This is a genomic window from Bradyrhizobium sp. SZCCHNRI2009 (assembly GCF_032485115.1).
Lineage (GTDB): Bacteria > Pseudomonadota > Alphaproteobacteria > Rhizobiales > Xanthobacteraceae > Bradyrhizobium.
Map to the genome: position 1 here is coordinate 452,537 of NZ_JAUEUH010000006.1, position 53,258 is coordinate 505,794.

47 protein-coding genes (1 of these 47 cut by a window edge) are annotated in these 53,258 nt (G+C 64.7%); 19 read left to right on the forward strand and 28 right to left on the reverse strand.

Going from position 1 to position 53,258, the window contains the following annotated elements:
• Window positions 1-1,504: the 3' portion of a 4-alpha-glucanotransferase gene (gene malQ / locus QX041_RS23350; RefSeq protein WP_316166623.1), read on the forward strand. It extends 449 nt beyond the left edge of the window; the window shows 1,504 of its 1,953 coding nt (coding positions 450-1,953); its start codon lies off the left edge, out of view; it ends in the stop codon at window positions 1,502-1,504.
• A 40-nt stretch (window positions 1,505-1,544) separates the two neighbouring features.
• Window positions 1,545-3,356 carry a glycoside hydrolase family 15 protein gene (locus QX041_RS23355; protein WP_316166624.1) on the forward strand — a complete coding sequence of 604 codons (1,812 nt, stop codon included), beginning with the start codon at window positions 1,545-1,547 and terminating at the stop codon, window positions 3,354-3,356.
• A gap of 11 nt (window positions 3,357-3,367) precedes the next feature.
• On the opposite strand, the gene QX041_RS23360 is transcribed toward QX041_RS23355, so the two are convergent.
• The 7 genes from QX041_RS23360 to QX041_RS23390 are packed head-to-tail and all read right to left on the reverse strand — an operon-like array spanning window position 3,368 to window position 11,431.
• Window positions 3,368-4,192 (reverse strand): HAD family hydrolase, encoded by an 825-nt coding sequence (locus QX041_RS23360; RefSeq protein WP_315718003.1) that lies wholly within the window; start codon window positions 4,190-4,192, stop codon window positions 3,368-3,370.
• A 20-nt stretch (window positions 4,193-4,212) separates the two neighbouring features.
• Window positions 4,213-4,707, reverse strand: coding sequence for a gluconokinase (locus QX041_RS23365; RefSeq protein WP_316166626.1), 495 nt, complete (start codon window positions 4,705-4,707; stop codon window positions 4,213-4,215).
• A gap of 22 nt (window positions 4,708-4,729) precedes the next feature.
• Window positions 4,730-5,479, reverse strand: a complete 750-nt coding sequence (gene pgl / locus QX041_RS23370) for a 6-phosphogluconolactonase (protein WP_315718005.1) — start codon at window positions 5,477-5,479, stop codon at window positions 4,730-4,732.
• Window positions 5,480-5,481: 2 nt separating this feature from the next.
• A complete protein-coding gene (gene zwf, locus QX041_RS23375) occupies window positions 5,482-7,005 on the reverse strand; it encodes a glucose-6-phosphate dehydrogenase (RefSeq protein WP_315718006.1) in 1,524 nt (507 codons plus the stop codon).
• The gene (gene gnd, locus QX041_RS23380; RefSeq protein WP_316166627.1) at window positions 7,002-8,039 is read right to left on the reverse strand and encodes a phosphogluconate dehydrogenase (NAD(+)-dependent, decarboxylating); all 1,038 of its coding nucleotides are present in this window, start codon (window positions 8,037-8,039) and stop codon (window positions 7,002-7,004) included. Before gnd ends, zwf begins: the two co-directional genes overlap by 4 nt.
• Before the next feature lie 14 nt (window positions 8,040-8,053).
• The gene (locus QX041_RS23385; protein ID WP_316166628.1) at window positions 8,054-10,900 is read right to left on the reverse strand and encodes a bifunctional transaldolase/phosoglucose isomerase; all 2,847 of its coding nucleotides are present in this window, start codon (window positions 10,898-10,900) and stop codon (window positions 8,054-8,056) included.
• Window positions 10,901-10,909: 9 nt separating this feature from the next.
• Window positions 10,910-11,431 carry a hypothetical protein gene (locus QX041_RS23390; RefSeq protein ID WP_316166629.1) on the reverse strand — a complete coding sequence of 174 codons (522 nt, stop codon included), beginning with the start codon at window positions 11,429-11,431 and terminating at the stop codon, window positions 10,910-10,912.
• Between the two features lie 602 nt (window positions 11,432-12,033).
• Here QX041_RS23390 and QX041_RS23395 point away from each other — a divergent pair.
• From QX041_RS23395 to QX041_RS23405, 3 genes are all read left to right on the forward strand, one after another.
• Window positions 12,034-13,977 (forward strand): PrkA family serine protein kinase, encoded by a 1,944-nt coding sequence (locus tag QX041_RS23395; RefSeq protein ID WP_315718010.1) that lies wholly within the window; start codon window positions 12,034-12,036, stop codon window positions 13,975-13,977.
• Between the two features lie 225 nt (window positions 13,978-14,202).
• Window positions 14,203-15,480, forward strand: coding sequence for a YeaH/YhbH family protein (locus tag QX041_RS23400; protein WP_315718011.1), 1,278 nt, complete (start codon window positions 14,203-14,205; stop codon window positions 15,478-15,480).
• Entirely contained in the window at window positions 15,477-17,015 is a 1,539-nt protein-coding gene (locus QX041_RS23405) for a SpoVR family protein (protein ID WP_315828312.1), read from the forward strand. Before QX041_RS23400 ends, QX041_RS23405 begins: the two co-directional genes overlap by 4 nt.
• 25 nt (window positions 17,016-17,040) lie before the next feature.
• Here QX041_RS23405 and QX041_RS23410 read toward each other — a convergent pair whose 3' ends face one another.
• The gene (locus QX041_RS23410; protein WP_316166630.1) at window positions 17,041-17,451 is read right to left on the reverse strand and encodes a VOC family protein; all 411 of its coding nucleotides are present in this window, start codon (window positions 17,449-17,451) and stop codon (window positions 17,041-17,043) included.
• 151 nt (window positions 17,452-17,602) lie between these two features.
• Here QX041_RS23410 and QX041_RS23415 point away from each other — a divergent pair, with 151 nt between their 5' ends.
• On the forward strand, window positions 17,603-18,874 hold the full coding sequence (locus QX041_RS23415) for a TMEM143 family protein (protein ID WP_315718015.1): 1,272 nt from the start codon (window positions 17,603-17,605) through the stop codon (window positions 18,872-18,874).
• Window positions 18,875-19,242: 368 nt separating this feature from the next.
• On the opposite strand, the gene QX041_RS23420 is transcribed toward QX041_RS23415, so the two are convergent.
• The 10 genes from QX041_RS23420 to pqqA form a co-directional block, all read right to left on the reverse strand.
• Window positions 19,243-20,298, reverse strand: a complete 1,056-nt coding sequence (locus tag QX041_RS23420; protein ID WP_315718016.1) for a 2-oxoacid:ferredoxin oxidoreductase subunit beta — start codon at window positions 20,296-20,298, stop codon at window positions 19,243-19,245.
• Window positions 20,299-20,428: 130 nt separating this feature from the next.
• Window positions 20,429-22,279, reverse strand: coding sequence for a 2-oxoacid:acceptor oxidoreductase subunit alpha (locus tag QX041_RS23425; RefSeq protein WP_315718017.1), 1,851 nt, complete (start codon window positions 22,277-22,279; stop codon window positions 20,429-20,431).
• Window positions 22,249-24,048 carry an FAD-dependent oxidoreductase gene (locus QX041_RS23430; protein WP_316166632.1) on the reverse strand — a complete coding sequence of 600 codons (1,800 nt, stop codon included), beginning with the start codon at window positions 24,046-24,048 and terminating at the stop codon, window positions 22,249-22,251. Before QX041_RS23430 ends, QX041_RS23425 begins: the two co-directional genes overlap by 31 nt.
• A 458-nt stretch (window positions 24,049-24,506) precedes the next feature.
• Entirely contained in the window at window positions 24,507-25,178 is a 672-nt protein-coding gene (locus QX041_RS23435) for a DUF4286 family protein (protein ID WP_315750210.1), read from the reverse strand.
• A 175-nt stretch (window positions 25,179-25,353) separates the two neighbouring features.
• The gene (gene pip / locus QX041_RS23440; protein WP_316166634.1) at window positions 25,354-26,343 is read right to left on the reverse strand and encodes a prolyl aminopeptidase; all 990 of its coding nucleotides are present in this window, start codon (window positions 26,341-26,343) and stop codon (window positions 25,354-25,356) included.
• A complete protein-coding gene (gene pqqE / locus QX041_RS23445; protein WP_316166635.1) occupies window positions 26,336-27,529 on the reverse strand; it encodes a pyrroloquinoline quinone biosynthesis protein PqqE in 1,194 nt (397 codons plus the stop codon). The genes pip and pqqE overlap by 8 nt, the downstream gene beginning before the upstream one ends.
• Window positions 27,526-27,834 (reverse strand): pyrroloquinoline quinone biosynthesis peptide chaperone PqqD, encoded by a 309-nt coding sequence (pqqD, locus tag QX041_RS23450; RefSeq protein ID WP_315828310.1) that lies wholly within the window; start codon window positions 27,832-27,834, stop codon window positions 27,526-27,528. The genes pqqE and pqqD overlap by 4 nt, the downstream gene beginning before the upstream one ends.
• A 245-nt stretch (window positions 27,835-28,079) precedes the next feature.
• Window positions 28,080-28,835, reverse strand: coding sequence for a pyrroloquinoline-quinone synthase PqqC (gene pqqC / locus QX041_RS23455; RefSeq protein ID WP_409977980.1), 756 nt, complete (start codon window positions 28,833-28,835; stop codon window positions 28,080-28,082).
• Between the two features lie 20 nt (window positions 28,836-28,855).
• Entirely contained in the window at window positions 28,856-29,785 is a 930-nt protein-coding gene (gene pqqB, locus QX041_RS23460) for a pyrroloquinoline quinone biosynthesis protein PqqB (RefSeq protein ID WP_315718025.1), read from the reverse strand.
• 215 nt (window positions 29,786-30,000) lie between these two features.
• Entirely contained in the window at window positions 30,001-30,081 is an 81-nt protein-coding gene (pqqA, locus tag QX041_RS23465) for a pyrroloquinoline quinone precursor peptide PqqA (RefSeq protein WP_012029362.1), read from the reverse strand.
• Between the two features lie 305 nt (window positions 30,082-30,386).
• Here pqqA and QX041_RS23470 point away from each other — a divergent pair, with 305 nt between their 5' ends.
• Window positions 30,387-30,644, forward strand: coding sequence for a DUF6894 family protein (locus tag QX041_RS23470; RefSeq protein WP_315718026.1), 258 nt, complete (start codon window positions 30,387-30,389; stop codon window positions 30,642-30,644).
• A gap of 54 nt (window positions 30,645-30,698) precedes the next feature.
• On the opposite strand, the gene QX041_RS23475 is transcribed toward QX041_RS23470, so the two are convergent.
• Together QX041_RS23475 and QX041_RS23480 are read right to left on the reverse strand one after the other, a co-directional pair.
• A complete protein-coding gene (locus tag QX041_RS23475; protein WP_315828337.1) occupies window positions 30,699-31,133 on the reverse strand; it encodes a group III truncated hemoglobin in 435 nt (144 codons plus the stop codon).
• A gap of 80 nt (window positions 31,134-31,213) precedes the next feature.
• Window positions 31,214-32,317: a lactonase family protein gene (locus tag QX041_RS23480; protein ID WP_316166637.1), complete on the reverse strand. Its 1,104-nt coding sequence runs from the start codon at window positions 32,315-32,317 to the stop codon at window positions 31,214-31,216.
• A gap of 364 nt (window positions 32,318-32,681) precedes the next feature.
• Here QX041_RS23480 and QX041_RS23485 point away from each other — a divergent pair, with 364 nt between their 5' ends.
• The 4 genes from QX041_RS23485 to QX041_RS23500 all read left to right on the forward strand — a co-directional run bounded on the left by QX041_RS23485 (window position 32,682) and on the right by QX041_RS23500 (window position 36,260).
• Window positions 32,682-34,076: an amidase family protein gene (locus tag QX041_RS23485; RefSeq protein WP_316166638.1), complete on the forward strand. Its 1,395-nt coding sequence runs from the start codon at window positions 32,682-32,684 to the stop codon at window positions 34,074-34,076.
• Window positions 34,076-34,552 carry a glutathione peroxidase gene (locus QX041_RS23490; RefSeq protein WP_316166640.1) on the forward strand — a complete coding sequence of 159 codons (477 nt, stop codon included), beginning with the start codon at window positions 34,076-34,078 and terminating at the stop codon, window positions 34,550-34,552. Before QX041_RS23485 ends, QX041_RS23490 begins: the two co-directional genes overlap by 1 nt.
• Window positions 34,549-34,803 carry a DUF3297 family protein gene (locus QX041_RS23495; protein WP_315718031.1) on the forward strand — a complete coding sequence of 85 codons (255 nt, stop codon included), beginning with the start codon at window positions 34,549-34,551 and terminating at the stop codon, window positions 34,801-34,803. The genes QX041_RS23490 and QX041_RS23495 overlap by 4 nt, the downstream gene beginning before the upstream one ends.
• A 401-nt stretch (window positions 34,804-35,204) precedes the next feature.
• Window positions 35,205-36,260, forward strand: coding sequence for a hypothetical protein (locus QX041_RS23500; RefSeq protein WP_316166641.1), 1,056 nt, complete (start codon window positions 35,205-35,207; stop codon window positions 36,258-36,260).
• Between the two features lie 186 nt (window positions 36,261-36,446).
• Here the strand turns inward: QX041_RS23500 and QX041_RS23505 are convergent, their stop codons facing one another.
• Window positions 36,447-36,683 (reverse strand): hypothetical protein, encoded by a 237-nt coding sequence (locus tag QX041_RS23505; protein ID WP_315718033.1) that lies wholly within the window; start codon window positions 36,681-36,683, stop codon window positions 36,447-36,449.
• 929 nt (window positions 36,684-37,612) lie between these two features.
• On the opposite strand from QX041_RS23505, the gene QX041_RS23510 reads away from it, so the two are divergent.
• On the forward strand, window positions 37,613-37,834 hold the full coding sequence (locus tag QX041_RS23510) for a hypothetical protein (protein ID WP_316166642.1): 222 nt from the start codon (window positions 37,613-37,615) through the stop codon (window positions 37,832-37,834).
• Between the two features lie 46 nt (window positions 37,835-37,880).
• Here the strand turns inward: QX041_RS23510 and QX041_RS23515 are convergent, their stop codons facing one another.
• Window positions 37,881-38,960: a serine hydrolase gene (locus QX041_RS23515; RefSeq protein ID WP_316166643.1), complete on the reverse strand. Its 1,080-nt coding sequence runs from the start codon at window positions 38,958-38,960 to the stop codon at window positions 37,881-37,883.
• 239 nt (window positions 38,961-39,199) lie between these two features.
• On the opposite strand from QX041_RS23515, the gene QX041_RS23520 reads away from it, so the two are divergent.
• Window positions 39,200-39,616, forward strand: a complete 417-nt coding sequence (locus QX041_RS23520; protein ID WP_315718037.1) for an SRPBCC family protein — start codon at window positions 39,200-39,202, stop codon at window positions 39,614-39,616.
• Between the two features lie 710 nt (window positions 39,617-40,326).
• Here QX041_RS23520 and QX041_RS23525 read toward each other — a convergent pair.
• Window positions 40,327-41,676 carry a malonyl-CoA decarboxylase gene (locus tag QX041_RS23525; RefSeq protein WP_315718038.1) on the reverse strand — a complete coding sequence of 450 codons (1,350 nt, stop codon included), beginning with the start codon at window positions 41,674-41,676 and terminating at the stop codon, window positions 40,327-40,329.
• A gap of 126 nt (window positions 41,677-41,802) precedes the next feature.
• On the reverse strand, window positions 41,803-42,609 hold the full coding sequence (locus tag QX041_RS23530; protein ID WP_316166645.1) for a helix-turn-helix transcriptional regulator: 807 nt from the start codon (window positions 42,607-42,609) through the stop codon (window positions 41,803-41,805).
• Window positions 42,610-42,671: 62 nt separating this feature from the next.
• Between QX041_RS23530 and QX041_RS23535 the strand changes: the two genes are divergently transcribed.
• The 4 genes from QX041_RS23535 to QX041_RS23550 all read left to right on the forward strand — a co-directional run bounded on the left by QX041_RS23535 (window position 42,672) and on the right by QX041_RS23550 (window position 46,314).
• On the forward strand, window positions 42,672-43,865 hold the full coding sequence (locus QX041_RS23535) for an MFS transporter (RefSeq protein WP_316166646.1): 1,194 nt from the start codon (window positions 42,672-42,674) through the stop codon (window positions 43,863-43,865).
• A gap of 161 nt (window positions 43,866-44,026) precedes the next feature.
• Window positions 44,027-44,968 (forward strand): hypothetical protein, encoded by a 942-nt coding sequence (locus QX041_RS23540; RefSeq protein WP_316166647.1) that lies wholly within the window; start codon window positions 44,027-44,029, stop codon window positions 44,966-44,968.
• A 149-nt stretch (window positions 44,969-45,117) separates the two neighbouring features.
• Window positions 45,118-45,351 (forward strand): hypothetical protein, encoded by a 234-nt coding sequence (locus QX041_RS23545; protein WP_316166662.1) that lies wholly within the window; start codon window positions 45,118-45,120, stop codon window positions 45,349-45,351.
• 165 nt (window positions 45,352-45,516) lie between these two features.
• Window positions 45,517-46,314 carry a transporter substrate-binding domain-containing protein gene (locus QX041_RS23550; protein ID WP_316166648.1) on the forward strand — a complete coding sequence of 266 codons (798 nt, stop codon included), beginning with the start codon at window positions 45,517-45,519 and terminating at the stop codon, window positions 46,312-46,314.
• Window positions 46,315-46,393: 79 nt separating this feature from the next.
• Here the strand turns inward: QX041_RS23550 and QX041_RS23555 are convergent, their stop codons facing one another.
• The 3 genes from QX041_RS23555 to QX041_RS23565 form a co-directional block, all read right to left on the reverse strand.
• Entirely contained in the window at window positions 46,394-47,188 is a 795-nt protein-coding gene (locus QX041_RS23555) for a substrate-binding domain-containing protein (RefSeq protein WP_316166649.1), read from the reverse strand.
• A 157-nt stretch (window positions 47,189-47,345) separates the two neighbouring features.
• Window positions 47,346-48,833 carry an NAD(P)/FAD-dependent oxidoreductase gene (locus QX041_RS23560; protein ID WP_316166650.1) on the reverse strand — a complete coding sequence of 496 codons (1,488 nt, stop codon included), beginning with the start codon at window positions 48,831-48,833 and terminating at the stop codon, window positions 47,346-47,348.
• 291 nt (window positions 48,834-49,124) lie between these two features.
• Window positions 49,125-49,574: a cupin domain-containing protein gene (locus tag QX041_RS23565; RefSeq protein WP_315718048.1), complete on the reverse strand. Its 450-nt coding sequence runs from the start codon at window positions 49,572-49,574 to the stop codon at window positions 49,125-49,127.
• Between the two features lie 131 nt (window positions 49,575-49,705).
• Here QX041_RS23565 and QX041_RS23570 point away from each other — a divergent pair, with 131 nt between their 5' ends.
• On the forward strand, window positions 49,706-50,749 hold the full coding sequence (locus QX041_RS23570) for an AraC family transcriptional regulator (RefSeq protein WP_316166651.1): 1,044 nt from the start codon (window positions 49,706-49,708) through the stop codon (window positions 50,747-50,749).
• Here QX041_RS23570 and QX041_RS23575 read toward each other — a convergent pair.
• Entirely contained in the window at window positions 50,739-51,959 is a 1,221-nt protein-coding gene (locus QX041_RS23575) for a polyhydroxyalkanoate depolymerase (protein ID WP_316166652.1), read from the reverse strand. The genes QX041_RS23570 and QX041_RS23575 overlap by 11 nt on opposite strands.
• Before the next feature lie 190 nt (window positions 51,960-52,149).
• Between QX041_RS23575 and QX041_RS23580 the strand changes: the two genes are divergently transcribed.
• A complete protein-coding gene (locus QX041_RS23580; RefSeq protein ID WP_316166653.1) occupies window positions 52,150-52,803 on the forward strand; it encodes a glutathione S-transferase family protein in 654 nt (217 codons plus the stop codon).
• Window positions 52,804-53,258 lie beyond the last annotated feature (455 nt).

The following is a 53,258-nucleotide window of genomic DNA, read 5'->3' on the forward strand; positions in this document are numbered from 1 at the left end:
GGGCATGGGCGATTTCACCGACCTTGCCAATCTCATCACGCTTTGCGCCGAAATCGGCGCCGATGGCGTCGGCCTCAATCCGTTGCATGCGCTGTTCGACGATCGGCCGGGCGATTTCAGCCCTTATGCGCCGAACAGCCGGCTGTTCCTGAATGCGCTCTATGTCGATGTCGAGCAGGCCCCGGGCTTCGCGAAGGGGCCCGGCAGCAAGGTGCTGGAGCCGCTGCGGCAGGCCGAGCTGGTGGACTACAAGGGTGTGGCGGCGTTGAAATGGCCGGCCCTGCGTGCCGCCTTCGACGCTTTCATGGCTGCGCCCGACGCCGCGGCCGCTGCGGAGTTCAAGGCCTATCGGGCCGAGCGTGGCGAGCTGCTGGCCCGCTTCACCTGCTTCGAGGTGTTGCGGCATCGCTTCCAGAAGCCCTGGTGGGACTGGCCCGAGGAGTGGCGGCAGCCCGATGCTGCGCGCTGCGCGGCGCTGCTCGGCGGACCCGACCGGAGGGAGGCCGAGTTCATCGCCTATGTGCAATGGCTCGCCGAGCGACAATTGCGCCATTGCCGGGATCTCGCGCATCGGCTGGGAATGAAGGTCGGCTTGTATCTCGACGTCGCGGTCGGCGTTCAATCCGACGGCTTCGATGCCTGGAACGAGCAGGGCGCCATTTCGCGCACGCTCTCCGTCGGGGCGCCGCCCGATCCCTTGAACACGGTCGGGCAGAACTGGGGGCTCGCCGGGTTCAACGCGCCGGGACTGGCGCTGAAGAATTTCGAGCCGTTCCGGGAGATGGTTCGGGCGTCGATGCGGCATGCCGGCGCGATCCGGCTCGACCATGTGCTCGGTTTGAAGCGGCTGTACCTGGTGCCGCACGGATTTCCGGCCAAGCAGGGCGCGTACGTGCAGATGCCGTTCGAGGCGCTGCTGGCCGCGACCGTCATCGAGAGCGTCGCCAATGAATGCATCGTCATCGGCGAGGATCTCGGCACCGTGCCGGAGGGCTTTCGCGAACAGATGGCCGATTGGGGATTGTGGTCCTACAAGGTGATGATCTTCGAACGCGACGACAACGGCCGCTTCCGCGATGTCGACTTCTATCCGCCGAACGCGCTGGTGACGCTGAATACCCACGACCTCTCGACCTACGCCGGCTGGCGCTCGTTCGGCGATCTCAAGACCAAACGCGGGCTGGGCATCGATCCCGGTGAAAGCGACCAGGATCGCTGGGATGCGTTGGGGCTCTGGGACGAGGTGCTCCGCCAACACGGCATTCAAGCCAACGACGTCCACTCAGCGATCGCCTTCCTGTCGCGGACGCGGTCCCGGCTGCTGGTGATTTCCCTGGAGGATCTGCTGGAGGTGGTCGATCAGCCCAATATTCCCGGCACGATCGACGAGCATCCGAATTGGCGCCGCAAGATGCCGATCAAGCTCGAGGACATCGCCGGTGCGACCAGCGTCGCGGCGTTGAAGGCGGCGACCGCCGAACGGATCAGCCCGGCCGGCGTTTAGAACGGGGGGATTGCGGGGGGCAGTTGCACGCGGATGCCAAATGTCCTGCAGGATCGAAGACTACGCCCTGATTGGCGATTGTGAGACGGCTGCCCTGGTGAGCCGGAACGGGTCGATCGACTGGCTGTGCTGGCCGGCGTTCGATTCCGACGCCTGTTTCGCCGGCCTGCTGGGTGATCGCAGCCACGGCCGCTGGCTGATCGAGCCGCGCGGCGACGTCCGATCGACGTCTCGACGTTATCGCGGCGACAGCCTCATCCTCGAGACGCGATACGAAACTGCGACCGGCACCGTCGAGATGATCGATTTCATGCCGCCGCGGGGCAGGGCCTCCGATGTCGTTCGGCTGGTCCGCGGCGTCTCCGGCCGGGTCGCCATGCGGATGGAGCTGATCATCCGCTTCGGGTTCGGCATCGAGATTCCCTGGGTCAAGCGTTCCGAGGATCGCTCCGCGCTGCTCGCCATCTGCGGCCAGGACATGGCGGTGCTGCATACGCCCGTCGCGACCCGCGGCGCGGACATGACCACGGTGGCGGAGTTCGAGGTCGCTGCCGGCGAAACCGTGCCTTTCGTGCTCACCTACGGTCCGTCGCATCTGCCGGCGCCCAAGGCGATCGATCCGGATCAGGCGCTGGATGACACCGAAACGTTCTGGGCCGACTGGTCGCGGCGCTGCACCCATCAGGGCGAGCATCGCGCACTCGTGATGCGCTCGCTGATCACCTTGAAGGCGCTCACCTACGCGCCGACCGGCGGCATCGTCGCGGCGCCGACCACCTCGCTGCCGGAGAAGCTCGGCGGCCGGCGCAACTGGGACTACCGATTCTGCTGGCTGCGTGACGCGACGTTCACGCTGCTCGCGTTGATGAACTCGGGTTACACCGAGGAAGCGCTGGCCTGGCACAACTGGCTGCTGCGCGCCGCGGCGGGCGCTCCCGCCTACATGCAGATCATGTATGGCATCATGGGCCAGCGGCGGCTGATGGAGTGGGAGGCCGAGTGGCTGCCGGGCTACGAGGGTGCCCAGCCGGTGCGGATCGGCAATGCCGCGCATGCGCAGCTCCAGCTCGACGTCTACGGCGAGCTGATGGATGCCTTCCATCAGGCCCGCATGACCAAGCTCAAGCTGGACGACGGCACCTGGGACCTGGAATGCGCGGTGCTCGACCATCTCACCGACGTCTGGGACCAGCCCGACCACGGCATCTGGGAACGCCGCGGCGATGGCCGTCACTACGTGTTCTCCAAGGTGATGACCTGGGTGGCGTTCGATCGCGCGATCAAGAGCGCGGAGAAATTCGGGTTCAAGGCGCCGCTGGAGCGCTGGCGGCGGCTGCGCGAGACGATTCATCACGATGTCTGCGCCAAGGGCTACGACGAAAGCCTCGGCAGCTTCGTCGAGTCCTATGGCTCGCGGCTGCTCGATGCCAGCCTGCTGCTGTTGCCGGCGGTCGGCTTCCTGCCGTGCTCCGATTCGCGCATTCGCGGCACGGTCGACGCGATTGAGGAGCATCTGCTGCGGGACGGCTTCGTGCTCCGGCACGATCCGCGCGAGGTCCCGCCGGACGAGCAGCAGCCGATCGAAGGCGCGTTCCTGGCCTGCACGCTGTGGCTGGCCGACGCCCATGTCCTGGCGGGCGATACGGAGAAGGCCGAGACGCTGTTCCGCCGCGTGGTGAACATCGCCAACGACGTTGGACTGCTGGCCGAAGAATACGACACCGAGGCACGGCGGCAGACCGGCAACTTTCCCCAGGCGCTGACCCATATCGCGCTGATCAACACGGCGCAAAATCTGAGCAGCGCCAAGAAGGCCAGCGACAAACCCGCAAGGCAGCGGTCGGGAGCCTGAGCTGCCGCGCGTCAGCTTGCGGATGAGCCTTGCGCGTTTTCCGCCAGGATCATCTCCATGGCATTGGCAAAGCCTTCGTCCTGATTGGACGTGGTGATGCGCTTGGCTTTGCTCTTCACCTCGTCGCTGGCATTGCCCATGGCGATCGACAATCCGCTCACCTCGAACATCGCGACATCATTGTGCATGTCGCCGATGGTCGCGACCTGGTCGAGCGGAACGCCGAGCCGCTTGGCCATCGCCGTGACGAAGGTGCCCTTGTTGCGCCCGGGCGGAGTGATGTCGAGATAGTAGCTCTGCGAGCGGACCGCCGTCGCCTCGGTCCCCAGCGTCTGCTGCATCTGGCTCTCGCAGTGCGCCAGCAGCTCGAAATCGCTGCTGGCGCCGACGATCTTGCAGGCGTTCGACAGATAGGGGGAGAAATCGTCGACGATCGTCGGCTCCGCGCGTATCGCGCGCCGCTCGTTCGGGACGTACTCGCCGTCCGGATTGCGCGTCAGCCAGGCATCATTGGTGAAGACCCAGATGTCGACCCTGGATTGTTGGAGAAGATCGACGCAGCGCGCGGCGGCCGCGGGCGGGATCAGGCTCTGCTCGAGCGGGCGCATGTCAGCGCCGATGATCGAGCTGCCGTTGAAGGGGCCGACCGGAAGGCTGATCTGCAGCGGCTCGATCAGAAAGCGCATTCCGATCGCTGGGCGGCTCGAGGTGAGCGTGAAGGCGACGCCACATTCGTGCAGCCGTCGCGCCACCTTCGCGGCCCGCTCGGTCAGAACCTTGTCCTTGGTCAGCAGCGTGCCGTCGACGTCGGATACGACGAGAGCGATGCGGGTCATGAGCCCTTCCTGTTCGCGGGTCAGGCGCAGCCCCGACCGGCGTGAAGCTGTTGCATGATGTCGTCCACGATCGCCGCGACTGGCGCGTCGACCGAGACTGTAATGGGACGCTCGGCGGCGTCAGGTGGTTCCAGGGTGGCGAATTGGCTGGCGAGCAGGCCCGGCGGCATGAAGTGCCCCTTGCGATGGCTCATCCGTCTGCCGATCAGCTCCTGACTGCCTTGGAGATAGACCATGCGGACATCGTTACAGCCGCCGACCAGGATATCGCGATAGGCCTTCTTGAGTGCAGAGCAGGCGATGATGATGTGCTGGCCCGCAGTACGGCAACGCGCGATCTCCTGGGCAATCGCCTGCAGCCAGGGCCAGCGATCCTCGTCCGTGAGCGGGTGGCCGGCGCTCATCTTGGCGACGTTTGCGGGCGGGTGAAAGCTGTCGCCATCCTCGAAGCGCCAGCCGAGGCGTTGCCCCAATGTTTTCCCGATCGTGCTCTTGCCGGAGCCGGACACGCCCATGATGACGAGCGCATGGGGCAGGTCAGATGTCGCCACTTCGCCCCTCCGGCCAGGCCTCGCTGTCGATGAGCAGGATCGTCTCCCGATTTGAGCGGGCGCGATTGGCCGGCAGGTCCTCACCGGCCAGCACCCGCGTCATGATCGCGCGCTTGTCGGTACCGGCGATCTCAAACAGCATGGTTCGGCAGGAGGCGAGCGCAGGCAAGGTCAGGCTGATCCGCGGCACGAAGGGAGCGACGTGAGCCTTGTCGACGCCGACGACCCAGCGATCGGCGACATCAACGGCGGGAAAACCGGGGAATAGCGACGCGACATGGCCGTCGGGGCCGATGCCGAGCAGCACAAGGTCGAACAGCGGCCGCGCGGGGGCGAGCCGCCCGGCGCCGTAGAACGCTTCCAGCGTGCGCTGATAGTCGCGGGCACTGGCCTCCGGGTCCGACCTATCGGTCGCGATCGGGTGGATGTTGGCGGCCGGCGCGCAGGCATCGAGGAACGCGTGGCGGGCCATGGTCATGTTGTGCAGGGGATCTCCGGCCGGAACATAGCGCTCGTCGCCGATGAACCAGTGCACGCGCGGCCATGCAATCCGCTCGCGATAGGCGTCCGTCGCCAGCAGCTGATAAAGCTGCCTCGGGCTCGATCCCCCGGTGAGGCAGACGGCTATGGTCCCCGGATTTGCGTCGATGCGGGCCAGGAGATGTTCGGCCGCGACCCTCGCCATCGTCGCCTGGTCCGCGACTCGCACGAGTTTGCGGTTCTGCGGCCCGGCCACGGCTAAATCAGCTTGCGCCAGCTGCGGCCGTCGCGGGCCAGGAGATCGGCCGCCGCCTCAGGTCCCTCGCTGCCGGCCGCGTAGGAATGCAGGCCATCGCGGCCGGCCTTCTTCCACGCCCCGATGAACGGCTCGACGGCCTTCCAGCCGGCCTCGACGCTGTCGGCGCGCTGGAACAGGATGTTGTCGCCGATCATGCAGTCATAGATCAGCGTCTCGTAGCCGGTGGCGGGCTCGGCCTGGAAATAGTCCTTGTAATTGAACTTCATCTGCACGCCATCGGTGCGGATGGTGGGGCCGGGCACCTTGGTGTTGAACTGCAGCGTGATGCTCTGGGTCGGCTCGATGCCGATGACCAGATAGTTCTCGGCCAAGGTCTCGATCGGCGTGCAACTGAACATCGCGAACGGCGCCTGGCGGAACTTGATCGCGACCTCGGTGCGCTTGGCGCCGAGCGCCTTGCCGGTGCGCAGATAGAACGGAACGCCGGCCCAGCGCCAATTGTCGATCGTGAGCTTGAAGGCGGCATAGGTCTCGGTGGTGCTGTTGGGGCGGACGTCCTTGCTCCTCAGATAGTCGGGCAGCTCGGCGTCGCCGATCATGCCAGCCGTGTACTGGCCGCGCACCGAATTGAGCAGCGCCTCCCGTTCGCTCAACGGCTGGATCGCCGACAGCACCTCCGCCTTCTCGGAGCGGACGGTATGCGCATCGAACCGTGCCGGCGGCTCCATCGCCACCAGCGACAGCAATTGGAAGAGATGGTTGGGGACCATGTCGCGCAGCGCGCCGGTCGCGTCGTAGAAGCTGCCGCGCGTGCCGACGCCGAGCTTCTCCTCGACGGTGATCTGCACGTGGTCGATGTGATGCCTGTTCCAGATCGGCTCGAACATGCCATTGGCGAAACGCAGCACCAGGATGTTCTGCACCGTCTCCTTGCCGAGGTAATGATCGATCCGGTAGATCTGGTGCTCGGTCACGAGCTGCAGAAGCTCGTCGTTCAGCTTCTTGGCCGAGGCGAGGTCGGTGCCGAACGGCTTTTCCACCACGAGGCGGCGCCAAGCCTTGCCGTCCTCGCGCAGCAACCCGACGCGCCCGAGCTGTTGCGCGATCGGCGCAAAGGCGCTCGGCGGCGTCGCGAGATAGAACAGCCGATTGCCGTGGGTCTCCCGCGCGGCTTCCAGCTTTTCCAGCTTCGCCTTCAACTGATCGAAGCTTTCCGGCTCCTTCGGATCGGCCTCAATCGCAGTCACGCATTGCAACAGGCGCTGCGCGATCTCATCCTCGATCGGGCGTGTGGCGTATTTGCGTAGGCCTTCCATGAGATTGTCGCGCAGTTGCTCGCTCGACGTGCCCTTGCGGGCAATGCCGACGATGCAGAACCTGTCCGGCAGCAGATGATTGGCCGCGAGATTGTAAAGCGATGGCAAGACGAGCCGATGGGTCAGATCGCCGGTCACACCGAAGATCACGAAGGCGCAAGCGTCAGGCTTCTGATGTTGCGGCTGGTGCGGATGCAGCGGGGTCACGCGCGGTCGTCCCTGGGCTTGACGATCTCGGGCGCGCTCTGGCGCGCCGGGTCTGGGTGCTGTTCAGGCTCCTTGTGCCCGCCAAAGCCTTCGCGCATCGCCGAGAGAATCTTTTCCGCGAAGGTGTGCTCCTGGCGCGAGCGGAAACGGGCGAACAAGGCGGCGGTCAACACCTCGGCCGGCACCGCTTCGTCGATCGCCGCATTCACGGTCCAGCGGCCCTCGCCGGAATCCTCGACATAGCCGGAATATTTCTCCAGACCGGGCTGCCGCGCGAGCGCGCTGGCGGTGAGGTCGAGCAGCCAGGACGGAATGACGCTGCCGCGGCGCCACACCTCGGCGATGTCAGCGAGATCGAAGTCGAAGCGATGCGCCTCGGGCAGCGCCGCGCTGTTCGCATTCCTGAGGATGTCGAAGCCCTCGGCATAGGCCTGCATCAGGCCATATTCGATGCCGTTGTGGATCATCTTGACGAAATGGCCGGCGCCAGTCGGCCCCGCATGGATGTAGCCCTGTTCGACGCGCGGGTCGCGGCCGTCACGGCCCGGTGTGCGCGGGATGTCGCCGATGCCTGGCGCTAGCGTCGCGAAGATCGGATCGAGCCGGTCGACGACCGGCTTGTCGCCGCCGATCATCATGCAGTAGCCGCGGTCGAGGCCCCAGACTCCGCCGGAGGTGCCGACGTCGACGTAGTGCAGACCGCGCTCCTTGAGCGCCTTGCCGCGGCGGACGTCATCCTGCCAGAAACTGTTGCCGCCGTCGATGACGACGTCGTCTCGGCTCATCAGCTTGGTGAGCTGCTCGACGGTGGCTTCCGTGATCTTGCCGGCTGGCAGCATGATCCAGGCGTGCCGCGGGAGGGCGAGTTTGCCGACGAACTCCTCGAGGCTCGCGGCGCCGGTGGCGCCCTCGGAAACCAGCGCGGCGACGGCCTTTGCGTCGCGATCATAGACCACGCAGGCGTGTCCGGCGCGCATCAGGCGGCGCACGATGTTGCCGCCCATCCGCCCGAGACCGATCATTCCCAATTGCATCGACGATGCCCTTCCTAGCTCAGCGCTTCACTGATCGCGCTGTCGAGCATCTTCAGGCCCGATTTCAGATTGCCCTTGAGATGGACCCGAAGAGCCCTACGCCCGCGCTCGGTGAGTACGTCGAAGTCGCCGCGCGCCTGCGCCGCCTTGATCACGCCGAAGCTCGCCTTCTGCCCGGGGATCGGCAGATCCTGGGCATCGTCGGCCGTGATCTGGAGAAACACGCCGCTGTCCGGACCGCCCTTGTAGGCCTGGCCGGTCGAGTGCAGGAAGCGCGGACCGAACTCGGCGCAGGTGGCGAGGTGCTTGGCATCGCGCAGCCTCAGCCGGATCCGCTGCAGCGTGTCGATATTGCCTGCGTTGTGGTCGATATAGCCGAGCAGGGCGATGTAGTCGCCGTCGCCGGCGCGGCCGAGATGCGCCTTCAGCCAGGACGCGAGCGTGCCGTCGGCGCCATGCTCGCGCAGGCTCTCGACGTTCTGTGCATCCGTGTAGAGCTCGCAGCCCTTGATCGAGACCACCGGCTCCTCGGCCGGCAGCGCGCCGCTCTGCTCGAACGCCGCCGTCAGTTCGCGGGTCTTGATCTTGGCCGATTCGACGTCGGGCTGGTCGAACGGGTTGATGCCGAGCACGGCGCCGGCAACGGCGGTCGCCATTTCGAAGCGGAAGAATTCCTGGCCGAGCTGGTCGATCGACTTCATGACGATGCGCACGACCGGATGGCCGGCCTCCTCGAGCGCGGCGAGCTTTGCATCATGGCCGGCCACGTCGTCGCCGCCGATCCTGATGTCGATGAAGAAGCGATCATGACCGTAGACCTCGGGCGAGGCGACTGGCTCGCCATCGATCGGGATGAGGCCCTTGCCTTCCTTGCCCGTGGACTCCGCGATCAACTGCTCGGCCCAGGCACCGAAATCGGCGATCTTGGGCGAGGCGAAGATCGTTATCTTGTCGCGGCCTTCGAGGCCGGCGAGACCCATCGCCAAGCCGAGCTGAACGCCCGGGTTCTGCAGCGGCGGCACGTCGGGCCCGCAGGAGCGCACCATTGACAGCGCCTGCGTAATCAGCCTGCGCACGTCGATGCCGGCGGTGGCGGCCGGCACCAGGCCGAACGGCGACAGCACCGAATAGCGGCCGCCGATGGTCGGCTCGCCGTGGAAGATGCGGGCGAAGCCTTGCGCCTTGGCCGCCTTCTCCAGCGACGAGCCGGGATCGGTCACGGCAATGAAGCGATGGCCGGCCTTCTTCGGCCCGATCGCCTCGGAGACGCGCGCGAAGAAGTAGTCCTTCATCGCGTTCGGCTCGGTGGTGCCGCCCGACTTCGAGGAGACGATGAACACCGTACGGGTGATGTCGATCGCCTTCTCCATCGCGCGCACCTGCGCGGGGTCGGTGGAATCGAGTACGTGCAGCCTGGGGAAGCCGGCCCTGCGCGGGAACGTCTCGGCGAGCACTTCCGGCCCGAGGCTGGAGCCGCCCATGCCGAGGACCACGGCGTCGGAAAACTTCTGTCCCTTCACCCGCTGCGCATAGTCCTCATAATCGCCGATATCGGCTTTCTCCGCGCTGGTCAGCCAGCCCAGCCATTTGTGCTCGTCATGGCCGGTCCAGACGGTCGCATCCTTATACCAGAGCCGGCGGATCCTGGCGTCCTTGCGCCAGTCCTCGGTAGCGGAGGCGACCTTCTTCTCGAGATCAGCAGCAACGGCGATCGTCTGCTGCCCAAGTCCTGTCCCCAGCACGACGGCGCGCTTGTGCGCAACCGCGCCGTAGAGCTTGTCGGCGGCGTCCGCGAACTGCCTGACGCCGTCGACCACGAGATCTGCGGTGATGTCGTCGAGCGAGATGCCGGTCTTCGCCAGATGCTCCAGGGCGGCCTGGGCGGCATCGACGTCTTCCTCCAGACTGTCGCGCACCTCTCCGTGATCGCGGAAGGCGTCCAGCGTGGCCGGCGGCACAGTGTTGACGGTGTTCGGCCCGATCAGCTCCTCGACATAGAGGACATCGCTGTAATCCTTGTTCTTGGTACCTGTGGAGGCCCAGAGCAGCCGCTGCGGCTTGGCGCCTTGCTCGGCCAGCCGCTCCCAGCGCGCGCCTGCGAACAGCCGCTTGTAATCCTGATACGCCATCTTGGCGTTGGCGATGGCGATCCTGCCCTTGAGCGCCGCCAGCCGCTCCTTCTCCGAGGGATCGTTGGCCTGGGCGATCTTCTCGTCCAGTTGCTTGTCGACCACGCTGTCGATGCGGCTGACGAAGAACGACGCCACGCTGGCGACATGCGACGGATCGCCGCCGGCGCCGACGTAGGCCTCGAGGCCGGCAATGTAGGCTTCGGCGACCTGCCGGTAGACGTCTTGCGAAAACAGCAAGGTGATGTTGACGCTGATGCCCTTGGAGATCAGGTGCTGGATGGCCGGCAGGCAGGCGTCGGTCGCCGGCACCTTGATCATCAGATTCTTGCGGTCGACCGCCTTCCAGAGCTGTTCGGCCTCGGTGATGGTCGCTTTGCTGTCCATCGCCAGATAGGGCGAGACTTCGAGGCTGACGAAGCCGTCATTGCCATCGAAGCGGTCGTAGACCGGCCGCAGCACGTCGGCAGCATTCTGGATGTCCTCGACGGCGACGGCCTCGAACAGCTGCGTCGGCGATCGATCGCCGTTCTTCAGCGCCGTGGCGATCGGCGCGTCATATTCATCGGAGCTGCCGATCGCCTTCTCGAAAATCGCGGGATTCGAGGTGACGCCCTTGACGCCATCCTCATCGATCAGCCGCTTCAGGTCGCCTTTGGCGACGAAGCCGCGTGCGAGGAAATCGAGCCAGACCGCCTGGCCGTGTTCTTCGAGAGCTTTGACCGGATTCATGATGCCTATCTATGTGCGTCGGCTTGCTTTTTCGGGTTCCCGCCTGGCGGCCTGCCAGGTCGTGGACGTCACATGAACAACTATGCGCCAGCCCACAGGAGAACGCCATTCATAATGGATTGATCCCTCTGGAATCCCAAGAGCTTCGCGCCGGGCTCGACGTGCCGGCGGCGCGCGCCCCGCGGGAGACGTGCAGGCAGCCTGAAGCCTGCTGCCGACCGTTCGACCAAGGCGTGGCGAAGGTTCGCCAAGCGCGGCCAGCGTTCGGCTCGCGTCGGCCTCCGCGACACCCGCGCGCCGGAGGTCTCCCATCGTCGCGAGCAAATGCCGTCGATCAAACCTTCTCCGCCTTGCAATGCCGGAAAGCGGCCACATGTGTTCTGGGTAATGGTGCCTCACGTCACGGATCAAGGCGAGCGTCTTGCGATTGTCGCGTCGGCTGCGGCTCGTGATCGGCGGATAACCCATGATGCTTTCTGCTTGCAGACATTCGGTGGCGAGCCGCAACCTGATCATGGCAATGATCAGCATCGAGTGATCCGTCCGGTTTCGGCCGCGCGTTACGTCACGGCATTCGGTTCTAGCGGTGAACATGTGTGCAGATGGCTGTGAGATGCGCGCGTTCATCGCTCGCCTGATCACGATGGCGTCGCGTGAGCGATGGTTGATGTGCTCGCAGCGGGGCCATCTGTTCGACCACCGTGGCCGGCGCGCATCATGTCGCTCCGCGAATGAGACATTCGCTGCCTGGCGCAGCTGCGCGACCGTTGGCGTTCACTCGCGGTTCACTTCCGGAAGACAGACTGATCCCGGTGCTGTCTCGCCGCCAGTTCACGTGGCTTCACAACACCTTGTGCGGCGCAGGAAGACTACGGTGCCGGGGTATTGCGGATGTTGCGAAGCAGAGACAATGGGGTACAAATGGAGAGAGTCGGCCGGCTTTTGCCGAACTATTGAGCGAAGTGCATGTTGATAGGGCATATGCTGCATGCACTTTGCGTTGCGGAAAAGGACGAAGACGGTGCCCAATGGGGGCTAGCGCGCTTCACTCTGAGTCGGTTCGGGATCAGCAGGAACGTACTTGGATCTCGGCCCGTTGCAGCAGTGCAGCGGAACCTACGTGGAGAGGGATCATGTACAACGATTCGTTGTTCAACGCGTTCGCAAGGTCGTTCGAGGCACGCAGCCAGACCGACATGTCGATGCAGGAATATCTAGAATCGTGTCGAACCGACCCGATGCGATACGCGAACGCCGCTGAACGACTACTAGCTGCGATCGGTGAGCCTCAGATGATCGATACGGCCAAGGACCCACGCCTTGGCCGTATTTTTTTGAACCGGACGGTTCGGCTGTATCCCGCGTTCGCCGGCTTCTACGGCATGGAAGACACGATCGAGCGCATCGTCGGCTTCTTCCGGCACGCCGCGCAGGGTCTCGAAGAGCGCAAGCAGATCCTCTATCTGCTCGGACCGGTCGGCGGCGGCAAGTCGTCGCTCGCCGAACGGTTGAAGCAGTTGATGGAAACTCATCCGATCTACGTGCTCAAGGCGGGAGATGAGTTGAGCCCCGTGTTCGAGTCGCCGCTCGGCCTGTTCGATCCCGACACGCTGGGCCCGATGCTCGAGGAGAAATACGGCATTCCGCGCCGCCGCCTGTCGGGCCTGATGAGCCCGTGGTGCTACAAGCGGCTCGAAGCCTTCGGCGGCGACATCTCGCAGTTCCGCGTCGCCAAGATCCAGCCGTCGCGGCTGCGCCAGATCGGCATCGCCAAGACCGAGCCCGGCGACGAGAACAACCAGGACATCTCCTCGCTGGTCGGCAAGGTCGACATCCGCAAGCTCGAAACCTACGCCCAGAACGATCCCGACGCCTACTCCTATTCGGGCGGCCTCAACCGCGCCAACCAGGGCATCCTCGAATTCGTCGAGATGTTCAAGGCGCCGATCAAGATGCTGCATCCGCTGCTGACGGCGACGCAGGAGGGCAACTATATCGGCACCGAGAACATCGGCGCGATTCCCTACAATGGCGTGATCCTCGCCCACTCCAACGAGGCGGAGTGGCAGAGCTTCAAGACCAACAAGAACAACGAGGCCTTCATCGACCGCATCTGCGTCATCAAGGTGCCGTACTGCCTGCGCGTCACCGAGGAGCGCAAGATCTATGAGAAGCTGATCCAGGGCTCCGAGCTCTCCGCCGCGCCGTGCGCGCCCGCGACCTTGGACACGCTCGCCAGATTCTCGGTGATGTCGCGCCTGCGCAAGCACGAGAATTCGACGTTGTACGCCAAGATGCGGGTCTATGACGGCGAGAGCCTCAAGGAGTCCGATCCGAAGGCGCGCAGCGTGCAGGAATATCGCGACGCCGCCGGCGTCGACGAGGGCATGGACGGCATCTCCACGCGCTTTGCCTTCAAGGTGCTGGCTGCGACCTACAATCACGACACGGCGGAAGTGTCGGCCGATGCCGTGCATCTGATGTACGTGCTGGAACAGTCGATCAAGCGCGAGCAACTGCCCGAGGAGATCGAGAAGCGCTACCTCGAATTCATCAAGGCGGATCTGGCGCCGCGCTACGCCGAGTTCATCGGTCACGAGATCCAGAAGGCCTATCTGGAATCCTACTCCGATTACGGCCAGAACCTGTTCGACCGCTACGTCGACTACGCCGATGCCTGGATCGAGGATCAGGACTTCAAGGATCCCGATACGGGACAGCTGCTCAATCGCGAGCTGCTGAACCAGGAGCTGACCAAGATCGAGAAGCCGGCCGGGATCGCCAACCCGAAGGATTTCCGCAACGAGGTTGTCAAGTTCTCGCTGCGCTTCCGGGCCCAGAATGGTGGCAAAAATCCGTCCTGGACCTCCTACGAAAAGATCCGCGAAGTCATCGAAAAGAGGATATTCTCGCAGGTCGAGGATCTGCTTCCGGTCATCTCGTTCGGTACCAAGAAGGACGGCGAGACCGAGAAGAAGCACGACGACTTCGTCGCGCGCATGGTCGAACGCGGCTACACCGAGCGGCAGGTCCGCCGGCTGGTCGAGTGGTACATGCGCGTGAAGCAGGCCGGTTGATCGTGGTCCGGCGCCGATGTTCACTGCAGGTGCGGCAGGCCATCGGTCTGACGTCGGCGCCAGGGCTACGAAACGAGCGAAACGTTCGACGCTGAGCTTCGCTGGGAGGCGTCGGACAGGCAGAGGGTGCCGTTGCAGTGTCGGGTCCGATACTGCACCGCGGCATCGCGGCGGGGGAGAGCAGGAGTCGAAGCCGCTGCAGCAGGAGGCGTATGGAACGTGGTCATGCACATCATTGATCGGCGCCTGAATCCGGGCGGCAAAAGTCTCGAAAATCGCCAGCGATTTTTGCGCCGCGCCAAGGCCCTGGTTCAGGGAGCGGTCAAGAAGACCTCGCAGGACCGCGACATCAAGGACGTGCTGGAGGGCGGCGAGGTCTCGATCCCGCTCGACGGCATGGACGAGCCTCGCTTCCGCCGCGAGGGCGGCACCCGCGACATGGTGTTGCCCGGCAACAAGAAGTTCGTCGAAGGCGACATCCTGCCGCGCTCCGGCGACGGCAGCGGCCGCAAGTCGGCGCCCGGACAAGGCGACAGCGAGGACGCGTTCCGCTTCGTGCTGAGCAAGGAGGAGTTCGTCAACCTCTTCCTCGACGATCTCGAACTGCCCGATCTCGCCAAGCGCAAATTCGCCGAGGCCGAGAGCGAGGGGCTGGTACGCGCGGGCTATTCGACCTCGGGTTCGCCGGCCAATATCTCGATCAGCCGCACCGTCACCCGCGCCTTGGCCCGCCGCGTCGCGCTGCGCCGTCCACGGCCGGAGGCGATTGCCGAGCTCGAAGCCCAGTTGGAGCAGGAGACCGACGACGACAAGCGCGCCGCGCTTCTGGCCGAGATCGAGGCGCTGAAGGCGAAGGCCAAGCGCATCCCCTTCATCGATCCGATCGACATCCGCTACCGGCGCTTCGAGGCCGTGCCGAAGCCGATCGCACAGGCCGTGATGTTCTGCCTGATGGACGTGTCCGGCTCGATGTCGGAGCACATGAAGGACCTCGCTAAGCGGTTCTACATGCTGCTCTACGTGTTCCTGACCCGGCGCTACCGCCATGTCGAGATCGTCTTCATCCGCCATACCGATCGCGCCGAGGAGGTCGACGAGCAGACGTTCTTCTACGGACCGGCGTCCGGCGGCACCTTGGTGTCGAGCGCCCTGCAATGCATGCACGACATCGTCCGCTCGCGCTTCCGCCCCTCGGACTGGAACATCTACGCGGCGCAGGCCTCCGACGGCGACAACGCCACCTCGGATTCCGAGAACGTCGCGCGGCTCTTGACCGACAACATCCTGCCGGTGTCGCAGTTCTTCGCCTATCTCGAGGTCGGCGAATCCGGCACCTATTCGTTCGAGATGCCGGACTCGGCGCTGTGGTCGCTGTATGAGCGGCTGCGCGCCAATGGCGAGCCGCTGTCGATGCGCAAGGTCCGCGACCGCAGCGAGATCTTCCCGGTGTTCCACGACCTGTTTCAGCGTCGCGGCACCACGCAGGAGAGGGCGGCGTCATGAGCGGGCTGCTGTTCGAGGGCGCAGACTGGAATTTCCTCACCCTGCAGCGCATCCACGATGCCTGCGAAGCCGTCGCCGAGAAGGAGCTCGGGCTCGACACCTATCCCAACCAGATCGAGGTGATCACGGCCGAGCAGATGCTCGACGCCTATTCCTCGGTCGGCATGCCCCTGTTCTACAAGCACTGGTCGTTCGGCAAACACTTCGCCTATCACGAGGCCTCGTACCGCAAGGGCCTGATGGGCCTCGCCTATGAGATCGTGATCAACTCCTCGCCCTGTATCTCCTATCTGATGGAGGAGAACACGGCGACGATGCAGACCTTGGTGATCGCGCACGCGGCGTTCGGCCACAACCATTTCTTCAAGAACAACTACCTGTTCAAGCAGTGGACCGACGCCGACGGCATCCTCGACTATCTCGATTTCGCCCGCGGCTACATCGCGCAATGCGAGGAGCGTTATGGCCGGCTCGCGGTCGAGCATACGCTCGACGCGGCGCATGCGCTGATGTCGCACGGCGTCGACCGCTATCCCGGCAAGAAGAAGCTCGACTTCCGCGAGGAGGAGAAGCGCGCGGGCAAGCGCAGGCTCTACGAGGAGGGCCAGTTCAACGATCTCTGGCGCACGGTGCCGACCGGCCCGGTCAAGACCAATGCGATGCTGAACGTCGAGCGCCGTCGCGCGCTGCTCGGCCTCCCGCAGGAGAACCTGCTCTATTTCCTGGAGAAGACCGCGCCGCGGCTGGCGCCCTGGCAGCGCGAGTTGCTGCGCATCGTTCGCCACATCGCGCAGTATTTCTATCCGCAGGGCCAGACCAAGGTCATGAACGAGGGCACGGCGACCTATGTGCACTATCGCATCATGAACCGGCTGCACCAGGACGGCCGCCTCACCGACGGCAACTTCCTGGAGTTCCTGCAGTCGCACACCAACGTCGTGTTCCAGCCGGAGTTCGACGATCCGCGCTTCTCCGGCTTCAACCCGTATGCGCTCGGCTTTGCGATCATGCAGGACATCGAGCGCATCGTGAAGGACCCGACCGACGAGGATCGCGAATGGTTTCCGGACATCGCCGGCACCGGCGACGAAATGGCGGTGCTGCGTGACGTCTGGGCGAATTATCGCGACGAGAGCTTCATCAGCCAGTTCCTCAGCCCCAACCTGATCCGGCACTTCAAGCTGTTCCATTTGCATGACGATCCGGCCGAACGTGCCGGCATCCTGGTCGACGCCATCCATGACGAGCGCGGCTATCGCCGCATCCGGCGCGAGCTGTCGAAACAGTACGATGTCGGCTACATCGACCCGAACATCGAGGTGGTCGATGTCGATCTCGCCGGCGATCGCCGCCTGATGCTGCGGCATACGGTGGTCAAGGGCGCCCAGCTCAACGAGACCGACACCAAGCGCGTGCTGCAGCATCTCGCCGATCTCTGGAGCTACGACGTGTCGCTGGTCGAAGTCGACGCCGCCACCGACAAGGTGCTGAAGGAGTACGTGCTCAATCCCCGGATACAACCGGCGGCCGCCTAGCGCGGCCGCCAAGCCCTGAGCGACGTCAGATTTCCGCGAAGATCTCCAGCAGATTGCCGTCGGGATCCCTGAAGAACAGCGTCCGATGGCCGAAGGGCTGGTCCCTCGGCTGCTCCAGGAGCGCGACGCCCTTCTCCGTCAGCTCGGCCGCGCAGCGGTCGACGTCGTCGCGTCCCACCTTGAAGGCGAGTTGAAGCGCCGCGCTTCCCGGCGGTGTCGGCCGGTCCGATGTCAGCCGCTGCGGCCGAGCGAGCGCGAGCGTGTTGGGGCCGATCTGAAATTCGATCCACCCCTGCGACAGTTCCCGGAGCAGCGGGAAGCCCAGGATCTCCTCGTAGAACTGCCGCATGACGTCCCAGTCGCGGGCGAGGATCACCGTGTAGTCGATGGCGCGAATGGCGCGAAATGCGGACGCCCTCTTTACATCATTGGTCACGATCTCTCCCTCCCTCCCGGCCGGCCTCACCGAGCTTTTCCATCCCGCGTCGAGTGGCGCAAGGCTGATGAGCCCGCTATGGTGCCGGCCGTTGGCCGGGTGGTTGCAGCCGGCCGTTGCGGACGATGATCAAAGCTCGGGCGTAAGGCGCGTGGTTGGACCAAAGCAGACGGCGGCAACGGATCGGCGGGACCGGTTCATTCCGATACGCAAGTCCGACGTCCTGGACACCGTCATTTCGCATGGCGGTCTGGATGACGCCCTGGCGGCCGACCTGCGCCAGCTGGCGCACATGCTCGGCGCCATCCTGCACCACGAATATTTCGACGAGCTCGATCGGCTGCGCGACGTCTATTTCGACTTCGATCCCGAGGTCCCCGCCGGCCGCCATCGCTCCGCTCAGGAGCTCGACACCGCCTATTGCAACCTCACCGACGAATTCGTCCGGGTGCTGAGCGAAGCGAACTTCATCGAGATCAGCCACGATGAGATCGAGCGCGCCTTCGCCGAGCACGCGCTTGTCAGGGTCAAGCTGAGGGCGCCGGTCTCCGACTTTCGCGCCGTCCGCATGTTCCGGCGCGGCACGCATCAAGAGACCATCGAGGTCCCCATGCTGTATGGCCTGCGGAGGCGCAAGCAGGAGATCGAGGTCTACGACGACATCATCCTGATGGTCGCGACCAGGCCAGACGAGCCGTCTCAGAAGAAGCGCAAGACCGCCGCCTGGCGTGGCCGCAACAAGATCCGCGGCGGCGCGGTGCTGTTCAAATATTTCCGCCACATCGCGCGCTTCGACCTCGAGGCGCTGCTGCCGAACGTCCGCGTCGTCATGGGCCTGCGCGAGCAACTGACGCTGGGCGTGCCGGCGCTGGTCGGCGGCGTACCGATCCTGCTCAAGCTGGCTTCGACGCTCACCGTGCTGTTCATCGTCGCCGGCTTTTATCTCGGCCTCAGCGGCACCGTGCACGACAACGATACGGAGCAGGCGCTGGCGGCGCTGTCGGGATTGTTCGCGCTCGGCGCCTTCATCCTGCGGCAATGGGGCAACTTCCATCGCCAGTCGCTGATCCATCAGAAGCAGGTCACCGACAACATCTACTTCCGCAACGTCAACAACAATTCCGGCATCTTCAACTATTTGATCGGCGAGGCCGAGGACCAGGACTGGAAGGAAGCGATGCTGGCCTATGGCGGCCTGCTGCTGGCGTCGGTGCCGCTCTCGCGTGCAGCATTGTGCAGCCATGTCGAGGAGTTGCTGCAGCAGATGTTTGGATTGAGCCGCGCGTTCAATGTCGAGGAGGCCTTGATCAGGCTGCGGGAGTTCGGCCTTGTGACCGGCGGAGATGACGCGCTGTCCGCGCTGCCGCTGCGCGAGGCGATCGCGCAGCTCGATCGCGTCTGGGCAAGCGCGTTGCGGGCGTAATCGTCATCAACGATGACGGGCCTCATGGTTCAAGACGCGCCTGCGGCGCTCCTCATGATGAGGAGCGAGGGCGCGGCTCACCAGGATATGCCGAGCTGTCGCAACGAACGATCTGATAGTTAGTTACTCCGTCATGGCCGGGCTTGTCCCGGGCATCCACGTGGTTATCAGCGTGCCGAACGACGTGGATGGCCGGGACAAGCCCGGCCATGACGTGGAGATAGACAAGCGCAAAACTCCGATTGTGAAATGCGATAGCCCCGCCAGAAGCGGGCGCAATGCACTCCACCTTTGTCCTGAGGAGCCCGCCGGAGGCGGGCGTCTCGAAGGACGGCTACAGAGCACACGCTTTCCACGCAGCGGTCTGCCTAGCGCAGACTCGCATTGATTTTGTCGAGCGCGGCCTGCCCAGGGCACAGATCCGCTGCCTCCAGCCGGTTGAGCGGTCGCTCCACCGTGTTGAGGTGGCTGTGCAGATCGTCGGCCTCAGGGTCGACATAGAGCAGGCCGGTCACGATCTGGCCTTGCGCGGCATGTTTCTGGAGGAAGGTCATGGCGCCGAGCCGGTCGTGCGGGTCGTAGTCGGCGTCGATCTTGCGCAGCGCCAGCCTGGAGCCGTCGTGCTGCTCGACGATCTGCACCGTGCCCGGATCCTGGTCGATCTCGATCGGATCGCGCCCGGTCAGCACGTCCAACCGGTTCACGGCATCGTTGTGCTCGCGGACATAGTCGAAGCTCTTGGTTGAGCCGGCGTGATTGTTGAACGCGATGCACGGGCTGATGACGTCGATGAACGCCGCGCCCTTGTGCCGGATGGCGCCCTCGATGATCGGCACCAGCTGCTTCTTGTCGCCGGAGAACGACCGCGCCACATAGGTGGCCCCGAGCTGCAGCGCGATGCCGACCAGGTCGATCGGATTGTCGGTGTTGGTGACGCCCTTCTTCGACTTCGACCCGCGGTCGGCGGTCGCCGAGAATTGGCCCTTGGTTAGGCCGTAGACGCCGTTGTTCTCGACGATATAGGTCATGTTCACGCCGCGCCGGATCGCGTGGGCGAACTGGCCGAAGCCGATCGAGGCGGAATCGCCGTCGCCGGAGACGCCGAGATAGATCAGCTCGCGGTTGGCGAGGTTGGCGCCCGTCAGCACCGAGGGCATGCGGCCGTGCACGGTGTTGAAGCCGTGCGAATTGCCGAGAAAGTAGTCCGGCGTCTTCGACGAGCAGCCGATGCCGGAGATTTTTGCCACCCGATGCGGCTCGATCGACAGCTCGAAGCAGGCCTCGATGATCGAGGCCGTGATCGAATCGTGGCCGCAGCCGGCGCACAAGGTCGAGATCTTGCCCTCGTAGTCGCGATGGCTGTAGCCGAGTGCGTTCTTCTTGATGCCGGGATGCTGGAATTTCGGCTTTGCGATGTAGGTCATGAGAGCACCCTGTCGCCCAGTGCCGTCATGGCCGGGCTTGTCCCGGCCATCCACGTGGGAGTCCGAGGAAAGAGAGGCGTGGATGCCCGGGTCAAGCCCGGGCATGACCGTGGAGAGAGTGGCTGTAAAGTCATGACACCGCCTTGCGCAGCGGTGTGACCTTGATGTGGTCCTGGTGGTCGCCGATCGCATCGGCGATGAAGCGCGCCGTGATCGGCGTGCCGTCATAATGCAGGATCGGCACCAGCCGGACCGGGTCGATGCCGTTCTCGGTGACGATCAGCTGGCGCAGCTGCGCGTCGCGGTTCTGCTCGACCACATAGACGAAGTCGTGCTCGGCGATGAAGCTCGCCACGCTCGAATGGAACGGGAAGGCGCGGATGCGCAGGCGGTCGAGCTGACAGCCGCGCGCCTCCAGCAGTCCGATTGCCTCGTCCATCGCCGGCGCGGTCGAGCCGAAATAGATCACGCCATATCTGGTCGGCTTGCTCGCATTGGCCTGCAGCGGCCGCGGCACCATGTCCTGCGCGGTCTGGAACTTGCGCAGCAGGCGCTGCACGTTGTCGGCATAGACGGCGCCTTCCTCGGAATAGCGCGCGTAGCGGTCACGCGAGGTGCCGCGGGTGAAGTAGGAGCCCTTCGTCGGATGCGTGCCGGGGTAGGTGCGGAACGGAATGCCGTCGCCGTCGACGTCGAGATAGCGGCCGAAGTCGCGGCCTTCGTCGAGCATTTCCGCCGTCATCACCTTGCCGCGGTCATACTGCTTGGCGTCGTCCCACTTCAGCGGCCGGGACAGCCGCTGGTTCATGCCGATGTCGAGATCGAGCATCAGGAAGATCGTGGTCTGTAGCCGCTCGGCGAGGTCGAACGCCGCAGCGGCAAACTCAAACGCCTCCGCCGGATCTTCGGGGAACAGCATCACATGCTTGGTATCGCCGTGCGAGGCATAGCCGCAGGCGATCAGGTCGCATTGCTGCGTCCGCGTCGGCATGCCGGTCGAGGGGCCGGCGCGCTGCACGTTCATGATCACGGCCGGGATCTCGGCAAAGTAGGAGAGGCCGATGAACTCGGTCATCAGCGACACGCCGGGGCCCGATGTCGTGGTAAAGGCGCGGGCGCCGTTCCAGGACGCGCCAACCACCATGCCGATCGAGGCGAGCTCGTCCTCGGCCTGCACGATCGCGTATTTGGCCTGCCCGGTTTCCGGATCGTGCCGCAGTTTCTTGCAGTGGTTGCTGAACGCTTCGGCCAGCGACGACGACGGCGTGATCGGGTACCAGGCGCAGACCGTGGCGCCGCCATAGACGGCGCCGAGCGCGGCGGCGTTGTTGCCCTCGATGAAGATGCGGTCGCCGACCTTGTCGGCCTTCTTGATGCGCAGGCCGATCGGGCACTTCAAATTCTGCAGCGCCCAGTCGCGGCCGAGATGCAGCGCGTGGACGTTGGAGGAGAGCAGCTTCTCCTTGCCCTTGTACTGCTCGCCGATCAGTTGCTCGATCAGCTTCGGATCCATGTCGAGCAGCGCTGAGAGCGCACCGAGATAGATGATGTTCTTGAACAGCTGGCGCTGGCGCGGATCCGAATAGGTCGAGTTGGTGATCGCGGTCAGCGGCACGCCGATGACGGTGATGTCGTCGCGGAACTTGGTTGCCGGCATCGGCTTGGTGGAATCGTAGAACAGATAGCCGCCCGGCGCGATACCGGCGACGTCCTTGTCCCAGGTCTGCGGGTTCATCGCCACCATCAGATCAGTGCCGCCGCCGCGGGCGCCGAGATGGCCCGCTTCGGTGACGCGCACCTCGTACCAGGTCGGCAGGCCCTGGATGTTCGACGGGAAGATGTTGCGCGGGCTGACCGGCACGCCGTGGCGGAGCACGGCGCGCGCGAAGAGTTCGTTCGCGCTGGCCGAGCCGGAGCCGTTGACGTTGGCGAAGCGGACGACGAAGTCGTTTACGCTGCTGAGCGGCGCTTGCTGGGACATGCGTTACCTGCGTGAGTCGTCTCGATGAAATATTTCTGCATGTCCCACGCACCGGTGGGACAGCGCTCGGCGCACAGGCCGCAATGGAGGCAGACGTCCTCGTCCTTCACCATCACCCGCCCGGTCTTCAGATCCGAGGACACGTAGAGGCTCTGGTCGGGATGCGGCGCCGGCGCCTTCAGGCGCGAACGCAGATCCGCCTCCTCGCCGTTGTCGGTGAAGGTGATGCAGTCCATCGGACAGATGTCGGCGCAGGCGTCGCATTCGATGCACAGCGTGTCGGAGAACACCGTCTGCACGTCGCAATTCAGGCAGCGATGCGCCTCGCCGAGCGCGAGCTTGACGTCGTAGCCGAGCTCGACTTCGGCGCGGATGTCCTTCAGCGCGACCACCTTGTCGCGGTGCGGCACCTTGAAGCGCTTCTCGGACGAAACGTCGTTGTCATAGCTCCATTCATGGATGCCCATCTTCTGCGAGGAGACATGCACCTCGGGCAGCGGCCGCTCGGTGATGTCCTCGCCGGACAGCAGGCGGTGGATCGACAGCGCCGCCTCGTGGCCCTGGGCGACCGCCCAGATGATGTTCTTCGGACCGAATGCCGCATCGCCGCCGAAGAACACTTTCGGGTTGGTCGAGACGAAGGTTGTCGGATCGACCACCGGCATGTGCCATTTGTCGAACGCGATGTCGCAATCGGCCTCGATCCAGGGGAACGCGTTCTCCTGGCCGACGGCGACCAGCACGTCGTCGCAGTCATAGGTCACATCGGGCTCGCCCGACGGCACCAGCGAGCGACGGCCGCTGGCGTCATATTCGGCCTTCACCTTCTGGAAGGTGACGCCGGTGAGCCTGCCATTGTCGTGATTGAAGGCGACCGGCACGAGATAGTTGAGGATCGGAATGTCCTCGTGCAGCGCGTCCTCCTTCTCCCAGGGCGACGCCTTCATCTCCTCGAAGCCGGAGCGCACGATGACCTTGACGTCCTCGCCGCCGAGCCGTCGCGCGGTGCGGCAGCAATCCATCGCGGTGTTGCCGCCGCCGAGCACGATCACGCGCCTGCCGATCTTGTCGGTGTGTCCGAACGAGACGCTGGAGAGCCAGTCGATGCCGAGATGGATGTTCGCGGCGGCTTCCTTGCGTCCGGGAATGTTCAGCTCCCGGCCGCGTGGCGCGCCGGAGCCGATGAAGATGGCATCATAGTTCTCGGCCAGCAGCGTCTTGAGGCTGTCGACGCGATGGCCGGCCTTGTAGTCGACGCCGAGGCCGAGCACGTAGCCCGTCTCCTCGTCGATGACGCTGTCGGGCAGGCGGAATTTGGGGATTTGCGAGCGCATCATGCCGCCGGGCTTTGGGTCGGCATCGAACACGGTGCAGTGATAGCCGAGCGGCGCGAGATCGCGCGCCACCGTCAGCGAGGCCGGGCCGCCGCCGACCAGCGCGATGCGCCGGCCGTTCTTCGGGGCAGGGCGCGGCAGGCGCTGATGGATGTCGTCCTTGAAATCGGCCGCAACGCGCTTCAGGCGGCAGATCGCGACCGGGCTTTCCTCGACACGCCCCCGTCGGCAGGCGGGCTCGCAAGGGCGATCGCAGGTGCGTCCGAGAATGCCCGGGAATACATTCGATTTCCAATTGATCATGTAGGCGTCGCTGTAGCGACCCTCAGCGATCAGGCGGATGTATTCAGGGACCGGAGTGTGTGCGGGACAAGCCCATTGGCAGTCGACCACTTTGTGAAAGTAGTCGGGGGCCGAGATATCAGTCGCTCTCATTCATACCCTGTCCGCGCGGCGAACCATGAGCGCGCGGCCTTCCTGACGTGAGGACGACTGCTTGTTCAGGATCGGCTAGGGATCGATGTGGGTCCGGAGCAGGTCCTGTTCGTCGCCCTTCTGTTTTTTGAATGGCTCAATTGAATAGTCTTATCAGACTAGAGCCATTCCAAGGCGCGCACAAAGGCAAATTTGCAAAGCTGCCCCTCATGCACAGTGTGCGGCGCCGCATTGCCGGCCTGATGCTGCCACGTGTTGCGATGCGGCATTTTCGGTGACGATAGATTGCGAGGATGATGATAAATTAAAGAATGGAGGGTGGAGCACGCGGGCTGCCACGCGCTCCACCGTCATGCCCGGGCTTGTCCCGGGCATCCACGTCGTTCCCAGGATGCCGCACAACGTGGATGGCCGGGACGAGCCCGGCCATGACGATGTGGAGAGAGGCGGGATCTAACTCACTTCGCCGCCGCGATGTCGGCGCGGCTCAAGTCCCACATCAGGCGATAGATGCCGGCCGAGATCTGCGTCGCCAGCGGACCGTCGATCGCCGCGAAGCGGGTGGTCATCAAGGTGGCGATGGCATGACTGTCGGTACCGTCGATGAGGATGAACCAGTCGGCATCGCGCGAGCTCGCAGGAACTCCGGCCGCGGGACCGGAGAGGTCGGCATCGCCTTCGAGCAGATGCATTGAGATGATGCCCCTCAGCTTGCTTGGGTCGAGCTCGACCTGCAGCGCGTCGCGCAACGCTTTGTCCTGCCCGGGTTTGGGCCGCAGGCGGATGATGCCCAGCACGGCGCCGCGACCGGCGCCGATCGAGATCGTGATGCGCGCGACGCTGCGGATCATGTTCTTGAACCGCGCCATCACCGCCTTCGACCATTCCGTCGGCGACTCCAGCCGGGCGCGGTAGGCCGCGCTGTCGAGCACGTCGATCGTTTCGGTCGAATATAGGCAGAGATATTTCGGGCTGCCCTGCTCGGCGACATAGCGTCGCGCCTCGATGAAGCCGGGGATGGCCACGCGCTCTTCGAGATGTTCGCTGTCATACCAATGGTTGAAATCGGCTTCATGCTCAGCATCGATGTTCATCGATGTCAAAAGCATGCCTTTCCCGGCGATGGGCATTGCAGATGTCCTTGTTCAGCGGCCAATCCTCATGGTGAGGGCGTCACTTGGCGCGTCTCCCGGACAATGCTGCGCATTGCCTGGTGAACCATGAGGCGGGGGATGTCTGGGGCCTCATCCTTTGAGACGCCATGCCGCGCATGGCTCCTCAGGATGAGGAGAGATGACCATGTGTTTAAGGCGCAGTCGTGCGCGTCGCCATATCGCAGATGGCTTTCATGACCGCATCGCGGATGCCGGGATCATAAAGATTGTGACCTGCGGCTTCGACGACACGGATTTCGGCGTCGCGCCAGATTTCGGCCAGGCGCGCGGCGGTGGAGGGCGGACAGAGCAGGTCATAGCGGCCTTGCACGATGATTCCGGGAATCCCGCTGAGCCTGCTCGCATCACGCAGCAACTGGCCTTTCGCCATGAAGCTGTCCTGCGAGAAGTAATGCGCCTCCATGAACGGCGTCGCCGGCAAGGCGGTGCCGGAACGGATGGCGAGCCGATCCAGATGGGCGCGGGCCGGTTTGATCTCGGACAGCGCCCGCTCGGTGTCGTGCCAGGCGCGCGCAGCCGGGCCATGAATCGCCGGATCGGGATCGAGGATGCGGCGGAAATAGGCGTCGCACGGGTTGGCGCGTTCGTTCTCCGGCAGCACCTCCAGGAAGTCGCGGTGCAGGGCAGGGTGAAAGCGCGCCAGCGTCTCGCCGAAGGCCGTCTCCACTTCCGCACGGGTGCCGAGGAACGTCGCCCGCAGCACCAGCCCCGTGACGCGCGTCGGGTGCGCCTGCGTATAGGCCAGCGCCAAGGTGGCGCCCCAGGAGCCGCCGGCGACGATCCAGCGGTCGAAACCGAACTTTTCGCGGATCGCCTCCATGTCGGCGATCAGGTCGGGCAGGGTGTTGTTGTCGCGGCTGCGCGCAGGACGCGAGCGGCCGGCGCCGCGCTGGTCGAACAGCACGGCATGGAAGCGCTCGGGATCGAACAGTCGGCGGTGATCCGGCTGGCATCCGGAGCCCGGCCCACCATGCAGATAGACCGCGGGGATGCCGGCGGCGCAGCCGCTGCTCTCGACGTAGATCTGGTGACCGCCGGAGACATCTAGCCATTCCGACGTCAGCGGCGCGAACGGATCGCTGCGGCGCGCGGAGGCGCGGCCGGCTTCGGCGTCAGGCATCATTGCTCTCGGGCGTGCCGCCGGCGAAATTGCGATAGAGGAAGCGGTCCTGGCCCGAGGCCGCGTCACGCTCGGCCTGCTTGAAGATGCTCTCGTGCAGCGGCGACAGCGTACAGGCCGGATCGGTATTCCCCGCATCGCCGGTCAGCGCGAACGCCTGGCAGCGGCAGCCGCCGAAATCGATCTCGCGGAACTCGCAGGACTTGCACGGCTCCTTCATCCAGCCGGTGCCACGGTAGCGGTTGAAGGCCTCGGAGTTCTGCCAGATCCAGGCGATCGAATGGTTCGACCGCACGGACATGAAGTCGAGCCCGGTGATGCTCTCGGCGGCGTGGCAGGGCAGGATCTTGCCCGAGGGAGAGATGTTGAAGAACTGCCGGCCCCAGCCGCCCATGCACTTCTTCGGCCGCAGCGCGTAGTAGTCCGGCACGACGTAGTCGATCGTCAGCGTGCCCTTCAGCCGCTCGCGCGCCTCCTCGACCATGCGGTCGGTCTCTTCGAGCTGGGCGTAGGTCGGCATCAGGCTGGCGCGATTCTTCAGCGCCCAGCCGTAATATTGCACGTTGGCGACCTCGAGCCGGTCGGCATCGAGATCGATCGCCATCTGGATGATGTCGGGCAGCTGATGCAGGTTCTGCCGGTGCATCACGGCGTTGACCGTCAGCGGCAGGTCGAGCTCGCGGGTCCAGCGCGCGACCTCGAGCTTCTTGACGTGGCCGCCCTTGTAGCCGCCGACGCGGTCGGCGATGCCGGCCTCGCTGCCCTGGAAGCTGATCTGGACATGGGACAGCCCGGCATCGGCCAGCTCCTTCAGCCGCTCCCGCGTCAGCAGCACGGCCGAGGTGATCAGGTTGGTGTAGAGGCCGACGTCGTTGGCATGCTGCACCAGCTCGACCAGATCCTTGCGCGCGGTCGGCTCGCCGCCGGAGAAGTGGATCTGCAGCACGCCGATCTCGGCGAGCTCGGACAGCACCTTCTTCCATTCCGTGGTGGTCAGCTCCTGTCCGGCGCGATCGAGTTCCAGCGGGTTGGAGCAATAGGGGCATTGCAGCGGACAGCGATGCGTGAGTTCGAGCAGCACGGCGAGCGGAATGCCGTAGGTTTCGGCCACGGAACCGCGCCGCTCCAGCACGGCGAGGCCGTCATTGCTGTCGATGGGCGGTGAGGTGTCGGTCAGCTCGGTCATGATGTCGTCTCCCGAACCTCGGTCAGGAATCCCTTGTCGGCGAGATCCTGCAGCATGGCAACCACATCGGTCGCGATGACGTCGCGAGGCGCGGCATATTTCGCCGCGAGCTCGTCGATGATATCAGCAACGCTGCGCGCGCCATCGCACAGCTTGAGCACCTCGATTGCGATCTCGTCCGGCGCCAGCACGCGTTCCGGCGCCAGGATCACCCAGACCTGCCGGGTCTCGTCGAACTTCAGCTTGGCATGCCGCGGCAGCACCACGCGGCTGGTCTCGGCAACTTGGATGTGACGCGGGGCCATGGCGGGTCTCTAGCCGATGATTGTTGCGTTCTGTCCGATGCTGCGGCATCGGCGGTGCCCACCCTCCCCTGGAGGGGGAGGGTCGTTGCGCATCGCCCGCGATGCGCAACGGGGTGGGGTGATCTCTCCATACGCACCGCGGCAGGTGGCTTCACCCCACCCCGCCTCGCGCTTTGCGCGAGCCGACCCTCCCCCTCCAGGGGAGGGTGGCACCGGTACCCTTGAGAGAGCCGCGAAGACCACGCTCAGCCCTCCTTCGGCACGAAGGCGCCGGGCGGGATGTGGCCCTCGACATAGGCATGATACAGCGCGTCGAGCTGCACCCACAGCACGTTGGTCTTGAAGATCAGCGCGTTGCACACGGCGGCGCGCTGCTCCGGCGTGGTGGCGTGCTCCTTGACGTAATGCAGCGCGAAGTTCGCGTCGCGCGGCGCCTGGGTGAGACGGCGCTTGAAGTAGCTCATCGTGTCGTTGTTGACGAAATCGTAGTGCTCGAGCATGCCCGAGATGCGCTCTTCATGGATGCTCGGCGCGAACAGCTCGGTCAGCGACGAGGCGATCGCCTCCAGCGGCGAGCGGTCGCGGCAGAAATGCACATAGGCTTCGACCGCGAAGCGGGTGGCCGGCAGGATGCCTTCGGTCGATTCGACGTAGGCCGTGTCGAGGCCGAGGCCTTCGGTCAGTTTGATCCAGCGCTCGATGCCGCCCTCGCTGCCGACATCGCCATCATGATCCTCGATGCGGTGCCGCCATTCCAGCCGCGTGGCGCGGTCGCGGAAGCGCGTCATCACCATCGCGTCCTTCAGCGGGATCGTCGACTGGTAGTAGTAGCGGTTGAGCGCCCAGGCCTGCACCTGGCCCTTGTTGAGCTTGCCGCCGTGCAGCAGCTTATGAAACGGGTGGTGGTTGTGATAGCGCGTCGCGCCGATATGGCGAAGTGCTGCTTCCAATTCGCTTGCACTGTTCAGCGTCACGCCGCGTCCGATCGACAGCGCCGTCATTCCGCTCAGATTGACCTCACTCACAGTACGATCTCCATCCCTTCAGCGGGGATTTCCCATCCCTCGCGTTCCAACGTTTGCCGCTCGGGTGAGGCGTGCAGCCACGCCGGATTGGAGTTGTTGATGTGCAGGAAGACCTTCCTGCCGATCGCGAGGTCCGCCAGCTGCTTGATCGCGCCGCTTTCTCCGGACATCGCGATATGTCCCATGCTCTGCCCGGTCTTGTTGCCGAGTCCGGCCTGGATCATCTCGTCGTCGCGCCACACCGTGCCGTCGAACAGCACCAAGGGCGCGCCCCTCAATCTCGTTCTCAGATCATCGTCCACGCCGGCACAGGCGGCGATGACGTAGCAATATTGCCCGCCTTCGAGATCGGCGATCTTCAGGCCCAGCGTGTCGCCGGTCGAGGAGCTGCCGCCGGGATGCTGCTTGTCGCGCAGATACCACGCGCTCGTTCCCGAGACGGCGAAGGCCGTGATCTCCAGGCCCGAGGGCCGGCCGTCCTGCAGCAGCGGCCGGAACGGTACGTCGATCACGATCGGCACGCGCTTGACGGTCTCGTCCTTCAGCACATCGAAGATGTTGTTCGATCTGAGGATCGCAAGCACCTTGGGGTGCGCATGGATCGAGAAAGGTGAACTCTCGCGCATCGACAGCAGCCCCGTGACCGCGTCGATCTCGCCATTGGTCAGGATCACGCCGGCGATCGGACTGTGGCGCAGGGCGCCGGGCTTCGGATGCAGTTGCGGCGTGCGGGTAACCTGCTGGCGCAGATCGGGCGAGGCGTTGATCAGGAACCAGTTGGCGCCATCAGCGCTGACCGCGACCGAGGCCTGGCTGTTGCTGATCTCGGGATGATCGGTGCGCGCGGCACGGCACACGGCGCAGCCGCAATTCCACTGTGGCACTCCACCGCCTGCGGCGGCGCCCAGGACGACGAGGCGAAGCATGAGCCGTCTCCTGGAATTCAGCTGTGGTGGCGCACGCGATTACCAGCGGCAGGATCTCCGACAGGCAGGCTGACCAACGGTCAGGACCGCCCGCAGGGAAGGTGACGAGGGTGGGACATCCGACCAGCGTACGGGCTGGCACATACGCAGTCGCTGATCCCCACCCTCAAGCGTCGACGTCCTGATCGCCGAGACCTGGACGTCACACCCGCGAATTATTTGCGGGCCGCGCAGGCGTACATGTTGATTTCCATGCCGACCGGCACTTCAACGATCTTCGGTGCTTTCCAGGCCATTGTCCTCTCCTTCAAGTCGGGACGGTTATCGTCCTCAGCAATAAACTACCGTGCTACGAAAAGTTCGCCAGTGGAATCTTTTTGTTTGAGCCTCTCAGGCCTGTTTATTGCAGTGCGAAGTTGCAGATGCGAGTTGCTGCCGTTTTCGTCGGAACGAGCCGTGAAAACAACGAATTCGTGATCGATGGCTTCGCAACACCGTTCAATTCGGTCCCTAGCTTGGGGGGCTGAGCTGGCCGGATAAAGCAGTCGTGAGATGTTCGAGACTTCAAAACCCCAGCGCGCGACCCCATTGGAAGCTGATGATGCCTAGATATTTCTTCAACACACGGATCGGCGAGGAACTGGTCTCCGACACCGACGGCGAGGTGCTGCGCAGTCCCGACCGCGCCTGGGAAGTCGCGCGCGACATGATCAAGGAACTGCTGCGGACCGAAGGCGGCAACGCGGCGCTGATGACGGCCGTCATCGAGGTGACCGACGAGGACGGTGAGATCGTGCTGGAGTTCCCGTTCTCCGAAGCGATCTTCAACATGCCGGCGCAATCGATGACGCGCCATTGAGCGCAGAACGGCCGCATGGCCGTTTCCCGAACGCCCGCGTGCTTGCGGCCGAGATCAGACCGAATGGCGCGGGCGCGCGATGTCGCCGCGCGTGCTGGCGATGCCCATCTCGAAACTGTCGGCGATGCGGCGGGCGCGGACGATGAAGAGCTCCGCGAGCTCCGGCGCGAACAGGTCCTTCGCCGTCGCCTCGAACAGTTGCAGCCAGCGGTCGAAATGCGGCCCCTGCAACGATAGCAACAGATGCGGCCGCATCGGCGCGCCGCTGTAGCGGCCGGTCTTCAGGAACATCGACGACCAGAAATCGCTGATCCTGCCGATATGGTCGTCCCAATCCTCCACGGTACGGTTGAAGATCGGGCCGATCAGCTCGTCCTCCCTTGCGCGCCCGTAGAAGGTCTCGACCAGCAGGCGGATCGAGGCGTCGTCGAGTTCCGGATGTTGAACTGCGAGGGGATGGCGGTCAGGCTGGGCGGCAGGCATCGTCATGGCGTTGCATATAGGCACTCGCAGCGCCGATGGAAACGCCGGGCCGCCACGTCCGATCTCGTGGCGGCCCTGTCGTTCGGTCACGGCAGGCTGACGAACTCCACCCAGTTCGGCTTCTTGCCCACGGCGTAGGATTTCAGGCTCGTGAGCGCGCCGCTGGCCGGGTCGATCCGATACACCGTCATCCCGTTCGACACTTCGCCGACGGCGGCGAGATAGCGCCCGGTGGGATCGATGGCGAAGCCGCGTGGCTGGGTCTCGGTCGGCACGCTGCCGATCAGGCTCACGCGCCCGCTGGCCGCATCGACCTTGAAGCCGGCAATCGTGTTCGAGCCGCGCTCCGAGGCGTAGAGGAACTTGCCATCCGGCGTCACGTGCAGATCGGCCGCCCAGGGCTTGCCGGTGAAGCCTGAGGGCAGGGCGGTGGTGCGCTGCTGCTCGCTCCAGCTGCCGTTCTCCGCGTCATAGGCATAGACCGCGAGATCCGCGTTGAGCTCGTGCAGAAGGTAGATGAACTTGCCGTTCGGGTGGAAGATGAAGTGGCGCGGCCCTGACTTCTCAGGCGTCTTCACCGTCAGCGCCTCGTTGGCCGTCAGCGTGCCCGTCGCGGCGTCGAAGGCGAAGCCGAGCACCTGGTCGGAGCCGAGATTGGTCGCGAACACGAAGCGGTTGTCGGGCGAGGGCAGGAAGGCGTGGGCGTTCAGCCCGGTCGGGATCACCTGGCTCGGCGCCGCGACGACGCCATTGGCCTGGATCGGATTCACCGCCACCTTGTTGCCGCCATAGGAGGCGCTGAACAGCACCTTGCCGGTGCGGTCGAAGGCGATGTTGGCCATGCTGTCGGCGAGCGGGCCGTTGCCGATGTGGCTGAGCTGACCGGTCTTGGCATTGATCGCAAAGCTCTCGGCCTGGAACGGTTGCGACCGGATGCCGGCGATCAGCACCGTCTTGTCCGGGCTGACCGCGAGCGGGGTCGACGAGCCCGGCTTGTCGACGCCGACGAAGGAAGCCGTCTGCACCGGGATCATCTCGCCGGTCGCGGCATCGAACTTGAACACGTTGATGTCGTTGCTGTCGGCGTTGCCGACATAGGCATAGGTCTCGGCGTGGCCCGCGCGCGGCGCCAGCGTTGCTGCAGCGGCGAGAACGAATGTTGCGGCCATGATGGTGCCCGGTCTGATCATGTGGTTTCCCCCTTTTGTGATGTTGTTGCTTGAGGTCTTAAAGTCGAACGTGAAGCTTGACCAAGCCTGATTCCGGATCGATCGATGCAGGATGGGTATTGATCGCGACCGCACTTCGCACCCATGACACGCGGCCAGTTTGTCTCTCCGTCATGCCCGGGCTTGTCCCGGGCATCCACGTCGGTCCACGCGCGCTGCACGACGTGGATGGCCGGGACAAGCCCGGCCATGGCGAGGAGGAGAGGGCGAGTGCAACAAGACCCATGCGGTTTGCTGCCGAAGCTATGCTGGAGTGCCGCGCCGCGACGGCTTTCTCCCGGTAAGTGCTCGCGCTAGAACAAGCCCCGACACCACGGAGCTTCCCATGACCGATCTCTGGCGCCTGCCGGCTGCCGACCTTGCCGCCCTCATCAAGTCGAAGCAGGTCTCCGCCCGCGATGCCGCGACCGCGGCGCTGGCGCGGCTCGATGCGGTCAATCCCGCGATCAACGCCGTGATCGACCATCGCCCCGAGGACGTGCTGCAACAGGCGGATGCCATCGACGCCGCCTTGGCGCGCGGCGAGGATCCGGGGCCTCTCGCCGGCGTGCCGGTGACGATCAAGGTCAATGTCGACCAGGCCGGCTTCGCCACCACCAACGGCCTCAATCTGCAGAAGGACGCGATCGCCTCGGCGCACAATCCGGTCGTCAACAACCTGGTCAAGGCCGGTGCCGTGCTGCTCGGCCGCACCAACACCCCGGCGGTGTCCTATCGCTGGTTCACCAGCAACCTCATCCACGGCCACACCAAGAATCCGCGCGACCCCAGCATCACGCCCGGAGGTTCGTCGGGCGGCGCAGGATCGGCCACCGCGGCGGGCATCGGCCATATCGGGCATGGCACCGACATCGCCGGCTCCGTCCGCTATCCCGCCTATGCCTGCGGCATCCACGGCCTGCGCCCGACGGTCGGCCGCATCCCGGCCTTCAATACACAGTTCCCCGAGCGCCCGATCGGCCCGCAGATCAGCGCCGTCTCCGGCCCGCTCGCCCGCACGGTCAACGACGTCAGGATCGCGCTGGCCGCGATGTCGGCGCGCGACGTCCGCGATGTCTGGTGGATGCCGGTGCCGCTCGAGGGCCCGCCGCTGCCGAAGCGCGTCACCCTCTGCGTCAACCCGGACGGGCTGAACCCGGTGCCGGAGGTCGTGGCCGCCTTGCGCGATGCCGCCGGGCGGCTCGAAGCCGCCGGCTGGACCGTCGAGGAGATCGCGGACACGCCGCCGATGCAGGAGGCCGCGCTGCTGCAGACCCGTCTCTGGCTCGGCGACGGCTACGAGGCGCAACTCGCAGCGGCCGAGAAGGAGGGCGACCCGGGCGCGCTGGCCTGCCTGCGCGGCGTCAGCGACAAGGTTCACCCATTCGACCTGTCGCAGACGCTCGCGCGCCGCGCCGCGCTGACCCGGCAATGGCTCCTGTTCATGGAGCAGCATCCGCTGCTGCTGATGCCGGTGTCGGGCATGCTGCCGTTCGCCGATCAGCTCGACCGCAAGGACGAGGAGTCCTTCCAGCAGGTCTGGCACGCCCAGCTCACGCAGATCGCGATTCCGTTCTTCGGCCTGCCGGGCCTGACGGTCTCGACCGGCATGGTCGGCCGCGTCCCGGTCGGCGTCCAGCTGGTCGGCCAGCGCTTTCGCGAGGACGCGTGCCTTCTCGCTGGCGAAGCGATCGAGGCTGGCGGTACCCCGCCGTCGCCGATCGATCCGGTGCTGGGCTGATGGCCGGCATCTATGATTTCACCGCGACCTCGCTGAAGGGCGAGGAGGTGCCGCTGAAGCGCTTCGAGGGGCAGGTGCTGCTGATCGTCAACACCGCCAGCGCCTGCGGCTTCACGCCGCAATATCGCGGCCTCGAGGCGCTGCACCGCGCCTATGCGGACAGGGGCTTTGCCGTGCTCGGATTTCCCTGTAACCAGTTCGGCGCCCAGGAGCCCGGCACGGCCGAGGAGATCGGCGCGTTCTGCGCCGGCAAGTACGACGTCACCTTCCCGCTGTTTGCGAAGATCGACGTCAACGGTACCGATGCACATCCGCTCTACAAGTTCCTGAAGGGCGAGAAGACCGGCCTCTTGGGCTCGGCGATCAAATGGAATTTCACCAAATTCCTGGTCGATCGCCGTGGGAATGTGGTGTCGCGCCATGCGCCGACCACCACGCCCGAGGCGTTGAAGAAAGAGATCGAGGCACTGCTGTGAGCGACAACGAGACGACTGCGACCCCATTTCCTGACCGGCTGTCGGTCGATCCGAAGAGCCCCTATTACAATGCGGAGATCCTGTCGCGCGACGTCGGCATCCGCTTCAAGGGCGCCGAGAAGACCAATGTCGAGGAATACTGCATCAGCGAAGGCTGGATCCGCGTCGCCGCAGGGAACGCCAAGGACCGCCACGGCAACCCGCTGACCATCAAGGTCCACGGCCCGGTCGAGCCGTATTTCAAGGATTGAGGCGACTGCGCTGCGGGCCTCTGGTGGTCGTATCCGCCAACCTCTGGCCTCAGCGATGAGGCAAACCGCCAACCCAGGACTCATCATGCCCGGGCTTGTCCCGGGCATCCACGTCGTCATTCCAGGCGCACGACATGGATGGCCGGGACAAGCCCGGCTATGACGGTGTGGAGAAGGGCGGGGTCGAAGCAGCTTTAGCACCCGCGTCGCGATGGGTAATTTTGAACGTTGGTCGTAGATATTTGAGCGTCGTTCAAAATTATATTGAACGTCGCTCACATTCCGCTACACTCACCCATATCCGCCCCGTCGGCACCGGTTCCGACGCGCGACGTCCCCAGGCGTTTGCGCGATCGGACCCCTGCGTGCCGTCTCCAGCGAGATCACAGAGGGTGAAGACGATGTCCTATTCGGAACAAGATCTGCGCGCCGCAGCCGGGGCCGGCGCGATCGGGCCCGACGAGTTGCAGCGGTTGCTGACTTACCTCGAGCAACAGGCGAAGGCGGGTCCCGCGGCGCACGCCAAATTCGATGCCGCGCATCTGCTCTGGTACGCCGGCGCGCTGATCGTCATCGGCGCCATGGGCCTGTTCTCGACCGTGGCGTTCTCGCAGATGGGCGGCCGCGCCCTGACGGCCTGCGCGCTCGCCTATGCCGCCGCCTTCGGCTTCGCCGGCGACCACCTCTGGCGCCGCGACCTGCGCGTCCCAGGCGGCCTGCTGATCGCTATCGCCGTGTCGATGGCACCGCTCGCCGTCTACGGCGTCCAGGCCGAATTCGGCTGGTGGGGAAAGTTCGGCAAGCCCGGCACGGTCCACGACTTCTACGTCTGGATCAAGGGCAGTTGGCTGTTCATGGAGATCGCCACCATCGCGGCGGGCGCGATCGCGCTGCGCTTCTATCGCGTGCCCTTCATCGTCGCGATCATGTCGGTCGCACTGTGGTTCATGTCGATGGACCTCACGCCCTGGATCTTCAACGTCAGCCATTTCGACTGGGAGATGCGCCGCATCGTCTCGATCTGGTTCGGCCTCGGCATTCTCGCGGTGGCGTGGATCGTCGACTACAACAGCCACAGCCGCGACTTCGGCTTCTGGATGCACTTGTTCGGCCTGATGGCCTTCTGGGGCGGCGTCAGCGCCACCGAAGGCGCCACCGAGCTCGGCAAGGCGATCTACTGCCTGCTGAACGTCGGCCTGCTTGCGATCGCCGTCATCATCGTCCGCCGCGCCTACGCCGTCTTCGGCGCGATCGGCATCACGATGTATCTCGGCCACCTCGCCGACGTCGTCTTCAAGGACTCGCTGCTGTTCCCGTTCGCACTGTCGCTGATCGGCATCGCCGTGGTCGCGGTGGGGCTGGCGTATCACCGGAAGCAGGGGGCGATTGCGGAATGGCTGGCCGCCAATTTGCCGGCGTCGGTGTTGCGGCTGCGACCGCAGGGCGCGGTGGAATAACGCTTGGACGCCTCTGAGCGCGCCTCCGTCCTTCGAGACGCCCACGGTCGGCGGGCTCCTCAGGACGAGGTCCGTATCGGCAGCGACAGCATAAACCCTCATGGTGAGGAGCGCCGCTCGCGGCGCGTCTCGAACCATGAGGCCCTAGCACGCGCAACTTGCGCCGCGAGCGGACCTCGACGAAGTTCACCGTGCTGTTGTTACGATGAACCCTTCGCTCCGAGCATCTTTGTCGAGTTCATATTCGTCGACATGGAAGTAGTTTGGATAGTCACGAAAGCCTTCGAATTGAATCTTGCGCTTTCTTGCGGCATCCGCTTCGGCAGCGCTGCTGTAAACCCCGATCAGTTTGTTATCAGCGCAGTCGTCATCGAGACGGTCGGCAGTTGGCCGCATATGCCAGAGCAGGAAAACGCTACCCATTGAACGGTTCTCCTGGCATCTAGCCCTTATTTGGAAGGGAGTCGCGACTACGGTGTGAAAGCTGCGATCAGGACTGCCGAGACGAATATTGTCGAAGAGATCAGGAAGATCGCAATGTTGGCTCCTTTCCAGGCAATCAGTCGCGCTCGCAGATTTAGAGTCCAAACGCTGTGGCCCGCGGCCTCAAGTTGCTTCGCGGTCCTGACGTTGCTCCACATCCCGCCGCACCACGCCAGCAGGGCGACTACACTCCAAAAAATAGTGCGCATTTTGCGGTTCCGGGGTCGTTCTACACCAGATGCGGCCTGCAGAATTCCTCACATGTTCCGAATTGCAGTGAATGTCCCGAGTGCAAGAGCCACACTGAGTGCCCATTCATGTGGAGTTACCCTAAGCCACGGGACCAAAGGCCGTACAGAACGGCCGGTGTCGAACACCAGACGAAAAAATAAAAGATCAGTCTAAGAAGGTCGTTGTCATTGCGCCGGTAGAAGGAATGGTCCGGATTGGATGTCTGCTTCTCCTCCTGAACCAAAATGCGAAACCGCCATGCAAACACAAGCGTTCCAACCAAAATCCAAATTTGCAGCAGAATGGAGAACCAGGGGATCATTAGCGTTTCTCAGATGCTGCCCGATCTGCGAACCCAAGAGGGGCTACCTGCAATCGAACGTATGTTGGTCATGTTATACGTGTTTTTGCGCGCAAACGAAGCGGCTTGGCGGTCGGTTGAATAAGGCGAAATCATATAATGAAGTTTCGCTAAACGTTGAGCCTTAAATCGAAAGACTGGGATTTTGCGGTTACGGTGACGCTGCATAAAACTGTTCGTCGAGAACGGCGATGTGGCCGCGCTCCCCCGCGGTCCTTGCTTCGCGTCAGCCTGTTGCCGTCCTGGACGTCCATTTCATGAGTAAGGACTATTGATCATGCCGACTGGCACAGACGTCACGACGGAGCCGCTCACGCCCGAAGGCTTTGCGCCCTATGGCTGGGTGCGCGGCAAGCCCTGTCCGGAGGCGTCAGGCGCCATCGCCTTTAAATGCGCCGCGAGCGCGTTCTGGCATGAGCATGATTTCAACGCGCGCGCAGGCGGCGAGGTCGAGGTGCTGCGGGTCACCTACCGGCCCGGACGTCGTCCAGCGCCGTGAGTTTGGGGCCGCGCTGCTACAACTCGAAATGTCGATGCGTACGAGGCTAGCCTACGCTCGCCAGAACGATTTCCCGGAGCACGCGAGTCGGCGGAATCCACTGATCGTCGCTGCCGTAGTTTCCTGCCGTGAGGGCGATGACGAGCTGCAGCGCAGGGATGATGAACAGGCGCTGGCCGCCTTCGCCCTGTGCCATCCACATGCGCTCCAGGCGCCCGACCGCCCATCCCTTCGGCTTGCCGAAAGCTACATCGAGAAGAAACCATTGATAGCCGTAACGGCGAAGCTCGTCGGAGCTGACCACCGGCGTCGTGCAACGCGTGATCCATTCGGCGGGAACGATCTGTCGGCCATCGCACTGCCCGCCGGAGAGCATCAACGTTCCGATCCGCGAGAAGTCGCGGACCGACATCCGCGCGCCTGACGCGGCGAATGGCTCGCCGTCTGGTCCGGCTGCCCATTGTGTCGGCCCCATACCGAGCGGATCGAAAAGAAACTCGCGTGCAAAGTCATGCAGTGACTTGCCCGACCCCTTGGCGATCAAACGGGCGAGCAACGCGGTTGTTCCGCCGCAATAGGTCCAGTGCGCACCGGGCCTGTCGACGATCGGCCGCTCCAGAATGTAGCGATAGCGGTCGGGGGCGTCGTCCATAGCGATTTCGCTGTTGCGGGGATCGGCGTAAGGCAAGCTGCTCTCATCCCAATCCGTTCCCATGGTCATTGAGAGCGCGTGATGCACGGTCAAGCGCGAGCGATCCTCGTTGACGAGATCACGATATTCCGGGAATCCGGACAGCAGGCTCGCCTCCGGCGTCGGGACCTTGCCTTGCTGAAGAGCGATCCCATAAAGCAAGGCCACGATGCTCTTCGAGCAGGATCGCAGGTCGTGGAGCGTCTCCGCCGTAAACTTGACCGTCCCGAGATCGCCAACGCCTTTCTCGCGATCCTGGCCTTCAAAATAGCGCTCGACGATCAGCGTGCCGTTCTGCAGAACGACAAGGCCGTGGATGTTCCACACGCGCCGCTCAGCGAGCGCCTGATCGAGTCGCTGGGTGACGCCGGCTGCGAATGTGTCGGAATCGAATGCAGCCTGGTGCCCGCGCGCCGGCATGATCGGCGATCCCATGGCGGCTGCTCCTATGGCTGACAGGATCTGGCGACGAGTGGGCACTGCGACAACGTCCTCACCGGGATGTCGGCTTATATCAGCCGGGCGCCTTCCGGTGAAGGTCGGTCTGACGGCCGGTGCAGCGACGCATCGAACGCTAAGGCTTGTCGGGATCGGCCAGTCTGGATCGTCCTTGGGCGGACACAACTCCTGCACAGCTGCAGTGGGACGTCAAAATCGAACTAGGAGCAATGTTCATGAGGATAACCGTCCAAACCAACGTCGCAGCCCCGATCGATCAGGTCTGGCGTGCCTATACGACGCCGGCCGACATCGTGAGGTGGAACGCGGCCTCCGACGATTGGCATACGACCAAGGCCACGGTCGACCTGAGAGAGGGCGGCGCGTTCTCGTCGCGGATGGAGGCCAAGGACGGCAGCATGGGCTTCGACTTTGCCGGGACCTACACGAAGATCGTCGAGCACAAGCTGATCGAATATGCCTTCGGCGACCGGAAGGCCGAGGTCCACTTCGAGCCCGGCCCGAAGGGCGTTGTCGTTCGCGTCGCGTTCGATGCCGAAACGACCCATTCCGTCGAGCAGCAGCAGGGCGGCTGGCAGGCCATTCTCGACAGCTTCGCGCGCCATGTGGAAGCGAAACGCAAGGCGTCGTGAGGGCGAGGGGGCCGAGGTCCCGGCGGGCGCCGCGAGCGGTGCCCGAATCTTTCACCTTGACAAATTCCGAAAATCAGCAATGATGCGCATGTCCTGTCCTTTTCGCAGAGGGGCGTACGCGTCGTCACGAACGTCGGGATAGGGATGCGGTGGCCGCAGCGGCGACGGTGGACGACCGGCGTCGCTACGGACGGAGAAGTCGTGTGGTCCTGGCCTCTCGACGCTGAGGTCTGCGCAACGCGCCAAAGGCGCGTTGTCGCAAAATGGGGGCAAGAACGCCGATCCCCAGGGAGAGCACGAAGGACACCGTTCAAACCATCGCGCAGGGAAGGCCGGAATGCACCGGTCGTACCTGTGGTTCCTGCCCCGTGCACTTTCTCCCGCACGGGGGCCATGGGTTGCGGCCAGCACCCGGTCTTCCCTGCGCCCTCTGTATTTGATGAGGGTGACGTGTTTCGCAGCACTCGGGCGTCAGACGCCGCGAGGCCGCGGTCGCACGTCCTCCAGCTGTTTGAGATGTGAAAGCGGTTTTCCCACAGCGTCGTCCCGGCGAACGCCGGGATCCATACTCCGCGGCGGATGTGGGACGCGAGGTCTAACGACGAGTCCGCCCCAAATCACGTCCTGGGGTTATGGATCCCGGCGTTCGCCGGGATGACACTGACTTTGTGGTTCGCGTGGTTCGTCCCATGCGCCGTATAGGGGACCAATTACGACGACAGCCGCATATCCAGCAGCCGCCGGCCTTCGGCGCGCAGCAGCTTCTTCACCGCGCTCGAGGCCACGACCTCGCCGTCATTGGCATAGGCTTCGTGGTTCTTCTCGATGTCCTCGAGCCGATACAGGTAGTTCACCATCACGGTCGCGGATTCGCGCTGGCCCTTGGACGAGAGGTCGCCGAGCCAGTTGATGCGCTCGAGCCTGGCGCCGTTGCCGAGATGGAAGCGGGCGACGGGATCGATCACCTTGCCCTTCGAGGTGCGTGCCTTCAGGAAATAGTGCGCGGCGAGCGGCTCGATCACCGGGCGCAGCTCGGCGGTCATCTCGGCATCCTCGACCCAGCGCGGCTCGTTCAGCAGCTTGAGCACGTTGCGATCCTCCTCGGTCGCGTCGGTCGTCGACTTCAGCCAGTGCATGAAGCCGGGCACCGGCGACAGCGTGACGAAGGTGTCGAGCTTCGGCAGCTCGCGCCGCAGCTCCTCGACCACCTGCTTGATCAGGAAGTTGCCGAACGAGATGCCGCCGAGGCCGCGCTGGGTGTTGGAGATCGAATAGAATACGGCGGTGCGGGCGCGGTCGGCCGGCACCGGTGGACGATCGACGGCGAGCAGCGGCGCGATGGCGCCGGGGATGGTCTCGGTCAGCGCGATCTCGACGAAGATCAAGGGCGCATCGGGCATCGCCGGGTGGAAGAAGGCGTAGCAGCGGCGATCGACCGGATCGATGCGGCGGCGCAGATCGTCCCAGTCGTGGATCTCGTGCACTGCCTCGTAGCGGATGATCTGTTCCAGAATGTTCGCCGGCGTCGACCAGTCGATCTTACGCAGCACGAGAAACCCCCTGTTGAACCATGAGCTCAAGAGATGCACGACGTCGCGATCGAGCGCGGCGAGTTCCGGATTGCCCTTGATGAGATCCAGGAGATCGGTGCGCATCGCCACCAGCTCGGGCGTGCCGCCCGGCGCGCGGTTGAGCCGGCGGATCAGCTCCTGCCGGCGCGGCTCGGAGGCGAAATGCAGCGCGCTCGCGCCTTCGTCCGAAGGCGTCGCGCGCCAGTCGTCGATCGCCTTGGCGAGCCTGGCCTTGTCCGGCCCGAAATCATGCACCAGCGCGGTGAAGAACGCCTTGCGGCCCTCGGGGTCGAGATCGTGATAGCCGTCGAGAACGTCGCGGGCCATCGCCGTGCCCGAGGCCTCGCCGGCGCCGGACACCAGCGCCTCGCACAGCTCGGCCAGGCTTTTCGCATCATGTTTGTCGACAGGGGCGCCGCCGCCGCGCAGCAGCGTCCGGCCTCGCTCGGAAATTGTGGTGATCAGGTCGGTGAAAAAGGCATTGGCCATCTGATGTCGGTCGAATCCCGGAGCGTGATGAGGGCGATGTTACATGGATTTATGGCAAAGCTGGCGACATTCAAACATAACAAATCGTCAACGCCGCCGTCGCGGCGTGCATATGCGGCCGGCGTGTCATGCACCTGTCTGCTCCGCGAATTCGGTCGGAGTGCGGCCGGTGACCTGCCTGAAGGCATGCGAAAACGCCGGCACGCTGGCATAGCCGAGATCGGCGGCGAGCTGCTTGATGGAGAGGTGACGGTCGGTGGACAGCCGCTCGATCGCGGCGGCGATCCGGGCGCGCTGGCACCACGCCTTGAAGCTCAGCCGCGTCTCCGCCGCGAACAGCCGCGACAAAGTGCGGGCCGAGCTGCCGACCTTGCCCGCCAGGGTCGCCAGGTCCTCCTCGCTCGCGGGAGAGGCGAGGACGAGCTGGGCGGCACGTCTCGCGCGCGGATCCTGCGGCAAGGGGATGAAGGTCGAGGAATCCTCGGCGCGGCGCAATTCGAGCAGAGCGAGCCGCACCAGCAGCGCCGTGCGCTCCGGCCCGCCGTCCGCCGCGAACAGCGCCAGGATCGCCTGATGCAGCAGCGGCGACACCTGCACGACGAACTCGCGGTCGAGCCGCGCGCCCCGCGTCTCCCGCTTCAGCCAGTCCAGCTCGAAATACAGCGTCCGCATCTGGCTGTCGGCCAGCATGTCGATGGCGTGGCCATGGCGCGCCGGCACCCAGACCGCGCGGTCCGGTGGCACCAGCCAGCGTCCCCGCGGCGTCGTCACCTGCATCGTGCCGCGCGAGGCGTAGATCAACTGGGATTCGCGGTGCATGTGCGGATCGAGCCGCGCACCTTTTTGATAGAGGCGCGCGATCAGATGGACGCCGGGCTCGGTCGTCACCCGGTCGGCGCCGAGCGGCTTCAATGGCGTGTCCACGATGGTCATTGGCGGCTTCTCGTTGGTCGCGTCGACTATAACCGATCCGTCAGGAATCGAGGACAGCTCCCATGAACAGCGCCCGCCGCGTCATCGGCTTCGTCAACGCGGCCCATTTCATCGACCATTATGCGATGCTGATCTTCGCAGCCGCGGTCATCATCATGGGCCCGGCGCTCGGCATGGCCTATGCGGAGCTCTTGCCCTATGCGACGCCGGGCTTCATCGCCTTCGGCGCCGGGTCGCTCCTGACCGGCTGGCTCGGCGACCGCTGGAGCCGGCGGCACATGATGCTGATCTTCTATCTCGGCATCGGCTTGTCGATGATCTCGGTCGGCTTGGTGCAGACGCCGTGGCAGCTCGGCGCGGCGCTGCTTTCGATCGGACTGTTCGCCTCGATCTATCATCCGGTGGGAACCGCGATGCTGGTGTCCTATGCCGACCGGCTCGGCCGCGACATGGGGCTGAACGGCGTGTTCGGAAATCTCGGCGTCGCCTCGTCGGCGCTGGTCACCGGCGTGGTCGGGCAATATCTCGGCTGGCGCTTCGCCTTCATCGTACCCGGGGTGATCACGGTGGCGATCGGCGCGGTATTCGCGCTGTCGGTTGCGCATGAGGACCGCCGCGGATCGAAGCAGGCGGCGGCGCAGGCCCGCGTCGCGCGCGACCAGATGTGGCGCGTGGTGCTGGCGCTGCTGCTGGTGGTGATCGCGATCTCGACGACGTTCAACGCGATCACCGTGGCGCTGCCAAAACTGTTCGCGGAGCGGCTGGCGGGGCTGACGCAGAGCCCGGCGCTGCTCGGCGTGATCGCGGCCGGTGTCTACGTGTTCGGCGCGATGACGCAGTATACGATCGGCCGGCTGCTCGATCGCCACGCGCTGAAGACGATCGCGCTGCCGCTGTCGCTGGTGCTGGCGCCGCTCCTGTATCTCGCCGCCGACGCGCGCGACTGGGCGCTGATCGTGGCCTCGATCGGCATCGTCATGGGTGCGTTCGGGCAGGTCACCGTGAATGACGCCATGGTCGGCAAGTACACGGCCGAGGAATGGCGCTCGCGGGCCTATGCGGTGCGCTATTTCATCGGCTTCACCGCGGCCGGCGCCTCCGTCGGCCTCGTCGCCTGGCTGTATGAGCGCGGCGGCTTCGTCACCATGCTGCAGGCCTTCGCCGCGCTCTGCCTGGTTGCGGTCATCGCCGCGCTGATCCTGCCGCCGGAGCTTCCGGCGGCGCAGCCGGCGCTGCGGCAGGCGCCGGCGGAGTGAGAATGCGATCCACCCAAATTTTCCCAATTGCCAGGCATCCGCCGCCGGCGCAGCCTGGGCCGATATGCGCGTGCGCATACTGATGAGACCCGATTGGCCACCATGCGGGCGGCTGCGCTGGCGACAAGTCATTGAAGCACGACACCATTGAGGATCGACCGATGATCAATCGCTTCAGGAGAATGCTGGTGCTCGGGATGGCCGCGGCGGCCGGCCTTGCAGCAACGCAGGCGCTGGCGCAGAGCGATGCGCAGCGCAACGCGATCAAGTCGGCGTGCCGGTCGGACTACATGGCGAAGTGCGCGAGCGTGCCGCCCGGCGGCACGGCGGCGTTCCAATGCCTGCAGAAGAACATCGCGAGCCTGTCCTCATCTTGTCAGACGGCGGTCAAGGCGCTCGAGCCTGCGGCAGAGGCCAAGCCTGCGGCAGAGGTCAAGCCCGCGGCAGAGACCAGGCCTGCGGCGGAAGCCAAGCCGCCGGCGGAAACCAAGCCTGCCGCGGAAGCCAAGCCGGCTTCGGTGCCGTCCGCCCCGGCCAAGCCGGCCGTCGCCGAGGCGAGCAAGCCTCCCGAGCCTCCGAAGGCAGCGGCGCAGCCGGCCGCGGCCGTTGCGGCCGTGCCTACGCAGTCCCCGGCGGCCAAGCCGGCTGCAGCGGCGTCAGCGCCCGCAGCCCAACCGAGCGAGGCGCAGGTGGCCGCGATCCGGAGTGCCTGCGGCTCCGATTACCGCAAGGTCTGCAGCAGCGTGCCGCCGGGCGGCGCCGCGGCGCTGCAATGCCTGGAGCAGAACAAGGCCAAGCTGTCCGCGCCCTGCGCCCAGGCGATGGCGTCTTCGCGCGGCGGCGCCGCGCCGGCGACTGCGGCTGTCGCCGCGCCCGCGGTGGCAACCACCGCTGCACCGACGGCGCCGGCGCTGGTGCTGCGACCGCTGCGGCCGCTCGAGGAGTTGCGCATCGTGAGGGCCGCCTGCGGCGCCGACGCGCGGGCGTTGTGCAGCGGCATCGAGCCGGGTGGCGGTCGAATCGCGCAGTGCCTCGCGGCCAATGCCGGCGCGCTGACGCCTGGCTGCAAGGGCATGCTCGCGGAGTTCGCGGCCAATCGCTGATGCGGAGCGGCTGCCGTCCATGGTTACCGTCCGAGATGCATACGAGCGCGATCCACCCAAATTGTCACAATTGTCGGGCGGGGGAGTCCCAGGCAAGGTCGCGACGGGGTGGATATTTGACCAATCAGATCATGATCAGGAGTTTGAAGATGAGCGTCATTGTCTCACGTGCCATTATTTCCACGCTGTGCGGATTGTTCATCCTGGCGGCGATGCCGTTCGTGTCGATGTCGGATGCCAACGCCGTGGTCTGCGCTCGCGGCGTCGTGCGGGCCGGCTGCGCCGGTGCGGCGGGCGCCGTGGTGGTTCGCAAGCCGCCGGTGGCGGCTGCGGCGTGCCGCACGGTCATCGTCAATGGCGTCGCGGTTCGGCGCTGCGTTTAAGCGACGCTTAATCGGTTTTCGGTATCGAGTTATTTGAAACCGTAATTGCGACGCGCAAGTTTTGCGCGTCGCATGCTGCTTTGCGTAAGCGAGGTAAGCTGTATTTAACGGTGCTCCCGGCAAGGTGCGGCTCGTATCCAACTTGCAATCCAATGGGAGAGGGCCATGGCGTTTTGGCGCTGGCTGCGTGACGCAGCCCTGGCAGCTGCGGTAGTCACGTTTGCCGGCAACGCCGCCGGCGCAGCCGGCTTGAAGGAAGAAATCGCGCCGACCGGCAAGCTTCGCGTCGCCATTGCCGTTGGCCCCGCCGGCGGTGCGTTCTGGTGCGTCAAGTCGGACAGCGGCTATTCAGGCGTTCCGGTCGAACTGGGCAAGGCCATGGCCGCGCAGGTCGGTGTGCCCGTCGAGTTCGTCGAGCATCCGAATTCCAATGCGATCACCGATGAAGCTGCTCGGAGCGTCTGGGATGTGGCCTTCATGCCGAAGGACGCGGAGCGCGAAACCAAGGTCTCGTTCGGTCCGGTCTACGATTCGGTCGAGACCACCTTCATCATCCGCGCCGGTCTCGACGTCGCCAACATCGCGGCGCTGGACCAGGCCGGCACCGAGGTTGCGGCCATCAACGACACGACCGTGCTGCGCGGTGCCAAGGCTTTCCTGAAGAAGGCGACCGTCACCGGCTTCAAATCCTACGAGGAAGTCTATGCGCTGCTCAGCGCCGGCGAGATCGACGCGCTCGCGCTGGCGCGCGATCAATTGAATCTCATCGCCAAGCAGATTTCCGGCACCAAGGTGCTCGCCGAGACCTTCAAGAAGACGGACACCGCGGTCGCGGTGCCGCTGAAGCATCCGCAGTCGCTGGCCTTCGTCACCAAGTTCATGACGGATTCCAAGGCGAACGGTCTGCTCAAGAAGGCCTACGGCGCCAACAATCTGAGCGAGTCGACTTTGCTCACCCAGTAAGCGCCCCCGACGCTGCTTGGCCGACTCTCCCACGCCACCGGCGGGGGAGAGCCATCGTCTCAGCCGGCACGCTTCATCGTCAGTTCGGCGCCCGCCTCACGATCGGATCGAGGCCGCTTTCCGCGATGACGTGACGCGCATCCGGTGATTGCAGGAACTTGATGAGCGCCTCGCCGGCCTCCGGCTCCTTGGCGGCCGTAGCGATGCCGGCGGAGAACACGGTGATCTTCTGCAGTCCGGCCGGCAGCGGCCCGACGATGTCGATGCCCTTCACCGGCTTGAGCTCGCTGATCTGCTGAAAGCCGATCTCCGCTTCGCCCTGGGCGACGATCTCGCCGACGGGAGTGGCCGGAATCATCCGCGCCTTGCCTTTCATCTCGTCCTTGATGCCAAGCTTGTCGAACATCTCGGTGGAGACGTAGACGCCGCTCGCGCTGTCCGAATAGGCGATGGTCTTGGCGGCGATCAGCATGCGTCTCACGGCTTCCGCGTTCGAAATATCGGGATGCGGCGTCCCCGACTTGACCGCGACGCCGATCGGCGAGTTGGCGAGGTCCGCGCGGCTATCCGGCGTCACCTTGCCCTTGGTGGTGAGATCGCTGAGTGCGTAGCCCACCATGATGAGGACATCGGCAGGTTCGCCGCGCTCGAGGCGAACGGGAATCGCATTCGTGGTTGTTCCCATCGACGGGCCGTAGGCAATCGTGACCTTGTGACCCGAGCGCCGCTCGAATTCCGGCACCAGGGATTTGAACGCAGCGGTCATGCCGCCGGAGATCATGACGTGGACTTCTGCGGCTTGGACCGCGGTGGTCAGGAGGAACGCGGCCGAAGCGGCGAGACCGATGGTGCGGAGATGGGTCGAGAGGATCATGGCAGGCTCCGAGGCGAACGGCTGGAGGCCGGGGCGCCTTGGATAGCCCGACTGTGTCGGGAAGGCCAGCGCTCCACAGGGCCGGCCATCCCTCTGCAATGCGTCGCGCTTGCGGCGTCACTGTGTCTGCAGCGCGGCGAGACTGTTCGCCGCCACCTCAGCCGGCCTGATAGGCCGGCGCAGATGCGAGAAAGTCGTTATACGCGTCCGCATCGGGCGGCGTGAACATCTCGGCCAATGGATTGCGCCGTCGGCGCTGAGCGCCGATGTCGGCAAGCAGTTCGTCGAAATGCTTGAAGTGATAGGGCGCGACGCAAAGTCCGCCATACACGCCCGCGGCAGGGCGCTCGATCCGCTTGAAATGCAGCATCATCTCGATGTTGTCGCGCATCTCGCGCTCGCTCGGCTGATGCGCCAGCTGCTTGTCGGCATACCGCACCAGCCAGTTGGCGGCCATGTCCGCACAGAGCACGGTGCAGAAGCTCGAATTGAAGCCGACGAATCCCATGTCGGGAAGATCGGGATTGGCGATCAGCCGATAGAGCCGGTACTGCCCGTCCGGATCGACCAGTCTGGCGCGGTCGGCATCCGACAGAAACGGGACCCCGAGCTTGTAGCCGATGGCGAGGATCGCGACGTCGGCCGGAATTCGTTCACCGCCGCTGGTCACGATGGTGTTCGGCTCGTAATGGCCGAAGGTGCCGTAGACGGCCTTGATCCGGCCGTCTGCGACCATCGGGAAGAAGTCGGGCGTCGCGATCGGGACGGAGCAGTTCACGCCGTCCTCGATCCTGCCCTTCGGCACCATGTTGCATTTGGCGAGCTTCAACTGCGTCTTGAGCAGGCTCTCCAGGCCGCGCCAATTGGCCCAGACGAGCGGCTTGGCCAGCAGATGGGCAAGGCGCGAGAGCGGGCCGATGCCCCAGCTTGGGAACATCTGCTCCTGGGCGCGGATATAGAGGATGCGCTTGAAGTTGATCAGACCGCCGATGAAGTAGGGAATGCGCCACACCGCTTCACGAAGCACGATCGTGACCGAGCGCGCGCCGGAGCGCACGGCGTTGACCGCGATGTCGGTTGCCGATTTCGAGCCGCCGAGGACCACCACGTCGCGCCCCTTCGTGAGCGCGGCATCGTTGTATTTCGAGGAATGCAGGATCAAGCCGCCGGCGGCCACGAATTGATCTTCGCCGCCAAGCGACAACGTCTGCGGCTCGTTGAACTGACCGGTGCAGACGGCGACGAAATCGAAATCCTCCCGGCTCGTCCGGTCTCCGGTTTTGAGGTCGAGGCTCCATCCAGGCTTGCCGTCACTGCGGCGCTGCATCGCAAGCACGGTCGTGTTCAACCGCATCAGGCGGATGAGGTCGTGGGATTTCGCGTAGTCGGCAAGATAGGCATGGACCTGCGGTCCCTTCGGCCATTCGGGGTAGTGATCCGGCATCGCCTTGTCGGTGTAGCGATAGAGCTCCTTGGGGCTCTGCGTCTGCACGTCGGGATAGGACCGCGCGGGCTCCCAGACGCCGCCGAGATCGGCGCTCCGCTCGACGATGGTGACGTCGTGCCCGCGGGCGGTGAATGCTTTGGCTGCAGCCAGGCCGGAGACGCCGGCGCCGATCACACAGACATTCTTTCGGCTGATCATGGGACCTCCTTGTTGTCGAGCGCGCAGCCGCGTTCGGGCGGCATTCGCCCGCCGCGCTGCAGAAGCCCGCGAGAGTTTGATGGTGACGAAGGTCGCCCGGCGCGACCGAGACGTGCGATGCCGACGGATGCGGCAGCATCGAAATCAGGGCGAGAAGGATCTCGCCGATCGCATCTCGTTTGAGCGCTGCCGCTGCTCATGCTGCAGGCGCACGGAGCCGATAGCGATGATCGCGCGCCGTTCGTACCGCAACAAAAGGGCGGGGGCGCCCGCTGGGGCCCGCGCTGCCGCCTAGTCGTTGGCCTCCGGCGGCAGGAAGTCGACCTCGTGTTCCGCCGAGATCCGCACCACTTCGGCTGGGTCGGCGAGATTGTCGAGCATGTTGAACAGCGCTTCCAGCTTCTGCATCGGGGAGACCCAGAACAGCGCGCGTGCCGGCTTGTCGGATTTGTTGAAGTAGCCATGCGGAATGCCGCGCGGCATGCGCACGAGGTCGCCGGCATTCGCCTTGACCCAGACGCCGTCGAGCTTGAGGTCGAGGACGCCTTCCTGCACCAGGATGAACTCGTCCTGGGTGGGATGAACGTGAACCGGCACGAACTGCCCGGGCTCGCTGTTGGTCTCGAAGGCGAACGTGGAGTCGGTGACGGCTTTCGGATAATAGAGCTGACCCAGGATATTCCAGGTCTTGCCGGCATAGCCGGTACCTGCGCGCGTGATGCCTTTTTCGAGTGTGATCATGGCGGATCTCCTTGCTGCACGCGTGGAAGGATCAAGCCGGGGCGTCGCCGAGTCTATCCAGAAAACGAATCCCTCGACGTCAGTTGCTAATTATTATAGGTTTCAAACGATCTCGACGGGCGACGTAGGCCATGACTGCAGATGCAGCCGCTGATCGTAGTTGGAAGTCTCCGGCTGTGCCGCGGCTTACAGCCTATGGCCGTGTTGCAACGCACGATGTCGATGAGGCGGCTGAACAAATAGGCCGCATCTTCTGTCCGCATGGGCTGCAACCGGAGGCGGATACTGCGCGCGATTTCCTCGCTCTGCATAATTGCGCGGCATTCGATGGCTTTTCCATCAACTACGTCGCCTATGGCGGTGCGGTAACCATCGATCCGGGCTGTCTCGACCGCTTCTTTCTGCTGCAGCTCCCGCTGGCGGGGACCGCGCGGGTCTTTGCCGGGGCCGGCGAGGTCGCGACGGCGCCAGACCATGCGGCATCACTGCTGTCGCCGACATTGCCCACGCGGATGGTCTGGGACGCTTGCGCTCAGTTGATCCTGTTGCTCGACCGCCGTCTCGTGGAACAGCGCGCAGCAGCGCTGTCCGGGCGCGCGGTGCAACCGATCGAATTCGATCCCGCAATCGCGTTGTCGGGATGTCCTGGCTCGCGGCTCCGGGCTCACATGCTCGAGCTCGCGGACCTCGCCGAGCGTCTCGGCGGTGGGCGCGGCCTGCCACCGGTTGCGGCAGCCAATTGGCGCGAGACGCTGCTGGACATTCTGTTCGAGCAGCCCGGCAATGGCCTGGCGGAGGCGATCAGGCTGCATTCCGGCCGGGTCGAGACATTGCCGCAGGCCGTCCGCCGGGCGCGTGATCTTCTGGCAGCGCACGCAGCCGAACCGCTCGATCTGGCGCAACTTGCGGCGTCGTCAGGCGTGGGGATCCGGGCGCTGCAGGGCGGCTTTCGCCGCCATTTCGGGATGTCGATCTCCGACATGCTGCTCGACATCCGGCTGGCGCGGCTCAATGCGCAATTGATGGCGGCTCCACCGGAGGCGCGGATCATCGACATCGCTTTCGACCTTGGCTTCACCCATCTCGGGCGGATGGCGGGGGCCTATCGCAACAAGTTCGGGGAGGCGCCGTCGGCCACGCTGCAACGCGTGCAGCGCGGTCGCTTCACGAATTGACGTGCACGAAATCCCGCAGCAGCGGATAGATCTCGTTATTCCACTTCTTGCCGCTGAACACGCCGTAATGGCCGACGCCGGCCTGCATGTGATGGACGCGGCGATAGGCGCGCACATTGGTGCAGATGTCCTGCGCCGAGAGCGTCTGGCCGATCGAGCAGATGTCGTCACGCTCGCCCTCGACCGTCATCAGGCCGATGCGCCGGACTGCCTTCGGGTCGACGGGACGGCCGCGATGCATCAGTCTGCCTTGCGGCAGCAGATGCTCTTGGAAAACGTCGCGCACCGTCTCGATGTAGAACTCCGCCGGCAGATCCATCACCGCGAAGTACTCGTCGTAGAAGGTCTTGATCGTCTCGGCCTTCTCGACCTCGCCTTTGGCGAGATGGTTGGCGAGATCCATGTGCTGCTTGACGTGGCGCTCGAGATTCATCGAGACGAAGGCCGTGAGCTGCACGAAGCCCGGATAGACCTTTCGGAAGGCGCCCCTGCATTGAAAGGGCACGTAGTGGATCAGGTTGTCCTCAAACCAGTCGATCGGCTTGCTCTTGGCGAACTCGTTGACCTTGGTCGGCTGGATCCGCGTGTCGATCGGTCCGGCCATCAAGGTCAAGGTGGCCGGGCGCGACGGATGGTCGTCCTCGCACATCACGGCGGTGGCCGCGAGCGCCGACACCGACGGTTGGCAGATCGCGACCATGTGCGGCCGCGGACCGAGTTGGCTGAGAAAACTGATGAGATGATCGGTGTAATCTTCCAGACCGAAGCGGCCATGATCGCGCGGGATGTCTCGCGGATTGTGCCAGTCTGTGATATAGACGTCGTGATCCTGCAGTAGCGTCTTCACGGTGCCGCGCAGCAGGGTGGCGAAATGGCCGGACATCGGCGCGACGAGCAGCACCTTGGGCTGCTCCGGCGCAGCTTCCTTCTTGAAGTGCAGGAGCGAGCCGAACGGCGTCTTGAACGTGACCTCTTCGGTGACGGCGAGTTCGCGGTTGCCGACCATCACGCTATCGATGCCATACGCCGGGCGGGCGTAGGTCAAGGCTGAGCGGGAGATCAGCTCGAGCGCGGCGGACAGACGCCGCATGGCGCGGCTGGATAGCCCTGATGGGATCAGGTTGAGATAGCGCATGGCGGCTGCCGCGCTCTGGCGCCACGGCTCGGTCAGGTCCATGTGGTTCTGATAGGCTTGGTACAGCAGCGCCATCGCGTCCGATCCATTACATGCATTGCTGTATGCAATATCGGAGCCAGAACGGCCGAGTCTTGCCTGAAGAACTGGCATGTCGCTTGCTCGATGATATCTCCGACGTATCCGGCTCCGCGCATGATGCCGGTCGCACGAGCGGCACGATGGGCGAACGACAAACGACAATGCGGCAAGAGGGTAGGGCGACATGGCCAAAGCGACGTTGACCATCAGCAGCAAGAATTACTCGTCGTGGTCGCTGCGCGGCTGGCTGCTCGCCAGGTTTGCCGGACTGGATTTTGACGAGGTGATCGTCGGTCCGGACGACGCATCGGCTCGCGCCGAGATCCTGCTGCTGTCGTCCTCGATCCTGGTGCCGTGCCTGCGCCACGATGGTGCGACGATCTGGGATACGCTGGCGATCGGCGAGTATCTCAACGAGACCTTTCCGGAGGCGGGCCTGCTGCCAGCCGACCGCATCCAGCGCGCGCATTGCCGCTCGATTTCGGGCGAGATCCATTCTGGCTTCACGACCCTGCGGGCGTCGCTGCCGGTCAATCTCAAGGGCCACTTTCCAGGCTTCAAGGTCTGGACGCGGGCGCAGGCCGACATCGATCGCATCTGGGCGATCTGGCGCGACTGCCTGGGCATATCCGGCGGCCCATTTCTGTTCGGCCAGCGTGGCATGGCGGATGCGATGTATGCGCCGGTGGTGACGCGCTTCGTGACTTATGACGTGAAGCTCGAGCCGCGGCTCAGGGCCTATGCCGACCTGATCATGGCGATGCCGGAGATGCAGCAATGGATCGAGGCCGCCAAGGCCGAGCCCGAGGAGATCGAGGAGCTGGAGGTCGAGTACTAGGTGTTCTGCCGTCAGCGGCGCGTGCTCGCGGCCCTTTGCTGCCGCGGCTCCAGCGAGAACGGCTCACGCCGCGGGCAGCGGCTGCTCAATTTGAAGCCGGATTTGCGTCTTCTCGGCGCGTGGTGCGAGCTGTCAGCACGTCACCATTGCCCTGTGGCGTCGGCCAAAACCCGGTTGTTGGCAATCAGTTCGGCTCGCGATGCCGCCCTGGCCTGCCGATCTCTGCGTTGCAGACAGGGCGTGGCGTGGTTTTCGCATGGCACAATCCGCTTTCGGACGTGGTGGCCGATCGATGGGCCGCAACGGTCGCCGATGTCGCGATCAAGCGGTGGAGGCCGTCATGAACCAGCATGCAGTGGTGACCAAGTTCTCGCACGTGAAGTGTTCAGCCCGGAGACATAGCTTACACCTGTTCGGGGACATAGTTGACAGTTTTGGGGTCGCGCAGATCAATC

What these genes read in the sequence shown, in the direction of transcription:
- QX041_RS23355 (WP_316166624.1), top strand. Translation starts at nt 1,545, where the DNA reads ATGTCCTGCAGGATCGAAGACTACGCCCTGATTGGCGATTGTGAGACG.
- QX041_RS23360 (WP_315718003.1), bottom strand. Translation starts at nt 4,192, where the DNA reads ATGACCCGCATCGCTCTCGTCGTATCCGACGTCGACGGCACGCTGCTG.
- QX041_RS23365 (WP_316166626.1), bottom strand. Translation starts at nt 4,707, where the DNA reads ATGGGCGTGTCCGGCTCCGGCAAGAGCACGATCGGGAAAACATTGGGG.
- gnd (WP_316166627.1), bottom strand. Translation starts at nt 8,039, where the DNA reads ATGCAATTGGGAATGATCGGTCTCGGGCGGATGGGCGGCAACATCGTG.
- QX041_RS23385 (WP_316166628.1), bottom strand. Translation starts at nt 10,900, where the DNA reads ATGAATCCGGTCAAAGCTCTCGAAGAACACGGCCAGGCGGTCTGGCTC.
- QX041_RS23390 (WP_316166629.1), bottom strand. Translation starts at nt 11,431, where the DNA reads ATGCTGATCATTGCCATGATCAGGTTGCGGCTCGCCACCGAATGTCTG.
- QX041_RS23395 (WP_315718010.1), top strand. Translation starts at nt 12,034, where the DNA reads ATGTACAACGATTCGTTGTTCAACGCGTTCGCAAGGTCGTTCGAGGCA.
- QX041_RS23400 (WP_315718011.1), top strand. Translation starts at nt 14,203, where the DNA reads ATGCACATCATTGATCGGCGCCTGAATCCGGGCGGCAAAAGTCTCGAA.
- QX041_RS23405 (WP_315828312.1), top strand. Translation starts at nt 15,477, where the DNA reads ATGAGCGGGCTGCTGTTCGAGGGCGCAGACTGGAATTTCCTCACCCTG.
- QX041_RS23420 (WP_315718016.1), bottom strand. Translation starts at nt 20,298, where the DNA reads ATGACCTACATCGCAAAGCCGAAATTCCAGCATCCCGGCATCAAGAAG.
- QX041_RS23425 (WP_315718017.1), bottom strand. Translation starts at nt 22,279, where the DNA reads ATGTCCCAGCAAGCGCCGCTCAGCAGCGTAAACGACTTCGTCGTCCGC.
- QX041_RS23430 (WP_316166632.1), bottom strand. Translation starts at nt 24,048, where the DNA reads ATGAGAGCGACTGATATCTCGGCCCCCGACTACTTTCACAAAGTGGTC.
- QX041_RS23435 (WP_315750210.1), bottom strand. Translation starts at nt 25,178, where the DNA reads ATGCCCATCGCCGGGAAAGGCATGCTTTTGACATCGATGAACATCGAT.
- pip (WP_316166634.1), bottom strand. Translation starts at nt 26,343, where the DNA reads ATGCCTGACGCCGAAGCCGGCCGCGCCTCCGCGCGCCGCAGCGATCCG.
- pqqE (WP_316166635.1), bottom strand. Translation starts at nt 27,529, where the DNA reads ATGACCGAGCTGACCGACACCTCACCGCCCATCGACAGCAATGACGGC.
- pqqD (WP_315828310.1), bottom strand. Translation starts at nt 27,834, where the DNA reads ATGGCCCCGCGTCACATCCAAGTTGCCGAGACCAGCCGCGTGGTGCTG.
- pqqC (WP_409977980.1), bottom strand. Translation starts at nt 28,835, where the DNA reads ATGACGGCGCTGTCGATCGGACGCGGCGTGACGCTGAACAGTGCAAGC.
- pqqB (WP_315718025.1), bottom strand. Translation starts at nt 29,785, where the DNA reads ATGCTTCGCCTCGTCGTCCTGGGCGCCGCCGCAGGCGGTGGAGTGCCA.
- pqqA (WP_012029362.1), bottom strand. Translation starts at nt 30,081, where the DNA reads ATGGCCTGGAAAGCACCGAAGATCGTTGAAGTGCCGGTCGGCATGGAA.
- QX041_RS23470 (WP_315718026.1), top strand. Translation starts at nt 30,387, where the DNA reads ATGCCTAGATATTTCTTCAACACACGGATCGGCGAGGAACTGGTCTCC.
- QX041_RS23475 (WP_315828337.1), bottom strand. Translation starts at nt 31,133, where the DNA reads ATGACGATGCCTGCCGCCCAGCCTGACCGCCATCCCCTCGCAGTTCAA.
- QX041_RS23480 (WP_316166637.1), bottom strand. Translation starts at nt 32,317, where the DNA reads ATGATCAGACCGGGCACCATCATGGCCGCAACATTCGTTCTCGCCGCT.
- QX041_RS23485 (WP_316166638.1), top strand. Translation starts at nt 32,682, where the DNA reads ATGACCGATCTCTGGCGCCTGCCGGCTGCCGACCTTGCCGCCCTCATC.
- QX041_RS23490 (WP_316166640.1), top strand. Translation starts at nt 34,076, where the DNA reads ATGGCCGGCATCTATGATTTCACCGCGACCTCGCTGAAGGGCGAGGAG.
- QX041_RS23500 (WP_316166641.1), top strand. Translation starts at nt 35,205, where the DNA reads ATGTCCTATTCGGAACAAGATCTGCGCGCCGCAGCCGGGGCCGGCGCG.
- QX041_RS23505 (WP_315718033.1), bottom strand. Translation starts at nt 36,683, where the DNA reads ATGGGTAGCGTTTTCCTGCTCTGGCATATGCGGCCAACTGCCGACCGT.
- QX041_RS23510 (WP_316166642.1), top strand. Translation starts at nt 37,613, where the DNA reads ATGCCGACTGGCACAGACGTCACGACGGAGCCGCTCACGCCCGAAGGC.
- QX041_RS23515 (WP_316166643.1), bottom strand. Translation starts at nt 38,960, where the DNA reads ATGGGATCGCCGATCATGCCGGCGCGCGGGCACCAGGCTGCATTCGAT.
- QX041_RS23520 (WP_315718037.1), top strand. Translation starts at nt 39,200, where the DNA reads ATGAGGATAACCGTCCAAACCAACGTCGCAGCCCCGATCGATCAGGTC.
- QX041_RS23525 (WP_315718038.1), bottom strand. Translation starts at nt 41,676, where the DNA reads ATGGCCAATGCCTTTTTCACCGACCTGATCACCACAATTTCCGAGCGA.
- QX041_RS23530 (WP_316166645.1), bottom strand. Translation starts at nt 42,609, where the DNA reads ATGACCATCGTGGACACGCCATTGAAGCCGCTCGGCGCCGACCGGGTG.
- QX041_RS23535 (WP_316166646.1), top strand. Translation starts at nt 42,672, where the DNA reads ATGAACAGCGCCCGCCGCGTCATCGGCTTCGTCAACGCGGCCCATTTC.
- QX041_RS23540 (WP_316166647.1), top strand. Translation starts at nt 44,027, where the DNA reads ATGATCAATCGCTTCAGGAGAATGCTGGTGCTCGGGATGGCCGCGGCG.
- QX041_RS23545 (WP_316166662.1), top strand. Translation starts at nt 45,118, where the DNA reads ATGAGCGTCATTGTCTCACGTGCCATTATTTCCACGCTGTGCGGATTG.
- QX041_RS23550 (WP_316166648.1), top strand. Translation starts at nt 45,517, where the DNA reads ATGGCGTTTTGGCGCTGGCTGCGTGACGCAGCCCTGGCAGCTGCGGTA.
- QX041_RS23555 (WP_316166649.1), bottom strand. Translation starts at nt 47,188, where the DNA reads ATGATCCTCTCGACCCATCTCCGCACCATCGGTCTCGCCGCTTCGGCC.
- QX041_RS23560 (WP_316166650.1), bottom strand. Translation starts at nt 48,833, where the DNA reads ATGATCAGCCGAAAGAATGTCTGTGTGATCGGCGCCGGCGTCTCCGGC.
- QX041_RS23565 (WP_315718048.1), bottom strand. Translation starts at nt 49,574, where the DNA reads ATGATCACACTCGAAAAAGGCATCACGCGCGCAGGTACCGGCTATGCC.
- QX041_RS23570 (WP_316166651.1), top strand. Translation starts at nt 49,706, where the DNA reads ATGACTGCAGATGCAGCCGCTGATCGTAGTTGGAAGTCTCCGGCTGTG.
- QX041_RS23575 (WP_316166652.1), bottom strand. Translation starts at nt 51,959, where the DNA reads ATGGCGCTGCTGTACCAAGCCTATCAGAACCACATGGACCTGACCGAG.
- QX041_RS23580 (WP_316166653.1), top strand. Translation starts at nt 52,150, where the DNA reads ATGGCCAAAGCGACGTTGACCATCAGCAGCAAGAATTACTCGTCGTGG.